The sequence below is a fragment of the Marinomonas sp. 63XJN7_9_ISO-PGPR-S23-217 genome (assembly GCF_056173515.1).
This window is the reverse complement of sequence record NZ_CM149678.1, coordinates 2063059-2120729: the sequence shown is the minus strand read 5'-3', so window position 1 is coordinate 2120729 and position 57671 is coordinate 2063059. Positions and strand designations below refer to the sequence as shown.

Sequence of the window (57671 nt, the reverse complement as noted above, 5' to 3'; positions counted from 1 at the left end):
GATCGTGCCTGTCGTCGCGTTGTAGCTGTACGTCACCTCGCCTTCTTTATAGGTGTACTCGTTATCATTGGCGCTGTCCTCTGTCATAGCTGACTGAGTCAACGTCACTTCGTGCTCAGTGCCGCCATTGTCGATGGTCAACGTCACCGAACCGCCCGCTTTCAGCGTCACCGCATCCACGTCCACTTTCAACTGAACGCCATCTTTCGCTTCTGTCGCGTTGATCTCCGCTCCGTCTAGGATCGTTACCTTCGGTGCAAACGTCGCGCTCTCTTGATCGCCGTCTCCGAACACCGTGTCCACAACCGCGCTGGCTTCGCCTTCTTTCGACACGTTGCCATCAACGTCCGTTTGCGTCGCTTTCACATCGATCGTTTTTCCTTCCGCTGGCGTCGCTTCGGTCCACGTGATCGTGCCTGTCGTCGCGTTGTAGCTGTACGTCACCTCGCCTTCTTTATAGGTGTACTCGTTATCATTGGCGCTGTCCTCTGTCATAGCTGACTGAGTCAACGTCACTTCGTGCTCAGTGCCGCCATTGTCGATGGTCAACGTCACCGAACCGCCCGCTTTCAGCGTCACCGCATCCACGTCCACTTTCAACTGAACGCCATCTTTCGCTTCTGTCGCGTTGATCTCCGCTCCGTCTAGGATCGTTACCTTCGGTGCAAACGTCGCGCTCTCTTGATCGCCGTCTCCGAACACCGTGTCCACAACCGCGCTGGCTTCGCCTTCTTTCGACACGTTGCCATCAACGTCCGTTTGCGTCGCTTTCACATCGATCGTTTTTCCTTCCGCTGGCGTCGCTTCGGTCCACGTGATCGTGCCTGTCGTCGCGTTGTAGCTGTACGTCACCTCGCCTTCTTTATAGGTGTACTCGTTATCATTGGCGCTGTCCTCTGTCATAGCTGACTGAGTCAACGTCACTTCGTGCTCAGTGCCGCCATTGTCGATGGTCAACGTCACCGAACCGCCCGCTTTCAGCGTCACCGCATCCACGTCCACTTTCAACTGAACGCCATCTTTCGCTTCTGTCGCGTTGATCTCCGCTCCGTCTAGGATCGTTACCTTCGGTGCAAACGTCGCGCTCTCTTGATCGCCGTCTCCGAACACCGTGTCCACAACCGCGCTGGCTTCGCCTTCTTTCGACACGTTGCCATCAACGTCCGTTTGCGTCGCTTTCACATCGATCGTTTTTCCTTCCGCTGGCGTCGCTTCGGTCCACGTGATCGTGCCTGTCGTCGCGTTGTAGCTGTACGTCACCTCGCCTTCTTTATAGGTGTACTCGTTATCATTGGCGCTGTCCTCTGTCATAGCTGACTGAGTCAACGTCACTTCGTGCTCAGTGCCGCCATTGTCGATGGTCAACGTCACCGAACCGCCCGCTTTCAGCGTCACCGCATCCACGTCCACTTTCAACTGAACGCCATCTTTCGCTTCTGTCGCGTTGATCTCCGCTCCGTCTAGGATCGTTACCTTCGGTGCAAACGTCGCGCTCTCTTGATCGCCGTCTCCGAACACCGTGTCCACAACCGCGCTGGCTTCGCCTTCTTTCGACACGTTGCCATCAACGTCCGTTTGCGTCGCTTTCACATCGATCGTTTTTCCTTCCGCTGGCGTCGCTTCGGTCCACGTGATCGTGCCTGTCGTCGCGTTGTAGCTGTACGTCACCTCGCCTTCTTTATAGGTGTACTCGTTATCATTGGCGCTGTCCTCTGTCATAGCTGACTGAGTCAACGTCACTTCGTGCTCAGTGCCGCCATTGTCGATGGTCAACGTCACCGAACCGCCCGCTTTCAGCGTCACCGCATCCACGTCCACTTTCAACTGAACGCCATCTTTCGCTTCTGTCGCGTTGATCTCCGCTCCGTCTAGGATCGTTACCTTCGGTGCAAACGTCGCGCTCTCTTGATCGCCGTCTCCGAACACCGTGTCCACAACCGCGCTGGCTTCGCCTTCTTTCGACACGTTGCCATCAACGTCCGTTTGCGTCGCTTTCACATCGATCGTTTTTCCTTCCGCTGGCGTCGCTTCGGTCCACGTGATCGTGCCTGTCGTCGCGTTGTAGCTGTACGTCACCTCGCCTTCTTTATAGGTGTACTCGTTATCATTGGCGCTGTCCTCTGTCATAGCTGACTGAGTCAACGTCACTTCGTGCTCAGTGCCGCCATTGTCGATGGTCAACGTCACCGAACCGCCCGCTTTCAGCGTCACCGCATCCACGTCCACTTTCAACTGAACGCCATCTTTCGCTTCTGTCGCGTTGATCTCCGCTCCGTCTAGGATCGTTACCTTCGGTGCAAACGTCGCGCTCTCTTGATCGCCGTCTCCGAACACCGTGTCCACAACCGCGCTGGCTTCGCCTTCTTTCGACACGTTGCCATCAACGTCCGTTTGCGTCGCTTTCACATCGATCGTTTTTCCTTCCGCTGGCGTCGCTTCGGTCCACGTGATCGTGCCTGTCGTCGCGTTGTAGCTGTACGTCACCTCGCCTTCTTTATAGGTGTACTCGTTATCATTGGCGCTGTCCTCTGTCATAGCTGACTGAGTCAACGTCACTTCGTGCTCAGTGCCGCCATTGTCGATGGTCAACGTCACCGAACCGCCCGCTTTCAGCGTCACCGCATCCACGTCCACTTTCAACTGAACGCCATCTTTCGCTTCTGTCGCGTTGATCTCCGCTCCGTCTAGGATCGTTACCTTCGGTGCAAACGTCGCGCTCTCTTGATCGCCGTCTCCGAACACCGTGTCCACAACCGCGCTGGCTTCGCCTTCTTTCGACACGTTGCCATCAACGTCCGTTTGCGTCGCTTTCACATCGATCGTTTTTCCTTCCGCTGGCGTCGCTTCGGTCCACGTGATCGTGCCTGTCGTCGCGTTGTAGCTGTACGTCACCTCGCCTTCTTTATAGGTGTACTCGTTATCATTGGCGCTGTCCTCTGTCATAGCTGACTGAGTCAACGTCACTTCGTGCTCAGTGCCGCCATTGTCGATGGTCAACGTCACCGAACCGCCCGCTTTCAGCGTCACCGCATCCACGTCCACTTTCAACTGAACGCCATCTTTCGCTTCTGTCGCGTTGATCTCCGCTCCGTCTAGGATCGTTACCTTCGGTGCAAACGTCGCGCTCTCTTGATCGCCGTCTCCGAACACCGTGTCCACAACCGCGCTGGCTTCGCCTTCTTTCGACACGTTGCCATCAACGTCCGTTTGCGTCGCTTTCACATCGATCGTTTTTCCTTCCGCTGGCGTCGCTTCGGTCCACGTGATCGTGCCTGTCGTCGCGTTGTAGCTGTACGTCACCTCGCCTTCTTTATAGGTGTACTCGTTATCATTGGCGCTGTCCTCTGTCATAGCTGACTGAGTCAACGTCACTTCGTGCTCAGTGCCGCCATTGTCGATGGTCAACGTCACCGAACCGCCCGCTTTCAGCGTCACCGCATCCACGTCCACTTTCAACTGAACGCCATCTTTCGCTTCTGTCGCGTTGATCTCCGCTCCGTCTAGGATCGTTACCTTCGGTGCAAACGTCGCGCTCTCTTGATCGCCGTCTCCGAACACCGTGTCCACAACCGCGCTGGCTTCGCCTTCTTTCGACACGTTGCCATCAACGTCCGTTTGCGTCGCTTTCACATCGATCGTTTTTCCTTCCGCTGGCGTCGCTTCGGTCCACGTGATCGTGCCTGTCGTCGCGTTGTAGCTGTACGTCACCTCGCCTTCTTTATAGGTGTACTCGTTATCATTGGCGCTGTCCTCTGTCATAGCTGACTGAGTCAACGTCACTTCGTGCTCAGTGCCGCCATTGTCGATGGTCAACGTCACCGAACCGCCCGCTTTCAGCGTCACCGCATCCACGTCCACTTTCAACTGAACGCCATCTTTCGCTTCTGTCGCGTTGATCTCCGCTCCGTCTAGGATCGTTACCTTCGGTGCAAACGTCGCGCTCTCTTGATCGCCGTCTCCGAACACCGTGTCCACAACCGCGCTGGCTTCGCCTTCTTTCGACACGTTGCCATCAACGTCCGTTTGCGTCGCTTTCACATCGATCGTTTTTCCTTCCGCTGGCGTCGCTTCGGTCCACGTGATCGTGCCTGTCGTCGCGTTGTAGCTGTACGTCACCTCGCCTTCTTTATAGGTGTACTCGTTATCATTGGCGCTGTCCTCTGTCATAGCTGACTGAGTCAACGTCACTTCGTGCTCAGTGCCGCCATTGTCGATGGTCAACGTCACCGAACCGCCCGCTTTCAGCGTCACCGCATCCACGTCCACTTTCAACTGAACGCCATCTTTCGCTTCTGTCGCGTTGATCTCCGCTCCGTCTAGGATCGTTACCTTCGGTGCAAACGTCGCGCTCTCTTGATCGCCGTCTCCGAACACCGTGTCCACAACCGCGCTGGCTTCGCCTTCTTTCGACACGTTGCCATCAACGTCCGTTTGCGTCGCTTTCACATCGATCGTTTTTCCTTCCGCTGGCGTCGCTTCGGTCCACGTGATCGTGCCTGTCGTCGCGTTGTAGCTGTACGTCACCTCGCCTTCTTTATAGGTGTACTCGTTATCATTGGCGCTGTCCTCTGTCATAGCTGACTGAGTCAACGTCACTTCGTGCTCAGTGCCGCCATTGTCGATGGTCAACGTCACCGAACCGCCCGCTTTCAGCGTCACCGCATCCACGTCCACTTTCAACTGAACGCCATCTTTCGCTTCTGTCGCGTTGATCTCCGCTCCGTCTAGGATCGTTACCTTCGGTGCAAACGTCGCGCTCTCTTGATCGCCGTCTCCGAACACCGTGTCCACAACCGCGCTGGCTTCGCCTTCTTTCGACACGTTGCCATCAACGTCCGTTTGCGTCGCTTTCACATCGATCGTTTTTCCTTCCGCTGGCGTCGCTTCGGTCCACGTGATCGTGCCTGTCGTCGCGTTGTAGCTGTACGTCACCTCGCCTTCTTTATAGGTGTACTCGTTATCATTGGCGCTGTCCTCTGTCATAGCTGACTGAGTCAACGTCACTTCGTGCTCAGTGCCGCCATTGTCGATGGTCAACGTCACCGAACCGCCCGCTTTCAGCGTCACCGCATCCACGTCCACTTTCAACTGAACGCCATCTTTCGCTTCTGTCGCGTTGATCTCCGCTCCGTCTAGGATCGTTACCTTCGGTGCAAACGTCGCGCTCTCTTGATCGCCGTCTCCGAACACCGTGTCCACAACCGCGCTGGCTTCGCCTTCTTTCGACACGTTGCCATCAACGTCCGTTTGCGTCGCTTTCACATCGATCGTTTTTCCTTCCGCTGGCGTCGCTTCGGTCCACGTGATCGTGCCTGTCGTCGCGTTGTAGCTGTACGTCACCTCGCCTTCTTTATAGGTGTACTCGTTATCATTGGCGCTGTCCTCTGTCATAGCTGACTGAGTCAACGTCACTTCGTGCTCAGTGCCGCCATTGTCGATGGTCAACGTCACCGAACCGCCCGCTTTCAGCGTCACCGCATCCACGTCCACTTTCAACTGAACGCCATCTTTCGCTTCTGTCGCGTTGATCTCCGCTCCGTCTAGGATCGTTACCTTCGGTGCAAACGTCGCGCTCTCTTGATCGCCGTCTCCGAACACCGTGTCCACAACCGCGCTGGCTTCGCCTTCTTTCGACACGTTGCCATCAACGTCCGTTTGCGTCGCTTTCACATCGATCGTTTTTCCTTCCGCTGGCGTCGCTTCGGTCCACGTGATCGTGCCTGTCGTCGCGTTGTAGCTGTACGTCACCTCGCCTTCTTTATAGGTGTACTCGTTATCATTGGCGCTGTCCTCTGTCATAGCTGACTGAGTCAACGTCACTTCGTGCTCAGTGCCGCCATTGTCGATGGTCAACGTCACCGAACCGCCCGCTTTCAGCGTCACCGCATCCACGTCCACTTTCAACTGAACGCCATCTTTCGCTTCTGTCGCGTTGATCTCCGCTCCGTCTAGGATCGTTACCTTCGGTGCAAACGTCGCGCTCTCTTGATCGCCGTCTCCGAACACCGTGTCCACAACCGCGCTGGCTTCGCCTTCTTTCGACACGTTGCCATCAACGTCCGTTTGCGTCGCTTTCACATCGATCGTTTTTCCTTCCGCTGGCGTCGCTTCGGTCCACGTGATCGTGCCTGTCGTCGCGTTGTAGCTGTACGTCACCTCGCCTTCTTTATAGGTGTACTCGTTATCATTGGCGCTGTCCTCTGTCATAGCTGACTGAGTCAACGTCACTTCGTGCTCAGTGCCGCCATTGTCGATGGTCAACGTCACCGAACCGCCCGCTTTCAGCGTCACCGCATCCACGTCCACTTTCAACTGAACGCCATCTTTCGCTTCTGTCGCGTTGATCTCCGCTCCGTCTAGGATCGTTACCTTCGGTGCAAACGTCGCGCTCTCTTGATCGCCGTCTCCGAACACCGTGTCCACAACCGCGCTGGCTTCGCCTTCTTTCGACACGTTGCCATCAACGTCCGTTTGCGTCGCTTTCACATCGATCGTTTTTCCTTCCGCTGGCGTCGCTTCGGTCCACGTGATCGTGCCTGTCGTCGCGTTGTAGCTGTACGTCACCTCGCCTTCTTTATAGGTGTACTCGTTATCATTGGCGCTGTCCTCTGTCATAGCTGACTGAGTCAACGTCACTTCGTGCTCAGTGCCGCCATTGTCGATGGTCAACGTCACCGAACCGCCCGCTTTCAGCGTCACCGCATCCACGTCCACTTTCAACTGAACGCCATCTTTCGCTTCTGTCGCGTTGATCTCCGCTCCGTCTAGGATCGTTACCTTCGGTGCAAACGTCGCGCTCTCTTGATCGCCGTCTCCGAACACCGTGTCCACAACCGCGCTGGCTTCGCCTTCTTTCGACACGTTGCCATCAACGTCCGTTTGCGTCGCTTTCACATCGATCGTTTTTCCTTCCGCTGGCGTCGCTTCGGTCCACGTGATCGTGCCTGTCGTCGCGTTGTAGCTGTACGTCACCTCGCCTTCTTTATAGGTGTACTCGTTATCATTGGCGCTGTCCTCTGTCATAGCTGACTGAGTCAACGTCACTTCGTGCTCAGTGCCGCCATTGTCGATGGTCAACGTCACCGAACCGCCCGCTTTCAGCGTCACCGCATCCACGTCCACTTTCAACTGAACGCCATCTTTCGCTTCTGTCGCGTTGATCTCCGCTCCGTCTAGGATCGTTACCTTCGGTGCAAACGTCGCGCTCTCTTGATCGCCGTCTCCGAACACCGTGTCCACAACCGCGCTGGCTTCGCCTTCTTTCGACACGTTGCCATCAACGTCCGTTTGCGTCGCTTTCACATCGATCGTTTTTCCTTCCGCTGGCGTCGCTTCGGTCCACGTGATCGTGCCTGTCGTCGCGTTGTAGCTGTACGTCACCTCGCCTTCTTTATAGGTGTACTCGTTATCATTGGCGCTGTCCTCTGTCATAGCTGACTGAGTCAACGTCACTTCGTGCTCAGTGCCGCCATTGTCGATGGTCAACGTCACCGAACCGCCCGCTTTCAGCGTCACCGCATCCACGTCCACTTTCAACTGAACGCCATCTTTCGCTTCTGTCGCGTTGATCTCCGCTCCGTCTAGGATCGTTACCTTCGGTGCAAACGTCGCGCTCTCTTGATCGCCGTCTCCGAACACCGTGTCCACAACCGCGCTGGCTTCGCCTTCTTTCGACACGTTGCCATCAACGTCCGTTTGCGTCGCTTTCACATCGATCGTTTTTCCTTCCGCTGGCGTCGCTTCGGTCCACGTGATCGTGCCTGTCGTCGCGTTGTAGCTGTACGTCACCTCGCCTTCTTTATAGGTGTACTCGTTATCATTGGCGCTGTCCTCTGTCATAGCTGACTGAGTCAACGTCACTTCGTGCTCAGTGCCGCCATTGTCGATGGTCAACGTCACCGAACCGCCCGCTTTCAGCGTCACCGCATCCACGTCCACTTTCAACTGAACGCCATCTTTCGCTTCTGTCGCGTTGATCTCCGCTCCGTCTAGGATCGTTACCTTCGGTGCAAACGTCGCGCTCTCTTGATCGCCGTCTCCGAACACCGTGTCCACAACCGCGCTGGCTTCGCCTTCTTTCGACACGTTGCCATCAACGTCCGTTTGCGTCGCTTTCACATCGATCGTTTTTCCTTCCGCTGGCGTCGCTTCGGTCCACGTGATCGTGCCTGTCGTCGCGTTGTAGCTGTACGTCACCTCGCCTTCTTTATAGGTGTACTCGTTATCATTGGCGCTGTCCTCTGTCATAGCTGACTGAGTCAACGTCACTTCGTGCTCAGTGCCGCCATTGTCGATGGTCAACGTCACCGAACCGCCCGCTTTCAGCGTCACCGCATCCACGTCCACTTTCAACTGAACGCCATCTTTCGCTTCTGTCGCGTTGATCTCCGCTCCGTCTAGGATCGTTACCTTCGGTGCAAACGTCGCGCTCTCTTGATCGCCGTCTCCGAACACCGTGTCCACAACCGCGCTGGCTTCGCCTTCTTTCGACACGTTGCCATCAACGTCCGTTTGCGTCGCTTTCACATCGATCGTTTTTCCTTCCGCTGGCGTCGCTTCGGTCCACGTGATCGTGCCTGTCGTCGCGTTGTAGCTGTACGTCACCTCGCCTTCTTTATAGGTGTACTCGTTATCATTGGCGCTGTCCTCTGTCATAGCTGACTGAGTCAACGTCACTTCGTGCTCAGTGCCGCCATTGTCGATGGTCAACGTCACCGAACCGCCCGCTTTCAGCGTCACCGCATCCACGTCCACTTTCAACTGAACGCCATCTTTCGCTTCTGTCGCGTTGATCTCCGCTCCGTCTAGGATCGTTACCTTCGGTGCAAACGTCGCGCTCTCTTGATCGCCGTCTCCGAACACCGTGTCCACAACCGCGCTGGCTTCGCCTTCTTTCGACACGTTGCCATCAACGTCCGTTTGCGTCGCTTTCACATCGATCGTTTTTCCTTCCGCTGGCGTCGCTTCGGTCCACGTGATCGTGCCTGTCGTCGCGTTGTAGCTGTACGTCACCTCGCCTTCTTTATAGGTGTACTCGTTATCATTGGCGCTGTCCTCTGTCATAGCTGACTGAGTCAACGTCACTTCGTGCTCAGTGCCGCCATTGTCGATGGTCAACGTCACCGAACCGCCCGCTTTCAGCGTCACCGCATCCACGTCCACTTTCAACTGAACGCCATCTTTCGCTTCTGTCGCGTTGATCTCCGCTCCGTCTAGGATCGTTACCTTCGGTGCAAACGTCGCGCTCTCTTGATCGCCGTCTCCGAACACCGTGTCCACAACCGCGCTGGCTTCGCCTTCTTTCGACACGTTGCCATCAACGTCCGTTTGCGTCGCTTTCACATCGATCGTTTTTCCTTCCGCTGGCGTCGCTTCGGTCCACGTGATCGTGCCTGTCGTCGCGTTGTAGCTGTACGTCACCTCGCCTTCTTTATAGGTGTACTCGTTATCATTGGCGCTGTCCTCTGTCATAGCTGACTGAGTCAACGTCACTTCGTGCTCAGTGCCGCCATTGTCGATGGTCAACGTCACCGAACCGCCCGCTTTCAGCGTCACCGCATCCACGTCCACTTTCAACTGAACGCCATCTTTCGCTTCTGTCGCGTTGATCTCCGCTCCGTCTAGGATCGTTACCTTCGGTGCAAACGTCGCGCTCTCTTGATCGCCGTCTCCGAACACCGTGTCCACAACCGCGCTGGCTTCGCCTTCTTTCGACACGTTGCCATCAACGTCCGTTTGCGTCGCTTTCACATCGATCGTTTTTCCTTCCGCTGGCGTCGCTTCGGTCCACGTGATCGTGCCTGTCGTCGCGTTGTAGCTGTACGTCACCTCGCCTTCTTTATAGGTGTACTCGTTATCATTGGCGCTGTCCTCTGTCATAGCTGACTGAGTCAACGTCACTTCGTGCTCAGTGCCGCCATTGTCGATGGTCAACGTCACCGAACCGCCCGCTTTCAGCGTCACCGCATCCACGTCCACTTTCAACTGAACGCCATCTTTCGCTTCTGTCGCGTTGATCTCCGCTCCGTCTAGGATCGTTACCTTCGGTGCAAACGTCGCGCTCTCTTGATCGCCGTCTCCGAACACCGTGTCCACAACCGCGCTGGCTTCGCCTTCTTTCGACACGTTGCCATCAACGTCCGTTTGCGTCGCTTTCACATCGATCGTTTTTCCTTCCGCTGGCGTCGCTTCGGTCCACGTGATCGTGCCTGTCGTCGCGTTGTAGCTGTACGTCACCTCGCCTTCTTTATAGGTGTACTCGTTATCATTGGCGCTGTCCTCTGTCATAGCTGACTGAGTCAACGTCACTTCGTGCTCAGTGCCGCCATTGTCGATGGTCAACGTCACCGAACCGCCCGCTTTCAGCGTCACCGCATCCACGTCCACTTTCAACTGAACGCCATCTTTCGCTTCTGTCGCGTTGATCTCCGCTCCGTCTAGGATCGTTACCTTCGGTGCAAACGTCGCGCTCTCTTGATCGCCGTCTCCGAACACCGTGTCCACAACCGCGCTGGCTTCGCCTTCTTTCGACACGTTGCCATCAACGTCCGTTTGCGTCGCTTTCACATCGATCGTTTTTCCTTCCGCTGGCGTCGCTTCGGTCCACGTGATCGTGCCTGTCGTCGCGTTGTAGCTGTACGTCACCTCGCCTTCTTTATAGGTGTACTCGTTATCATTGGCGCTGTCCTCTGTCATAGCTGACTGAGTCAACGTCACTTCGTGCTCAGTGCCGCCATTGTCGATGGTCAACGTCACCGAACCGCCCGCTTTCAGCGTCACCGCATCCACGTCCACTTTCAACTGAACGCCATCTTTCGCTTCTGTCGCGTTGATCTCCGCTCCGTCTAGGATCGTTACCTTCGGTGCAAACGTCGCGCTCTCTTGATCGCCGTCTCCGAACACCGTGTCCACAACCGCGCTGGCTTCGCCTTCTTTCGACACGTTGCCATCAACGTCCGTTTGCGTCGCTTTCACATCGATCGTTTTTCCTTCCGCTGGCGTCGCTTCGGTCCACGTGATCGTGCCTGTCGTCGCGTTGTAGCTGTACGTCACCTCGCCTTCTTTATAGGTGTACTCGTTATCATTGGCGCTGTCCTCTGTCATAGCTGACTGAGTCAACGTCACTTCGTGCTCAGTGCCGCCATTGTCGATGGTCAACGTCACCGAACCGCCCGCTTTCAGCGTCACCGCATCCACGTCCACTTTCAACTGAACGCCATCTTTCGCTTCTGTCGCGTTGATCTCCGCTCCGTCTAGGATCGTTACCTTCGGTGCAAACGTCGCGCTCTCTTGATCGCCGTCTCCGAACACCGTGTCCACAACCGCGCTGGCTTCGCCTTCTTTCGACACGTTGCCATCAACGTCCGTTTGCGTCGCTTTCACATCGATCGTTTTTCCTTCCGCTGGCGTCGCTTCGGTCCACGTGATCGTGCCTGTCGTCGCGTTGTAGCTGTACGTCACCTCGCCTTCTTTATAGGTGTACTCGTTATCATTGGCGCTGTCCTCTGTCATAGCTGACTGAGTCAACGTCACTTCGTGCTCAGTGCCGCCATTGTCGATGGTCAACGTCACCGAACCGCCCGCTTTCAGCGTCACCGCATCCACGTCCACTTTCAACTGAACGCCATCTTTCGCTTCTGTCGCGTTGATCTCCGCTCCGTCTAGGATCGTTACCTTCGGTGCAAACGTCGCGCTCTCTTGATCGCCGTCTCCGAACACCGTGTCCACAACCGCGCTGGCTTCGCCTTCTTTCGACACGTTGCCATCAACGTCCGTTTGCGTCGCTTTCACATCGATCGTTTTTCCTTCCGCTGGCGTCGCTTCGGTCCACGTGATCGTGCCTGTCGTCGCGTTGTAGCTGTACGTCACCTCGCCTTCTTTATAGGTGTACTCGTTATCATTGGCGCTGTCCTCTGTCATAGCTGACTGAGTCAACGTCACTTCGTGCTCAGTGCCGCCATTGTCGATGGTCAACGTCACCGAACCGCCCGCTTTCAGCGTCACCGCATCCACGTCCACTTTCAACTGAACGCCATCTTTCGCTTCTGTCGCGTTGATCTCCGCTCCGTCTAGGATCGTTACCTTCGGTGCAAACGTCGCGCTCTCTTGATCGCCGTCTCCGAACACCGTGTCCACAACCGCGCTGGCTTCGCCTTCTTTCGACACGTTGCCATCAACGTCCGTTTGCGTCGCTTTCACATCGATCGTTTTTCCTTCCGCTGGCGTCGCTTCGGTCCACGTGATCGTGCCTGTCGTCGCGTTGTAGCTGTACGTCACCTCGCCTTCTTTATAGGTGTACTCGTTATCATTGGCGCTGTCCTCTGTCATAGCTGACTGAGTCAACGTCACTTCGTGCTCAGTGCCGCCATTGTCGATGGTCAACGTCACCGAACCGCCCGCTTTCAGCGTCACCGCATCCACGTCCACTTTCAACTGAACGCCATCTTTCGCTTCTGTCGCGTTGATCTCCGCTCCGTCTAGGATCGTTACCTTCGGTGCAAACGTCGCGCTCTCTTGATCGCCGTCTCCGAACACCGTGTCCACAACCGCGCTGGCTTCGCCTTCTTTCGACACGTTGCCATCAACGTCCGTTTGCGTCGCTTTCACATCGATCGTTTTTCCTTCCGCTGGCGTCGCTTCGGTCCACGTGATCGTGCCTGTCGTCGCGTTGTAGCTGTACGTCACCTCGCCTTCTTTATAGGTGTACTCGTTATCATTGGCGCTGTCCTCTGTCATAGCTGACTGAGTCAACGTCACTTCGTGCTCAGTGCCGCCATTGTCGATGGTCAACGTCACCGAACCGCCCGCTTTCAGCGTCACCGCATCCACGTCCACTTTCAACTGAACGCCATCTTTCGCTTCTGTCGCGTTGATCTCCGCTCCGTCTAGGATCGTTACCTTCGGTGCAAACGTCGCGCTCTCTTGATCGCCGTCTCCGAACACCGTGTCCACAACCGCGCTGGCTTCGCCTTCTTTCGACACGTTGCCATCAACGTCCGTTTGCGTCGCTTTCACATCGATCGTTTTTCCTTCCGCTGGCGTCGCTTCGGTCCACGTGATCGTGCCTGTCGTCGCGTTGTAGCTGTACGTCACCTCGCCTTCTTTATAGGTGTACTCGTTATCATTGGCGCTGTCCTCTGTCATAGCTGACTGAGTCAACGTCACTTCGTGCTCAGTGCCGCCATTGTCGATGGTCAACGTCACCGAACCGCCCGCTTTCAGCGTCACCGCATCCACGTCCACTTTCAACTGAACGCCATCTTTCGCTTCTGTCGCGTTGATCTCCGCTCCGTCTAGGATCGTTACCTTCGGTGCAAACGTCGCGCTCTCTTGATCGCCGTCTCCGAACACCGTGTCCACAACCGCGCTGGCTTCGCCTTCTTTCGACACGTTGCCATCAACGTCCGTTTGCGTCGCTTTCACATCGATCGTTTTTCCTTCCGCTGGCGTCGCTTCGGTCCACGTGATCGTGCCTGTCGTCGCGTTGTAGCTGTACGTCACCTCGCCTTCTTTATAGGTGTACTCGTTATCATTGGCGCTGTCCTCTGTCATAGCTGACTGAGTCAACGTCACTTCGTGCTCAGTGCCGCCATTGTCGATGGTCAACGTCACCGAACCGCCCGCTTTCAGCGTCACCGCATCCACGTCCACTTTCAACTGAACGCCATCTTTCGCTTCTGTCGCGTTGATCTCCGCTCCGTCTAGGATCGTTACCTTCGGTGCAAACGTCGCGCTCTCTTGATCGCCGTCTCCGAACACCGTGTCCACAACCGCGCTGGCTTCGCCTTCTTTCGACACGTTGCCATCAACGTCCGTTTGCGTCGCTTTCACATCGATCGTTTTTCCTTCCGCTGGCGTCGCTTCGGTCCACGTGATCGTGCCTGTCGTCGCGTTGTAGCTGTACGTCACCTCGCCTTCTTTATAGGTGTACTCGTTATCATTGGCGCTGTCCTCTGTCATAGCTGACTGAGTCAACGTCACTTCGTGCTCAGTGCCGCCATTGTCGATGGTCAACGTCACCGAACCGCCCGCTTTCAGCGTCACCGCATCCACGTCCACTTTCAACTGAACGCCATCTTTCGCTTCTGTCGCGTTGATCTCCGCTCCGTCTAGGATCGTTACCTTCGGTGCAAACGTCGCGCTCTCTTGATCGCCGTCTCCGAACACCGTGTCCACAACCGCGCTGGCTTCGCCTTCTTTCGACACGTTGCCATCAACGTCCGTTTGCGTCGCTTTCACATCGATCGTTTTTCCTTCCGCTGGCGTCGCTTCGGTCCACGTGATCGTGCCTGTCGTCGCGTTGTAGCTGTACGTCACCTCGCCTTCTTTATAGGTGTACTCGTTATCATTGGCGCTGTCCTCTGTCATAGCTGACTGAGTCAACGTCACTTCGTGCTCAGTGCCGCCATTGTCGATGGTCAACGTCACCGAACCGCCCGCTTTCAGCGTCACCGCATCCACGTCCACTTTCAACTGAACGCCATCTTTCGCTTCTGTCGCGTTGATCTCCGCTCCGTCTAGGATCGTTACCTTCGGTGCAAACGTCGCGCTCTCTTGATCGCCGTCTCCGAACACCGTGTCCACAACCGCGCTGGCTTCGCCTTCTTTCGACACGTTGCCATCAACGTCCGTTTGCGTCGCTTTCACATCGATCGTTTTTCCTTCCGCTGGCGTCGCTTCGGTCCACGTGATCGTGCCTGTCGTCGCGTTGTAGCTGTACGTCACCTCGCCTTCTTTATAGGTGTACTCGTTATCATTGGCGCTGTCCTCTGTCATAGCTGACTGAGTCAACGTCACTTCGTGCTCAGTGCCGCCATTGTCGATGGTCAACGTCACCGAACCGCCCGCTTTCAGCGTCACCGCATCCACGTCCACTTTCAACTGAACGCCATCTTTCGCTTCTGTCGCGTTGATCTCCGCTCCGTCTAGGATCGTTACCTTCGGTGCAAACGTCGCGCTCTCTTGATCGCCGTCTCCGAACACCGTGTCCACAACCGCGCTGGCTTCGCCTTCTTTCGACACGTTGCCATCAACGTCCGTTTGCGTCGCTTTCACATCGATCGTTTTTCCTTCCGCTGGCGTCGCTTCGGTCCACGTGATCGTGCCTGTCGTCGCGTTGTAGCTGTACGTCACCTCGCCTTCTTTATAGGTGTACTCGTTATCATTGGCGCTGTCCTCTGTCATAGCTGACTGAGTCAACGTCACTTCGTGCTCAGTGCCGCCATTGTCGATGGTCAACGTCACCGAACCGCCCGCTTTCAGCGTCACCGCATCCACGTCCACTTTCAACTGAACGCCATCTTTCGCTTCTGTCGCGTTGATCTCCGCTCCGTCTAGGATCGTTACCTTCGGTGCAAACGTCGCGCTCTCTTGATCGCCGTCTCCGAACACCGTGTCCACAACCGCGCTGGCTTCGCCTTCTTTCGACACGTTGCCATCAACGTCCGTTTGCGTCGCTTTCACATCGATCGTTTTTCCTTCCGCTGGCGTCGCTTCGGTCCACGTGATCGTGCCTGTCGTCGCGTTGTAGCTGTACGTCACCTCGCCTTCTTTATAGGTGTACTCGTTATCATTGGCGCTGTCCTCTGTCATAGCTGACTGAGTCAACGTCACTTCGTGCTCAGTGCCGCCATTGTCGATGGTCAACGTCACCGAACCGCCCGCTTTCAGCGTCACCGCATCCACGTCCACTTTCAACTGAACGCCATCTTTCGCTTCTGTCGCGTTGATCTCCGCTCCGTCTAGGATCGTTACCTTCGGTGCAAACGTCGCGCTCTCTTGATCGCCGTCTCCGAACACCGTGTCCACAACCGCGCTGGCTTCGCCTTCTTTCGACACGTTGCCATCAACGTCCGTTTGCGTCGCTTTCACATCGATCGTTTTTCCTTCCGCTGGCGTCGCTTCGGTCCACGTGATCGTGCCTGTCGTCGCGTTGTAGCTGTACGTCACCTCGCCTTCTTTATAGGTGTACTCGTTATCATTGGCGCTGTCCTCTGTCATAGCTGACTGAGTCAACGTCACTTCGTGCTCAGTGCCGCCATTGTCGATGGTCAACGTCACCGAACCGCCCGCTTTCAGCGTCACCGCATCCACGTCCACTTTCAACTGAACGCCATCTTTCGCTTCTGTCGCGTTGATCTCCGCTCCGTCTAGGATCGTTACCTTCGGTGCAAACGTCGCGCTCTCTTGATCGCCGTCTCCGAACACCGTGTCCACAACCGCGCTGGCTTCGCCTTCTTTCGACACGTTGCCATCAACGTCCGTTTGCGTCGCTTTCACATCGATCGTTTTTCCTTCCGCTGGCGTCGCTTCGGTCCACGTGATCGTGCCTGTCGTCGCGTTGTAGCTGTACGTCACCTCGCCTTCTTTATAGGTGTACTCGTTATCATTGGCGCTGTCCTCTGTCATAGCTGACTGAGTCAACGTCACTTCGTGCTCAGTGCCGCCATTGTCGATGGTCAACGTCACCGAACCGCCCGCTTTCAGCGTCACCGCATCCACGTCCACTTTCAACTGAACGCCATCTTTCGCTTCTGTCGCGTTGATCTCCGCTCCGTCTAGGATCGTTACCTTCGGTGCAAACGTCGCGCTCTCTTGATCGCCGTCTCCGAACACCGTGTCCACAACCGCGCTGGCTTCGCCTTCTTTCGACACGTTGCCATCAACGTCCGTTTGCGTCGCTTTCACATCGATCGTTTTTCCTTCCGCTGGCGTCGCTTCGGTCCACGTGATCGTGCCTGTCGTCGCGTTGTAGCTGTACGTCACCTCGCCTTCTTTATAGGTGTACTCGTTATCATTGGCGCTGTCCTCTGTCATAGCTGACTGAGTCAACGTCACTTCGTGCTCAGTGCCGCCATTGTCGATGGTCAACGTCACCGAACCGCCCGCTTTCAGCGTCACCGCATCCACGTCCACTTTCAACTGAACGCCATCTTTCGCTTCTGTCGCGTTGATCTCCGCTCCGTCTAGGATCGTTACCTTCGGTGCAAACGTCGCGCTCTCTTGATCGCCGTCTCCGAACACCGTGTCCACAACCGCGCTGGCTTCGCCTTCTTTCGACACGTTGCCATCAACGTCCGTTTGCGTCGCTTTCACATCGATCGTTTTTCCTTCCGCTGGCGTCGCTTCGGTCCACGTGATCGTGCCTGTCGTCGCGTTGTAGCTGTACGTCACCTCGCCTTCTTTATAGGTGTACTCGTTATCATTGGCGCTGTCCTCTGTCATAGCTGACTGAGTCAACGTCACTTCGTGCTCAGTGCCGCCATTGTCGATGGTCAACGTCACCGAACCGCCCGCTTTCAGCGTCACCGCATCCACGTCCACTTTCAACTGAACGCCATCTTTCGCTTCTGTCGCGTTGATCTCCGCTCCGTCTAGGATCGTTACCTTCGGTGCAAACGTCGCGCTCTCTTGATCGCCGTCTCCGAACACCGTGTCCACAACCGCGCTGGCTTCGCCTTCTTTCGACACGTTGCCATCAACGTCCGTTTGCGTCGCTTTCACATCGATCGTTTTTCCTTCCGCTGGCGTCGCTTCGGTCCACGTGATCGTGCCTGTCGTCGCGTTGTAGCTGTACGTCACCTCGCCTTCTTTATAGGTGTACTCGTTATCATTGGCGCTGTCCTCTGTCATAGCTGACTGAGTCAACGTCACTTCGTGCTCAGTGCCGCCATTGTCGATGGTCAACGTCACCGAACCGCCCGCTTTCAGCGTCACCGCATCCACGTCCACTTTCAACTGAACGCCATCTTTCGCTTCTGTCGCGTTGATCTCCGCTCCGTCTAGGATCGTTACCTTCGGTGCAAACGTCGCGCTCTCTTGATCGCCGTCTCCGAACACCGTGTCCACAACCGCGCTGGCTTCGCCTTCTTTCGACACGTTGCCATCAACGTCCGTTTGCGTCGCTTTCACATCGATCGTTTTTCCTTCCGCTGGCGTCGCTTCGGTCCACGTGATCGTGCCTGTCGTCGCGTTGTAGCTGTACGTCACCTCGCCTTCTTTATAGGTGTACTCGTTATCATTGGCGCTGTCCTCTGTCATAGCTGACTGAGTCAACGTCACTTCGTGCTCAGTGCCGCCATTGTCGATGGTCAACGTCACCGAACCGCCCGCTTTCAGCGTCACCGCATCCACGTCCACTTTCAACTGAACGCCATCTTTCGCTTCTGTCGCGTTGATCTCCGCTCCGTCTAGGATCGTTACCTTCGGTGCAAACGTCGCGCTCTCTTGATCGCCGTCTCCGAACACCGTGTCCACAACCGCGCTGGCTTCGCCTTCTTTCGACACGTTGCCATCAACGTCCGTTTGCGTCGCTTTCACATCGATCGTTTTTCCTTCCGCTGGCGTCGCTTCGGTCCACGTGATCGTGCCTGTCGTCGCGTTGTAGCTGTACGTCACCTCGCCTTCTTTATAGGTGTACTCGTTATCATTGGCGCTGTCCTCTGTCATAGCTGACTGAGTCAACGTCACTTCGTGCTCAGTGCCGCCATTGTCGATGGTCAACGTCACCGAACCGCCCGCTTTCAGCGTCACCGCATCCACGTCCACTTTCAACTGAACGCCATCTTTCGCTTCTGTCGCGTTGATCTCCGCTCCGTCTAGGATCGTTACCTTCGGTGCAAACGTCGCGCTCTCTTGATCGCCGTCTCCGAACACCGTGTCCACAACCGCGCTGGCTTCGCCTTCTTTCGACACGTTGCCATCAACGTCCGTTTGCGTCGCTTTCACATCGATCGTTTTTCCTTCCGCTGGCGTCGCTTCGGTCCACGTGATCGTGCCTGTCGTCGCGTTGTAGCTGTACGTCACCTCGCCTTCTTTATAGGTGTACTCGTTATCATTGGCGCTGTCCTCTGTCATAGCTGACTGAGTCAACGTCACTTCGTGCTCAGTGCCGCCATTGTCGATGGTCAACGTCACCGAACCGCCCGCTTTCAGCGTCACCGCATCCACGTCCACTTTCAACTGAACGCCATCTTTCGCTTCTGTCGCGTTGATCTCCGCTCCGTCTAGGATCGTTACCTTCGGTGCAAACGTCGCGCTCTCTTGATCGCCGTCTCCGAACACCGTGTCCACAACCGCGCTGGCTTCGCCTTCTTTCGACACGTTGCCATCAACGTCCGTTTGCGTCGCTTTCACATCGATCGTTTTTCCTTCCGCTGGCGTCGCTTCGGTCCACGTGATCGTGCCTGTCGTCGCGTTGTAGCTGTACGTCACCTCGCCTTCTTTATAGGTGTACTCGTTATCATTGGCGCTGTCCTCTGTCATAGCTGACTGAGTCAACGTCACTTCGTGCTCAGTGCCGCCATTGTCGATGGTCAACGTCACCGAACCGCCCGCTTTCAGCGTCACCGCATCCACGTCCACTTTCAACTGAACGCCATCTTTCGCTTCTGTCGCGTTGATCTCCGCTCCGTCTAGGATCGTTACCTTCGGTGCAAACGTCGCGCTCTCTTGATCGCCGTCTCCGAACACCGTGTCCACAACCGCGCTGGCTTCGCCTTCTTTCGACACGTTGCCATCAACGTCCGTTTGCGTCGCTTTCACATCGATCGTTTTTCCTTCCGCTGGCGTCGCTTCGGTCCACGTGATCGTGCCTGTCGTCGCGTTGTAGCTGTACGTCACCTCGCCTTCTTTATAGGTGTACTCGTTATCATTGGCGCTGTCCTCTGTCATAGCTGACTGAGTCAACGTCACTTCGTGCTCAGTGCCGCCATTGTCGATGGTCAACGTCACCGAACCGCCCGCTTTCAGCGTCACCGCATCCACGTCCACTTTCAACTGAACGCCATCTTTCGCTTCTGTCGCGTTGATCTCCGCTCCGTCTAGGATCGTTACCTTCGGTGCAAACGTCGCGCTCTCTTGATCGCCGTCTCCGAACACCGTGTCCACAACCGCGCTGGCTTCGCCTTCTTTCGACACGTTGCCATCAACGTCCGTTTGCGTCGCTTTCACATCGATCGTTTTTCCTTCCGCTGGCGTCGCTTCGGTCCACGTGATCGTGCCTGTCGTCGCGTTGTAGCTGTACGTCACCTCGCCTTCTTTATAGGTGTACTCGTTATCATTGGCGCTGTCCTCTGTCATAGCTGACTGAGTCAACGTCACTTCGTGCTCAGTGCCGCCATTGTCGATGGTCAACGTCACCGAACCGCCCGCTTTCAGCGTCACCGCATCCACGTCCACTTTCAACTGAACGCCATCTTTCGCTTCTGTCGCGTTGATCTCCGCTCCGTCTAGGATCGTTACCTTCGGTGCAAACGTCGCGCTCTCTTGATCGCCGTCTCCGAACACCGTGTCCACAACCGCGCTGGCTTCGCCTTCTTTCGACACGTTGCCATCAACGTCCGTTTGCGTCGCTTTCACATCGATCGTTTTTCCTTCCGCTGGCGTCGCTTCGGTCCACGTGATCGTGCCTGTCGTCGCGTTGTAGCTGTACGTCACCTCGCCTTCTTTATAGGTGTACTCGTTATCATTGGCGCTGTCCTCTGTCATAGCTGACTGAGTCAACGTCACTTCGTGCTCAGTGCCGCCATTGTCGATGGTCAACGTCACCGAACCGCCCGCTTTCAGCGTCACCGCATCCACGTCCACTTTCAACTGAACGCCATCTTTCGCTTCTGTCGCGTTGATCTCCGCTCCGTCTAGGATCGTTACCGTTGGGGCTAAAACATCATTATCAATAATGGTTGCAACACCAGATTGACCTCCTACGTTTAACGTAAAGGTCTCTTTCGTTTCATGGGTCGTGTCATCAATAGTTTGCACTGTTGCGGTAAACGCCGTCACGCCCGCCGGAACAGAGATACTCTTACCATCAGCACTCAAGCTGACACCATTGCTGAATGTTACGCTGTTGCTGTAGTCAGTTCCTTTTGTGGCACTATCACCACTGCTACCTAAGCTAAATGAGTATGTTTGAGGAGTACTGCTAGCATTGCTCAAACTTACGGTGAATGTTGCTGTTTCGCCTTCTTCAACAGCACTACCACTAGCATTAACAGCAGAGCTGACGCCAGTAACCTTAGGTTCGCCGTCATTATCTATAATAGTGGTGGTGGCATTGTCATCAGCCGTAACACCTGTCACACCGTCAACGTGTACGCTGAATTTTTCATTTCCTTCTGAAGTTGAGTCATCAATGGTCGGAACGCTTAAGGCAACACTTGTCACACCTGCGGGAATGGTTAGCGTACCATCAGGGTTGATTACCAACGACTGAGTTTTGCCATTAGAATCAACATAGCTAGCTGTCATTGTGCCAATATCATTGGCGCTGGCAGTAATAAAGTTCGTCGTCAACTTAACGGTGACATCGGTTGGAGAAGCTTGATTTAAAGAAAGGCTAAAAATAGCGTTCTCACCCTCAGGCGTGAAGCCATTATCATCAAGACTGGCAATAACAAGGCTTTTGTCTTGATAGACGCCATCGCTTGGGGATGACGTCGCGTTAAAAACATTCCCAGCAGCATCCGTACCAGAAACACTGGCTTCTACACGGCTATTACCCACTAAGTCTTTGCCCGCAACATTGATGCTATAAGTCAAACTGCCATCAGCCGCCTCGAATACGAGACCTGAATATTGTGAACTATTACCGTTAATAGACAAGGTAACGGTATCACCTACCGCCGCATCGCCAGAAACAGTACCACTAATTACAACGGTACCTGCCGCTTCCACAGCATCCAACACATCATCGCCAGCAATAGGATTAACCGTTATCCCCGCACTCGCTACAGTATCCAACGTCACGGTGAGTGGATCAGATGTGGCCGTATTTCCTCCAGCATCGGTTACTTTTACAGTAAGAGAGTTGGCCCCTTCTGTTAACTGGCCGTTGCTCGCGGTAAATGTCCAGTTTCCATTAGCATCTTGAGTGGCATTACCAAGTTTGGTTGTCCCTTTAAACACTTCAACGGTTGTAGCATCACTATCAACATTCGTTAAGTTAAAGGTGGAGGTGGTATCGTTCGTTAAATCATCTGTAGATGAGTCGCCCGTATCACTGGATGGCGCCAGTTCAATAACAGGTTTAGAAACGTCGTTATCAATGATGGTTCCAGTTCCACTAACGCCACCAATGGTCAACGTGAAGGTCTCATTCGGCTCATTAGTCTTATCATCAACCGTGGGAACATTAGCGGTAAAATTCGTTACGCCTGCGGGCACGGTAATCGTGCCATTATTATTGTTCACTACACCATTGGTAAATGTAATGCCAGAAGCAGATAAATCACTCGAACTCGTTGTTATATTAGATAAAGTTAGCGTATATGTCTGCGCTGTAGCTGTGGTGCCAGAAAGGGTCACCCCAAAGGAAACATTTTGCCCTTCTGTCGCACTTGCATCTGAAACCCGCGTCACATTAACCACTGGGGAAGTATCATCTCCTGTGGTTGTACCAGTCACGCTAATAACTGAGGTGGCACGCTCTCTTGACGGTGTAGAGGTTGTGTCATTACCGCCTGTGCTCGAAATAAAGCTGTTATTTGTATCGTAGCCGTAGGTTGGCGTGGCTGTATCATTAACACGTTCTACTGAGACAATATCAGCACTTTGTTCACTAACAATAACTTCGTTACCCGCCGCTGGAGCGTCTTGAATTAAGGTCGGGTCCTTCCCTGCTAAAATGGCTTGTTGGAGTGAGTTTGCGTCTGTTGATGAGTCTTGAGCTAACGTAGAGGCATCACCCGGCGTGTAAACCTCATCGTTCATTTCAACAACGGACTGCCCGCCTATAACTACTTGAGTACCATCAACAAAACTAATGGTGGCGCTGTCACCTGCTCCGGTTACAACCGTCTCACCGTAATAAATAGGATCACCGACGTGCACTACACGCTCTTTTCCATCTAATGATCGAACAATGACGGTTCCACTTACTTGAGAGAAAAAGCCAATTGGGCTACCCAGTGTTGCAAAAGAAGTCTGATTGTCGCTCATTATGTGGTTTCCTAAATAAGACGATTAAATTTCTAATTAATGCCAGAATAGGACACCTAAAAAAATGCCGCTATTGTACCTTGGTACAATAGCGGCATTTTTTTTTACACAATTTTTACTCTACATCATAAACACAAGCAATTTAACGCTTTAGCCCACGATAAAAAGGCAGTAATAGGTTGCTCACATCAATTAATGAGCAGTCATCAATATCAATACACCAAATAGGATTCGATACCAGCCAAATGCGACAAACGTAAATCGCTGCAAAAAGCTCATAAACAGCCTCATCACAACATAGGCACTGATGAAAGCCACCACGAACCCAACGAGGAGTGGTATCCATTGCTCGTTAGCAAAGTCTTTATAGCTGGACAAAAGATCATAACCGGAAGCAGCAATCATCACAGGCAAGGCCAATAAGAAAGAGAATTCCGCACTCGCCTTACGACTCAAACCAACAAACAAAGCACCCACGATTGTTGCACCAGCACGACTTGTTCCTGGGATCAATGCAAATACTTGAGCAATGCCAATCCATAAAGCTTGTTTAAAGCTAAGATCATCAAGCTCTACCACCTTAGGGGTTTTATCTTTTATCACTCTTTCGGTAATCAAGAAGATGACACCACCAACAATAAACATAGTCGCCACAATGGTAACCGAAAACATGTCTTTGATTTGATGTCTAAATAAGAAGCCGATGATGGCAACAGGCAAAAAGGCGACAAACAACTGAATCCATAAGCGAGTGTGCTTAAAAGTAAAGCGCTCTTTATAGTTAGCCACAACGGCCAAAATAGCAGCCAATTGAATGATAACTTCAAACGCTTTCGTCCCACTTGTTTGTTGCATACCCAACCATTGACTAACAACGATCATATGCCCCGTTGAAGAGATGGGCAGAAACTCTGTCACCCCCTCAACTAATCCTAAAATGATACTTTGAATGAGATCCACAATGCGATTCCAACTAGGTGATTAATATGAATAAAAAAAGCATAGGAACTATAAAGAAATATCTCTAAAATAAAAATGAAAAAAACGAGATAACAACGTAATTTCGCCCTTACTATTTCAATGACCTTTTTAGAGCGAGAGTCTCCTAGGCAAATTACAGTAAAGTAAAATCCCTCTCGTCATTAATTGCTATCAATTCGTCAAAACTCTATAATTCGCGCATGTTTAATTTTCACTGTATAAGTGTGATGTGACGCATTACCAGACCACAACACATAAGTACCTCCCCATCGCATGTCACCAAACGGTCATCATGCAGACGTCATAGTCTTATGACGATAAATTTCCGTTCATGCTGAGAAAATAGAAACCTATCCCTTTATGTGTGGTAACGCATGATTTTAGTTAAGAATAGCGATTTAGAAGGTAATAAATGATCGAATCAATAAAACGAGACTGGTTCTCAAACATCAAAAATGACACTCTCTCCGGGACTGTTGTCGCCCTCGCCCTCATTCCCGAGGCCATCGCTTTTTCCATCATTGCCGGTGTTGACCCAAAAGTTGGTCTTTACGCCTCATTCTGTATCGCTGTTGTCATCTCTTTCTTTGGCGGACGGTCAGCCATGATTTCAGCGGCAACAGGCGCCATGGCACTGGTAATGGTTAGCCTTGTCAAAGAACACGGTCTTCAATATATGCTTGCGGCCACCATACTCACGGGTGTTTTTCAAATTATCGCAGGGTATTTAAAACTGGGCAATCTCATGCGCTTTGTCTCCAAATCCGTTGTGACGGGTTTTGTAAACTCGCTGGCTATTTTGATTTTTATGGCGCAACTTCCCGAATTGACTAATGTAACATGGGTGGTGTATGCCATGACTGCTGCAGGATTAGGGATTATCTATCTATTCCCCTACGTCCCCGTCATAGGAAAATCGTTACCATCACCATTGGTCTGTATTGTCGTTCTGACTATCTTTTCTATCTATAACGGGCTAGACATTCACACGGTCAGCGATATGGGAGCACTACCCGACTCATTACCAACTTTTTTGATACCAGACATTCCATTTAACTTAGATACACTGTTAATCATCCTACCCTATTCTCTTAGCTTAGCAGTTGTTGGTCTACTCGAATCCATGATGACCGCAACCATCGTCGACGAACTCACTGATACTGGTAGCAATAAAAACCGTGAATGCAAGGGACAAGGTGTTGCTAATATCGTCACTGGTTTTATCGGAGGTATGGCAGGATGCGGCATGATTGGCCAAACGGTTATTAACGTAAAATCTGGAGGGCGTGGCCGTTTATCCACCTTTATTGCAGGTCTGTTCTTATTGATCATGGTCGTGTTTCTTGGCAAATGGATCGGGCAAATTCCAATGGCAGCATTGGTTGCTGTCATGATCATGGTATCCATCGGGACCTTTTCTTGGGACTCCATCATCAACTTAAAAAAACACCCTATGTCGACCAACATAGTAATGATTGTCACCGTCTGTGTTGTTGTCGCTACCCATAACCTATCGATTGGTGTGCTCGTCGGTGTTTTATTGGCTTCTCTTTTCTTTGCCAACAAAATTGGGCGTTTTATGGTTGTCAAAAGCGACATCAATGAACAAGCGTCTCATCGAACTTATAAAGTCGTTGGGCAAGTATTTTTTGCTTCCTCAGATCAATTTAATTCGTCTTTTGACTTTAAAGAAGCTCTTGATAGCGTCACTATTGATCTATCTGATGCACACTTTTGGGATATCACGTCCGTCGCCGCTTTGGATAAGGTGGTCATCAAATTCCGTCGTGAAGGTGCCGAAGTCAATGTTATTGGCTTGAATGAAGCCAGCGCCACGGTGGTGGACAAATTTGGGGTGCACAACAAACCAGAAGAAGCAGACAAACTGTTGAACGGCCACTAAGACGCTTACAAGGAGAACAAAAATGACAAATGTAATTGCCTGTATTGATGGTTCTTTTCTGTCGGAATACGTAACAGACGCGGCAGTATGGGCGGCCAATAATATTGAGTCACCGTTAACATTCTTACATTCGCTAGAAAAAAGCATGACGTCTAACAGCGACTTATCAGGTTCTATTGGTTTGGGCAGCCGAGAGCATCTCCTTGCTGAGCTGACAGAACTGGATGAGAAACGCGCTAAGCTCGCTTTAGAACATGGCAAAGACATGCTCCATAAAGCAAAAGCCCATGCCGAAGAGCAAGGGGCACAAAATGTCAGCATTATGCAACGCCACGGCGATTTGGTGGACACGCTAATCAGTCTAGAATCTTCTACAAAGTTAGTCATCCTTGGACGTAATGGTAGCGAACACGCCATGTCAGCCAACACAATTGGCTCTCATATTGAACGAGCGGCACGGGCGTTACATCACCCTATCCTGATCACTGTTGGGGAGTTCAAAACTCCGAGCAATTTTATGATTGCCTACGATGGTCGTGAAGCGGCGGACAATGCCATTGCTCGTATTGCGCAAAGCTCTTTATTGAAAGGGCTGACCTGTCACATGGTCATGGCAGGAGAAGACACCCCAGCCAGAAAAGAAAAGTTCGCCAGAGCTCAGGCTATTCTGGAAGCTGAAAACTTCAAGGTAAATGCATCTTTGATCGCAGGTGATATTTATCCGGTTTTGACTCAATATCGAAATGAAAACAACATTGAACTAATGGTGATGGGAGCCTATGCGCACTCGAAGGTGCGTCAATTTTTTGTTGGCAGCAACACCAGTAAAATGATCATCGAAAGCGATATTCCATTGCTCATCTTGCGCTAGTATAGACAAGTAGCCATCCTCCCATATAACAATGGGCTGCATGTTATCGTCACGCCGCCCATTGTTAATGTTTACGCCCACTCCCTTTTGACATGATATAAATTGTCATCAAAACGTCACGCTTCCCATTGATAAAATCTGCTATATTCGATTTTTCATATATATGAAATTTCATATATAAACTAAAAACCGCGCCAAATACTATGTTTGAAAAGATGCACCTTGATCCAACGATTTTTTTTAAGGCCATTGCCGACGAAACCCGTTTGCGTTGTTTATTACTCATTGCTCATTATGAAGAACTCTGCGTGTGTGAGCTTATGGCCGCACTGGGAGAAACACAGCCCAAAGTGTCGCGCCATCTTGCGCAACTGCGAAAAGCTGGCCTACTAACAGACAGAAAACAGAGTCAATGGGTATTTTATTCCCTTAACTCACTCCCTCAATGGGCACATGACGTCATTACCATCACCCTTGAACACCAACAACACTGGTTAAAGGGTAATTTTCTTCAACTTGAACAGATGGGTAGCCGACCAGAGCGACTCGTTACCTGTTGCTAACCACGCCATAATATTAGGAGATAACCATGACCATAAAAGTAGGCATAAACGGTTTTGGCCGTATGGGACGACTTTCTTTTCGTGCCGCATTTGACTGGGACGACATTGAGTTTGTACAAATCAATGACCTCCAAGGCAATGCGGCTACTTTAGCGCATCTCGTCAACTTTGACTCCGTTCATGGGCGTTGGCACCATGAAGCTGGCAGCGATGGTAACAATCTCATCATTAATGACAAGATTATTCCTTGCACACAACACAGCACCATTGGGGCCACAGACTGGTCACAATGCGATGTTGTTATTGAAGCCACAGGCGCTATGAAGACAAAGTCAGCCCTACAAGCCTACTTAGACCAAGGTGTAAAACGTGTGGTCGTGACGGCCCCAGTCAAAGAAGAAGGCGTGCTGAATATCGTTATGGGCGTGAATGATGGCGATTACGACCCTCGTTTACATCCAATCGTGACAGCCGCTTCATGCACTACCAACTCACTTGCGCCTATTGTCAAAGTGTTACAGGAAGCCATTGGCATCAAACACGGCTCCATGACCACCATTCACAACATAACCAACACCCAAACCATCATTGATGCACCACACAAAGACCTACGCAGAGCACGCGCTTGTGGTAGCAGCTTGATTCCAACCACAACGGGATCTGCAACGGCTATTACCCATATTTTCCCAGAGCTAAAAGGTAAATTAAACGGTCATGCTGTGCGTGTACCGCTGACCAATGCCTCGTTAACCGACTGTGTGTTCGAAATGGAGCGCCCCACCAGCGCAGAAGAAATCAACCAACTATTAAAGATGGCTAGCAAACAAGGGCCTCTTAAAAATATTCTGGGTTATGAAGAGCGCCCCCTAGTTTCCATCGATTACCAAACCGACCCTCGCTCAAGCATTGTCGATGCACTAAGCACACTCGTCATCAATCACACTCAAGTGAAGCTCTATGTTTGGTATGACAATGAATGGGGCTACGCTAACCGTGCTGCCGAGTTGATGAGAAAAGTTGGCCAATTAGACCAAACACTTTAAGTCTAGGCTCACTGAGCAAATGACCTATCGTTTCGAATAGTCAGAGAAGAAAGTAAAACAATCATGCTATCACAATTACCAAAAAGCGTTCGTCAGTACCTGATCGTCACGGGAAATTACTGGAGTTTCACCCTAACCGACGGCGCATTGCGCATGCTGGTTGTCCTCTACTTTTATCAACTGGGATACGGCGCTCTGGACATTGCCCTGCTCTTCCTCTTTTACGAGTTCTTTGGGGTGCTAACCAATCTATTTGGTGGCTGGCTTGGAGCAAAATGGGGACTCAACCGCACCATGAACATTGGCCTTTTCATGCAGGTTGTCGCCCTTAGCATGCTCTTATTGCCAGCAAGCTATTTATCCATTCCTTGGGTCATGGCAGCACAAGCGTTATCCGGCATTGCAAAAGATCTCAACAAAATGAGTGCGAAAAGTGCCATAAAAACACTTGTTCCTAAAAATGCCAGTAGCACTTTATACAAATGGGTTGCGCTATTAACAGGTTCAAAAAATGCACTTAAGGGGGTGGGGTTTTTTCTAGGGGGGTTCTTACTCAGTGTCATTGGTTTTCATCATGCTATTTTAAGCATGGTTATTGGTCTTGGCATCGTGTGGCTTGCCAGTTTGTACCTACTCAAAGAGGATTTAGGCAAGGCGAAAAACAAGCCCAAGTTCTCGCAAATGTTCTCCAAAAGCAGAGAAGTCAATATCTTATCGGCCGCACGACTGTTTTTGTTCGGCGCTAGAGATGTCTGGTTCGTCGTTGCCATCCCCGTCTATTTAACCAGTCAGTTCCATTGGGATCACTGGCGTGTCGGCAGCTTTCTTGCTCTATGGGTAATCGGCTATGGCCTCGTACAAAGCCTTGCCCCTCATCTCACAGGCAAAAAGCAGAACCACACGCCAAGTGGCAGTCAAGCCAGATTTTGGGCGATATTATTAACCCTAGCGCCTGCCGCAATTGCCATTGGCATGCAAAACTTTGATCAGACACTAGAAATCTTATTAGGTGGGCTCATCTTATTTGGTGTTATATTCGCGATTAATTCGTCATTACACAGCTACTTAATCGTTCACTACGCCAGTGAAGATGGCATATCATTAGATGTGGGCTTCTATTACATGGCCAATGCGATGGGAAGACTCATCGGCACCGTTTTGTCTGGTTGGGTGTACCAAAATGATGGCATTATTCCCTGTCTTTGGGTGTCTTTTGGTTTTCTTGCCCTTACCAGCCTTATCTCGTTCTGGTTACCTAAAGACAGCCACACGATCCATAGATAGCAACTCATCAACACCAAGTCGAGTATTTACCCTGAATCTACTTGGTGTTTCACCCAAATCAAAGCATTTAGTTCGAGTCTACGGCTTTAATATGAAGCGCACCGACTTCCGCTTCCGTCACTTCAACCCGAGTTCCCGCTTCAATTGTCTCGTTGCTGATCAAGGACCAAGTCACTCCAGAATAATGATGAGTCGCTAATTGCGTTGGAGACACAGTGTCTTGCAACACAAATTGATAACCAACAAAGTCATTCTTGGCTTTTTTTGAACTCACATTTGACTGCATTCGTTTGAGCGGTCGCCATAAAATGATCGCCGCAATCACAGTAAACACACCTGTACTCAAAAATGCACTTAACACATCCTGAGGGAGTATCCCAACGAACAATAAAGCCCCTGTCACCATTGCAGACAGACCGACAAAAAACAGCACAAAAGTAGAAAACCCTAGTACAGCAACCTCAATGACCAGGAGAATAAGGCCCGCAACAAAAAAGCTTTGCGCCAAATTGTTGATAAACCAATCCATGACCTAACTCCCTTTCGTCATTTTTTGAATAATTGTCATGGCTTGTGCAACAACAGCAGAAGCCTCCGTCGCCCCATCAGGCAACAAGACAACAGACGATTCTTTAGCGATTGCCCGTTTCGCTTCAATGGCCTTACTCGCTAAATCCAGTTGAATAGCTTTTTGCCCCTCTTCTGTAGCGGCCGCTTCACCCACTTGACGCAACGCCTCAGCTTGAGCTGAGGCCACAGCAACGATGGCCTTTGCTTCACCCTCGGCACGCAACACCTGTTCTTCCTTATCCGCTTCTGCCGCTAATACCACAGAGGCTTTTTCACCTTCAGCACGATTAATCGCCGCTTGGCGATCCCCTTCTGACTCTAAAATTTGCGCACGCTTCACACGCTCTGCTTTCATTTGCGCTTCCATCGCTTCCATAACAGACTGCGGCGGTACAATGTCTTTGATCTCATAACGGAGTACTTGAATTCCCCATGGACCGGACGCGTCGTTAATCGATGCCACAATATTGGTATTTAAAACATCACGTTCTTCAAAGGTTTTATCCAATTCCATTTTACCTAACTCGGAACGCATTGTTGTTTGCGCTAGCTGAGTCACAGCAAAAACGTAATCCTCAACTCCGTAAGTGGCTTTATAAGGGTCTAACACGCGAAAATACAACACCCCATCAACACTGAGGGAAATATTGTCTTTTGTAATGGCGCTTTGTTCAGGCACATCCACCGCCTGTTCTTTCAAAGAGCGAACAGCTGAAATACGATCAACAAACGGCAAAATAAAGTTCAAGCCAGCCTCTTTGGTGGATTGATACTTACCAAAACGCTCAATCACATAAGCCTGATTTTGAGGGACGAATTTGATCGAATTTTTTAATAAGACGACCGCTAATACAAATATTAAAACCTGTACGTTCAGCACATAATGAAGTAGATCTTCCATCGTTATCCTTCCTTAAACACGTCATTTGAGCCTTATTATTGACCCACCATGGGCAATGCACAAAAATACAAGCAAAATGCCTCATTCATCGTTACCATAGTAGGCCTGTTTTATGCGCAAAGTCATTAATAAAAGCATATTTAACAGTAAAACGATGACTTCCATATGAATACGCGGTGTTCAAACAACAAAAGAGCCTCTTTATGACCTCTAAGAGTTCTATCCGATATCTACATATTGAAAATTTTCAGGGATTAGTCATTAGCGAAGCTTCCCTTAGCTTGTTAGATTTCCAACCCCACTTCCATCTTGATTTTCATATCGGGTTAATCACAAATGGCGTGTTTCGCCAAACGCATAAAGGTCAGTCGATGGATTTTTCACAACAGCACATTTGCTTTATGCCGCCGGGAGAAGTTCACGATGGACGCGGTGTTGGCAATGAGCCACATCAGCTCACTACCTTTCGAGTTCCGCCCACTTTATTGCAAACGGCCTTGTTAGACAGGCACCCAGATTCATTAACACCGAATATTGAGAGTTTTGCTCCTGCCGTGATTCACCATGGGACGCTTGCTCAGTCCTTTAGTAAGCTTAGTCACGCACTAAAGCCCGATAGTCAAGCAAGCCAACTATACAAAGATAGCTTGTGGACCAACGTATTAGCAGAACTCTTCACATTGCTCGATAAAACACCCAAACAGGAGTCGCACTGGGGATTAAGTGATCAGCAACTAGGTCAATTAAGGGACTACTGCGACAGTCATCTCGAACAAAAAATCACTTTGGATGAACTAGCCCATTTAACGGGTCTCACTCGTTTCCAATTTATAAGGCACTTTCAGAAACGAACAGGTCTGGCACCACATGCTTGGTTACTAAGACTAAGACTGGAATGTGCTTGCACTCAGTTAAAAGACACGAAAAACAGCCTGACCGACATTGCTGCTAATGTCGGCTTTTATGATCAAAGTCACTTTAACCGTGCCTTTAAAAAGGCTTATCAGATTGCGCCGTCACACTATCGCTACGGCGCATAAATAATGGTTATACAGTACGCTCAGCAAAGGACTTGGCAGCATGAATAAACGCGTCAACACCTTCTTTTGGGGTTCTAAAAGACGTCACTAAGCGCACCACACCTTCTTCCCAACGCCCACCATAAAAAGCAAAACCCTCAGAATGCAGGTGATCAATCATGGGCAAAGGTAAGGTGCAAAACAACATATTTGCCTGAGCGGGCGTATTAATTTTTACACCTGGTATGGATTTTAGTCCTTCTTGTAAATGCGCCATCATTGCATTTGCGTGGGAAGCATTGGTTAACCATAAATCATTTGTCAGATAGGCAATCATCTGAGCCGATAATAAACGCATTTTCGAATGCAAATGTCCGCCGCGTTTACGACGAAAAGCTAATTCCTTCACAACCTTATCGAAAGACAATCTTTTTTCTTCAAGGGATTGCTTAAACACCACAATAGCTTCCGACGCCATGGTGCCATTTTTAGTCGCGCCAAACGAGACAATATCCACACCCGCTTTCCATGTCATTTGCGCGGGTGTACACCCCAATGACACCAGTGCATTAGCAAACCGTGCACCATCCATGTGAACAGGTAACCCTGCCTCTTTTGCTACACTAGTTACAGCGCGAATCTCTTCTAATGAATAAACGCTCCCCACCTCAGTCACTTGAGAAATACTCACTGCGGCAGGCTGGCAAGAATGCACATCGCCGATCTTCTGACTCACCGCCTTTTTTAACCACTCTGGATCAATTTTAGCGTTTTCACCCTCAATGCCAACAAAGCGTGCACCACCAGCATAAAACTCCGGAGCGGTACTCTCATCTTGCAATAGATGGCTTTCTTTATGACACAAGACACTCCCCCAAGGAGGCGTCAACGCACTGATACTCAAGACATTTGCCGCCGTACCAGTAGACACTAAAAAAACCTCAACCTCGCACTCAAACAATTCAGACAACCTACGAGTCACTAACGCAGTGCTTTCATCGTTCCCATAGGGCATAGCATCACCTTGTGAGGTTTCTATCATGGCTTGAAAAACCGACTCAGAGGCACCGGCAATATTATCACTGGTAAACGCGACCTTCATTGAACTACTCCTTGATTGATTCTTTGAAAGCATTATCATGCCAGCTAGTAGCTAGAATGACTTGGATTTTTGTGCAGGCATTTCATTTCGCATCGATTAAAGGCTAATACCAATTACCCCCCTAAACCACTTTTCTCCCAATACATTAGGATAAAAGAGATAGAAGGTAGTTTATCTGAGCTTTCCTAACAAATAAAAAAGCGAGTATGGGTTAACACACTCGCTTTGAGATTTCTTGGTAAATCGGGATAAGTGCTAAACTTATTCCTCGTCTTCAGCCCATTTTAGTGAGCGAGAGACCGCTTTTTGCCAGCCTTTGTAGCGTTTAGCACGCTCTTCATCCGCCATGGCTGGCTCAAAGGTATGGTCAATTTCATAGTTTTCTTGAATTTCGTCAATAGAGTCCCAGAACCCCACCGCCAGACCCGCCAATAGCGCTGCGCCAAGTGCGGTGGTTTCCGTCAATTTGGGACGTTCTACCTTGGTACCAACAATGTCCGCCTGGAATTGCATTAAGAAATCGTTTGCAACCGCGCCACCATCAACTTTCAATGTGGCCAGCTCCATACCAGAATCCTGTTTCATAGCATCCACTAAATCACGGCTTTGAAACGCCACTGATTCAAGAGCAGCACGAACAATATGGTTGCGATTCACACCACGTGTTAGACCAACCATAATGCCACGGGCATGAGGATCCCAATACGGCGCTCCCATGCCCACAAAAGCAGGTACCAGATATACGCCATTGCTGTCTTCCACTTTCGAAGCAAAGTAATCAGTATCTTGTGCATCGCGAATAATGCCCAGCTCATCACGCAACCATTGAATCGTCGCTCCCCCCATAAACACCGAGCCTTCTAGCGCGTAATTCACTTCGCCTTTGGCACCAACGGCCAAAGTGGTAATCAAACCATGTCGGGATAGTACGGGCTTGGTTCCTGTGTTCATCAGCAAGAAACAACCAGTGCCATAAGTATTTTTCGCCATACCTTCTTTGACACAAAGCTGACCAAACAAGGCGGATTGCTGATCCCCTGCAATCCCTGCGATTGGCACACGGGTACCATCTTTACCACCAATATTCGTATCACCGTAGATTTCGCTGGAGCCTTTCACTTCTGGCAGCATGGACTCAGGAATGCCTAACTCTTCTAGCATTCGTTTATCCCACTCCAACGTTTTAATATTAAATAGCATGGTGCGAGAGGCATTGGTATAGTCTGTAACATGCACTTTCCCACGCGTCATGTTCCAGATCAGCCAAGAGTCTACGGTACCAAACAGCAACTCTCCGTTCTCAGCTTTTTCGCGAGCGCCTTCTACATTGTCGAGAATCCATTTGACTTTCGTACCAGAAAAATAAGCGTCTATGACCAACCCGGTGTTTTCACGGACATAATCTTCTAAGCCGCGAGCCTTAAGCTCATCACAAATATCAGCAGTACGGCGACATTGCCACACAATCGCATTATAAACAGGACGTCCAGTATTTTTATCCCATACTACGGTCGTTTCACGCTGATTAGTAATACCAATCGCAGAAAGTTGATCAGGTTGAATGCCACTTTTCGCTAACACCTCCGCCAACACAGAACTTTGGCTAGACCAAATTTCCATTGGATCGTGCTCAACCCAACCAGATTGGGGGAAATACTGGCTAAATTCCCGCTGAGACACCGCCACAATATGGGAATGTCGATCAAAAATAATAGCACGGGAAGAGGTGGTTCCCTGATCTAGTGCGACAATGTAATGTTTATTTTTAGCTTGCTCTGACATTGCTGTTCTCCTTATTGTTATGATTTATTTTTTTACTGCTGACGCCATCGAAACAGACTGCTCCAATTCAATTTTCTCTTCTATATTGGCTGGTAAAGAAGGACTCACGAACCGTGTATAAATAAACGCCCCCAATTGCGCACCTAAAATAGGACCAACAATCGGTACCCATGCATAAAGCATATGACGACCACCTGTCATCACAACATGCCCCCACCCCAGAAAATCAATCAAAAGGCGCGGAGCGAAATCACGAGCGGGGTTCATCGCAAAGCCTGTTAACGGCCCAACAGATGCACCAATAATCGCGACGACCAACCCAATGAAAAGCCCTGCAAGAGGCCCCTTAGCACCACCATTTTTATCATCGGTAAGTGCCAAAACGCAGTACATTAATAATGCCGTGATGCTCAGCTCAACTAGCATGGCATGAAAATAACTGATATTAGCATTGGCGAATGTGGTAAAGATGCCTGCGGTTTGCAAGCCTGAGGCGGTACCTCGTACAACATGGTGCGCTAACTCCCATTCAGAAATCACCGGACCATAAAGGAAATATGTTAAACTTACTCCAAGCGCGGAACCAACAAACTGAGCAATGATAAAGAAAGGCACTTTGCGCCATTCAAACCCCATAAAGGTTGCAAGTGCTAAGGTGACAGCAGGGTTAATGTGTGCCCCCGAGACGCCAGCAACAGCATAGATGGCAATAGCAACCGCAAGCCCCCAAATAATACTAATCTCCCATTGACCATATTGGGCTCCCGTCGTGACCAACGCAGCCACACACGCCGTACCGATAAACATAAATAAACCAGTACCTATCACCTCCGCAATGCACTCCCCCATCAAGGTAGGCTTAGCTAGCTCTTTCATCTTAGTTATCCCCTGTATTTTATTATTATTTGACTATTATGAGTCATATACTGTTTATGCTTGTTTCGCTATTTGATTATTTATTTTCGTTATACAACGAATTTTCGATTTTCTACAATGTATTTTCGAAATACAACAAAAACATTTTCGTTATCTCACTAATCTATCCATGAGTCAAGCATTGCAAATAGCTTTTTTGCATTCACTCTATAACTTAATACTATCAAATATGGAAAATCATAAGACTTTAGACATGAGTTTTAGTTAGGCGCCATGGCACCATAAAAGGCGTAGACAGGGAGTGCACGCAAAGCCTATCCCACATTGGGTGAGATAGTCATAGCGAAGAACAAGAGGAATACTTTTTAGAAAACAAATAGTTAATGTAACTGAGGGCCTTTATTGTATTGATCAATCCATTGCGTCATTTTGTCAGCAGACATAGGTCTAGCAATATAATATCCTTGTCCTAGATGACAACCTATCTCGATCAGCGATTGCATATGATCGAATGATTCAACACCTTCCGCTATCAAGTCGTATTTAAACGCCTGACTAAGCTCAGCAACACAAGCAACAATCGCTCTATCGTCCTGATTGGACAGTATGTTCTGAATAAAGCTTTTATCGATTTTTAAGGTGTCCAGAGGCAACTTTTTCAAATAATTAAGAGAGGAATACCCTGTACCAAAGTCGTCTAGTGCGACTCGAACCCCCAATTCACAGCAGGCTTTCACTACCTCAACGGCACTGTGTATATCCGCCATTGAAACAGTTTCTAAAATCTCAATTTCTAATAACTTTGGGCTAATGTTGGGCATGTTATTCAACAACCGCTCAAGTTGCTGAACAAACCCTTTGCTAAGCAAATGGGCTGGGGCAATATTGACACTGACAACAAGGTCATCTCTGTCCCAAATGGCAAGTTGTCGCAACGCTTCTTCCAATACCCACTCCCCTATGACAATCCCTGTAGTTGGATGTTCCAAAGCTTCAGTAAAGTCCCCAGGGTATAAAAACCCTTTGCTTGGATGATTCCAACGAATAAGAGCTTCCACCCCTTTTAAACGGTGATTTACCATATCGATTTGCGGTTGGTAATGGAGTTCAAATTCATGCCGAACAACGCCACGCTCGGCGGCTTGCAAAATGGCTCTTCGTTCATGTAAGCGGCGCTCTTCCTCCGGATCAAAAAAAACAATGTTATTTCTGCCTAGATTTTTCGCTTGATACATGGTTTGATCTGCTCGCCGAACCACCGTATCGGCGTCTAAACTGTCATTGGAGACTAAGGTAACACCAATGCTTGCAGACACTTGAACAACGCTTTCAAATTCTTCAATCTCAATAGGCTTGTTAACGACTTCAAGTAACTGGTTAAGAAATTCAATACACTGCTCTTCATTCACAACACCGCGCAATAACAGTACAAACTCATCACCACCAATACGAGACAGAGTGTCGTTTTTTCGCATGATTTGCTTAAGCCGATCCGCAATTGTAATAAGAACGAAGTCGCCAATATCATGACCATAATTATCGTTCACGGGTTTAAAATTATCTAAGTCGAGGAATGCAACGGCGGTGGGATCTTCATCAACAATCGCCGCTTGTAAGTGTTTCAGCAGAAGTGGTCGGCTAGCTAATCCCGTTAAGTTATCATAATGCGCCATATCGTGAAGTTTCTTTTCCAACTCTGCACGATGCACCGCACTGATGACAGCACGTATCAATTGGGGACTTTGTAATTGATTTTTCAATAGATAATCACTCGCCCCCAAACGCATGGCTTCTGCTGCAACCTCTTCATCACCAAGCCCAGTTACCATAATAACCGCACATCGATTTTCCAATGTAGTACGAATGCTGTTGAGTAAAGTGAGCCCTGAATTTATCCCTAAGCGGTAGTCAACAATGACACAGTCAAACTCACCCCCTTGCAGAAAATTCATGGAATCTTCCAAAGAAGACGCCTCAGATACAAACGTTTCTATGTCAGATTTAGCCAACATCCTACATAAACGCTCTCGATCCACATCGTCATCATCAACGATCAGTAACCTTAGCACATTAGCATCAACATCAAGGGTCTTTGAAACATCCATGCCTGCATCCTCAACCATTTAATTCCACCGCATTTTTATAAGCATTTAATAAGGTAGCTAATTTCGCAAATTGCGGTCCAACTTCAGACTTAACCATATAACCTGCAACATTGTTCGCATAAGCCCGAGAACGGTCAGTGTCATCATTTGATGTCGTCAGAATAAAAATGACCGTGTCTTGCAAGTTTTTACTATCACGAATGTACTCTAAAAACTCAAAGCCATTCATAACGGGCATATTTAAATCCAACAACACCAAAAAGGGTGACTTTATAACCTTATCTGGGTGTGTTTTTTCAAGTATTTCTATGGCCGTTTTACCCTCTTCCGCATGAATAATATCGATGTCCGGTGCGACTTTTCTCAGACTACGGATGATCGACTCTGCTGACACATCATCATCTTCGACAATAAGAACACTTAATTCTTTACTCATGGGTATCTTTCCTTAAAAATCGCGGCCACCAAACATGGAAGGTAACACCGCGTTGATGTTCGTTTTTCTCCACACTAATACGCCCCCCATGCGTTTCGACCAAACGTCGACTAACAGAAAGGCCGATGCCCGTTCCACTTCGTTCACTGGATGTCACCGTTTGAAATAAACGGAAAATACGTTGGTACGCGGCTTCTGGAACACCAGGCCCATCGTCACAAACGCTAAAATGACAAAAACTATTTTCGACCATGCAACGCACGACAATCGTGCCCGATTCCTGATCATGATGCTTAATGGCATTACTGATTAGATTACGCATCACCGTTTCCAGCGGAGTCCATACCGACGTAAAGCGCTCAAACTGGACATCTCGTATTATCTTAATCCCTTCGGGCACCTCTAATAATTCGACGATATTATCAAGCAGTGTATTAATGTCGATTTCCTGAACGTTAGACTCGACATTGCCTGCTCGTGCATAAGTCAATAAATTGTCGATGAGTTGTTCCATCCGCTTAATGCGAACATCAATTCGATTGAGATTATGGGTGACATCTGGAAGTGCATCAGGACCAAGGTCTTCTTTAATCCACTCAAGCAAATCCGCAATCCCCCGCAACGGCGAACGCAAATCATGGGACGCAACATAAGTAAACTCTTCTAAATTGGTATTGGTTTCCCGCAGCTTTTGCTCCATACGTTTACGCTGTGTGATATCCAATAAAGAGACTAGCACCATGTCATTATTATCTTCGTCTTCAAAGGGACTGAGCCCTATTTCCACAGGAAACTCACGACCATCTTTATGCAAAGCGGTCAAATCTCGTCCTACCCCCATCATTCGAGGCATGGGGTTTTGATGAAAGGAACGACGCAAATGATCATGGTTTTTTCGATAGCGACTTGGCAGCAACATGGCTAAAGGTTGATCCAACAACTCATCCGAGGTATAGCCAAAACATTGACACAACATACTATTCGTTAAACGAATCACGCCATCAGAATCCACAACCAGCACACCATGAGGCGCATCTTCAATGGATCGCTGAAACATATTTCTCGCACGATCTCGCATGGAAAGATCGATCAAAGTCGCTAAAACAAAAGTTTGGCCTTTCTGTTCTATCGGGTTTAACCCAATTTCTATTGGAATGTGTTTGCCGTCTTTACAGCGCGCAAACAGAGCCTGCCCTTTGCCCATTTTGCGTTTGTGAGGATGCTTGAAAAAGCCTTGCATGAGTTTTTTATGGTTGGTTTGAAACTGACTAGGTAGCAACGAGTCAACATCCATACCAACAAGCTCATCTGTTGAATAGCCTAATATGTCTGATAAAGTCTCATTCGCTAAGAGAATAACAGAATCTGTATTCACCACCATGCCGCCCATCGGCAAATAGGTTAGCAGTTGAGAAAAAAAAGATTCGTCATCTAAGTCATTATTCTTTAATATTTTTTTTTCCTCTTTGACGTCACTTTTTGTCATTATCTATTCCATATAATAATTTGTTATAGATTAATGCAGGGATGATAAATCAGCAATTAGTAAGTTTACAAAATATTCCTAGACAAATTGTTATTCTTCTCCTGCTCCCCAAACAACAAGCTTCTATCGTGACTGGTTTCTTTTCGTCAACACAACCGTCGCTTGCAACCGGCTTCTGCCAAAACGAGACATCTTTTCGAACTCATCCCGAGCAATGGGCACATATTGACAATCCAATGGGCTTGGCGGATCGTCTGGTAATTTTTTATCATCATCTAAGTCTGGATCATGAACGAGAATACTGTGCTCATCATAACCAGACATCACCACCCAATGGGGCGATTTTTTGCCATCCATGCGAAAAGTACTAATCAGGATGATTGCAAGCGCCCCAGAATCAAACGCTTCAATCAACTGAGCTAAGGGCATCACAGCATAATGTATTGGTACACTCGCCTCATCGCATTGCTTTACAAAACCTTGATGTACTCGCGTGATGACATTTTTCTTAAGCTCATCCCGTACACTGTCAACAAATAGCGGCCCGTCGTCACTCAACCAAATATTGGCAGTCAAGCCTCGTTTCTCGGCAGCTAGTGCCAATCCCATAGGATGACACCCGCCATGGCCCGATGTCATAAATATCGTTGTCGCTTCTCGCCAGATTTCCAACTCATCATCTGGCGTTGCTTGATAACTTGGATGCAAAGCAGACAACACCATCTGCAATGAGGCTGGACCACAAGTAAAGGGCGTTCCTTGCGCTAGCCAGGGAATCGCTCGTGTCGTTTGCTCATCTCCCGCATGGCGTAAACGCTTTTGCATACGAATCGCATCTGTCTGATCTTCGTAATATGCATCATAATGACCAAATTCTCGGTACCCCATTTTTTGGTATAAACCAATCGCATTATGATTCACATCGCTCACTTCTAAGCGTAGCAGCAATTTTCCCTTTTTGACGGCCTTCTTCTCGCAAGCTTGAATCAATAGCTTACCCACCCCTAGACCACGCGCCTCTGGTGATACAGCCAAAGAGTACAAACGCGCCAAATGCGTACCTTGTCGAAGATGTAATAAGGCATACCCCAGTAGCGTCTGATCGGACACGGCAACTAATAGAGCAGACCCTGCACCCGTTATGGCGCGACGAAAGCTACGCCGGCTTAAACGGTCCCCAGAGAAAGAACGCTCCTCAAGTACCAAAAGCGATTTCAGATCATCCAATGTTGCTAAACGAACATCGCTAGAGGTGATTGCAGTAGAGAGGTGAGTCAATGTTGTTGTGGTTGTCGTCATGTGTCGCCTTAGAAAAGACAGAAGGTCGTAGGCTCGTTTTTCTAGTGTTTTCGCCACAAACCAAGGCAACGAGAACCACCAAACTCACGAGAGAGATTTCGCGAATTCTAGGGCGAAACCTATTTAAAAGATAGCTTAAAAATGTACGAAAAAAACATTTTATTCTTCATTTTAGTCTATTGTTAAAACATAAAATTAAGCGCACTATCCGCACAAATTCAGAATGTTTTTTAACCTCTTTTAAAACAATGACCCACCAGTAACGTTACATAAGTTACTGTTGCAACCATAAGGAAAAACAGAACACATGTCACAGACGTACATTGTTGTTGATCATGCCAGAGATTGGTCCGCGTTTTTACCCAGTGATCGAGTGATCACTTTCACTCAATACCTAAACTTGGCCACCAACAAGAACCAAGGTCGCACGCGCATTATCAACCTATGTAAAAGTAGCAAATACCTATCGGATGGCTATTATTGCTCTTTACTAGCAGAAAGCCGCGGCCATCACGTAATGCCATCTGTCCGTGTGCTCAATGACCTTAGTAAAAAAGACCTTTATGAGTTAGAGATTTCCCAATGGTTACCTCTGTTAGCGAAGAAACTCGCCAAGCCAGAAGCTCCAATGGACATGAAATTCCACTGCGTATTTGGTCGCACGATTCATCCAGAAATGAAGGAATTTGCACGTAAACTGTTCGAAAGTTTCCCAAGCCCTGTACTCGAAGTTACCTTAAAGTTTCGCAAAGAGTGGCAAGTCACCGCACTGCAAACCACCTCGCAAAGCAAGCTAAACGATGAGGAAGAAACCCTATTCGCCGAGTCTCTAGAAGCTTTCAGCAATAAAGTATGGAGCAAAGGTCGAATTCAACGCGCCGCTAAATTCGACATGGCGATTTTGCTGAACCCAGAAGAAAAGCTTCCGCCGAGCGACGGCCAAGCGATTAAAAAATTCATTCAAGCGGGTAAGCAACTTGGCATCCACGTGGATACCATTGGCCCAAAAGACATTATGCGCCTGCCTGAATACGATGGTTTATTTATTCGCGAAACCACCAACATAGACCACCACACCTACCGCTTTGCGAAAAAAGCCGAGGGGTTGGGTTTGGTTGTTATGGACGATCCACAATCCATCATGCGTTGCACCAACAAAGTCTACTTGGCTGACTTATTCAACACCCACAAAGTACCTTGCCCGAAAACACGCATTGTCCATAAGGGAGAGAGCAACGTAGAAGACGCATTAGAAGCGGCCATCAGCTACCCAATGGTGGTGAAAATTCCCGATGGCGCCTTTTCTAAAGGCGTGATCAAAGCCGAGAACCGCGAAGCCTTAACTGAGAGTTTGAATACGCTGTTTAAGAAATCCTCTTTGCTCCTAGTGCAAGAATACCTTTACACAGAATTTGACTGGCGCATTGGTATCCTAAACAACAAACCACTTTTTGCTTGCCGCTACTACATGGTAAAAAACCATTGGCAGATTTACCAACATAGCGATAGCAAAAGCCAAAGTGGCGGCTTTGACACCTTACCTACATTTGAAGTGCCGCGCCGAGTTCTACAAGCGGCCATCGCAGCCACCAAACCCATTGGTGATGGCCTATACGGCGTCGATGTGAAAGAAATTAATGGTCGCGGTTATGTCATCGAAGTCAACGATAACCCCAGTATTGACCGTGGCGTAGAAGATAAATACATCGGCGACGAACTTTACATGCAAATCATGTCTGAGTTTTTGCGTCGCATGCAGATGAAACGGGGGGATTCCCCAACCTAAGGGCATGTAGGCTGGACTTTAGTCCAACAAACCACAAGAGATCAAAGCGACTGATCAACCAAGCCCCATCCTCTTTTGTCTTCAAGAGGATGGGGTTGTTTCTTAGATCTTTATGTATATTGGACGCTTCTCAATGACTTTGACTTGCCAGTTTATTCCGCCCTACTGGGCGTGTTACTTTTGCCAAGCGATGCAAAAGTAACCAAAAAATCATGTTTAACGAGAAGCGTGTGAACAACTTTTATACGACCCACTTTATCTAAACGCTATATTACGTAAGGCATGGATTCGTCTTTCGATGGTGTATAGAATATTTTTTACTGGCCCTGAAACGCCATAAAGTCGCGCAATCGAGATTGCGTCGAACTGACTTTTTCAGGGGTTCAAGTTCAAATGGTGAGGAAAACCAATAAGCGAAGTCCCTTTAGCTAACAGACTGACCATTCAGCCAATCGTCAACAACAGAAGGAACCAATGAGCTGGCGTTGCCTCTAAACAGTTTAAAGCCCGCTGGTCTTTTATCAATTTGCTTGGTCACAATGATTTTCTCAGCGTTGTATCGTGCTTTTTTCAGGATATCCGCAGCAGGGAAGACGGACAGTGAGGTTCCCACTACAAGCACTTTACCCGCAGCGACAAGTTGCTTTCTCGCTGTTTCATAATGGTGAATTTGTTCGCCAAACCAAACAATATCGGGCCTCAGTTGGCTCCCCTCTTCACAAAGTTCTCCCATTTGTATGGGCTTGCCTTGGTCGTAAAGATAGAGCAAAGCATCATTGACACTGCTTCGAGCGTTTTTAAGTAATCCATGAACATGGATTACCTTACTAGAGCCTGCGCGTTCATGGAGATCATCAACATTTTGAGTGATGACAACGACCTCATATTTTTCTTCGAGCTTTGCCACAGCATAATGAGCAGGATTAGGCGAGGCCTCAAAGGCTTCTTTTCTTCTCTTATTATAGAAGTCTAAAACAAATTGCGGATTCGCCTCCCACGCCTCGGGCGTTGCCACATCGGCAACGTCTACATTATTCCAAAGCCCGTTTGAATCACGAAAGGTCTGTAAACCACTTTCCGCACTTATCCCTGCACCAGTAAAGACAACAATTTTATTAGGATTGATCTCAGGCTTCACAGTCACCTCACCACTTAACGCCACGCAAATAAAAGACAATATGGTATTAAGCACTCTCTGCAAACAAAACACTTGATACACTCAGAATACTACAACACGACGAGTAAAAGCGATCAAGCCACGATTTAAGCTTATTCGATATCCATATCTAATAAAGCAGAACTGAGGCTTTTGCCATGCATGTCCAGAGCAAGCGAACGGGTAACACCTCCACCAAGGGCCTGATACATCACAAAATTAAGAGCCCCAATAGAGGGTATTTCATACCGTACAACGTCCCCTTCTACGATCCCCGAAAACCAATCTTTGACTCTTTCTGCGGTAATCGACTGCTTAATTCGATAATAATCTTTCATATCATAGGCAATCACCGAGATATTCGAAATGTTGCCTTTATCGCCCGTGCGAGAATGCGCAATGTCTCGTAATTTCATAGTTAATTCTCCAAAACTGTTACGACGACAGGTACTTGATCGCGCGGGATCAATGTCGAATCCATTGCTAACACCTCTTTCGCATTTTTCATGACACCACCGCCACCCACAGGACCATTGGTATAGAGAGTCTCTACTTCGTCGCCAATCGTTAAAGCCTCTTCGCGGGTTGCACACCGTACAGCCACACGGGCGCGTACTTCATAAGGATTGCTGTCCCCCGAATGTTTATCGCCATGTAAAGCATTCACACCGATTAAATCATAACGAGCCTCAAGGGGTTCGAAGCCACATAAGGCAAAACGCTCTTTCACAATGTCCAAAGCAAGCTGCCCACGAATAACCGAATTGACCCCAGCATAAGAAATTTCACCTTCGCCAATAAAGCCATCTTTGTAACCTACAGACACTTTTAGAGAATCGGTTCGAGCCGTTCCCGTTGCTCCGTTTACTGCCACTCTATCGATGTCTACTTGCTGAAAGGTCACTTGACTAAAATCTGCCACAACATCTGGCGTTATATATTGATCAGGACGGTGAATTTCATAAAGCAATTGTTCTTTACAAGTCGCTTCACAGACCATTCCACCAGAGCCTTCCACCTTAGTAATGATGGCATTTCCCTCTTCGTCTACTTCGGCAATTGGAAATCCTAAACGCGCCAAATCCGCGACATCTTTCACACCAGGATCTGCAAAATAGCCACCGGTAATTTGCCCTGCACATTCAAGTAAATGACCAATACAAGTACCACGCCCAATTTTCGGCCAATCATCAAGGGACCAACCAAACTCATGAATCATGGGCGCAAGAAATAAAGAAGGATCCGCGACTCGTCCCGCTATCACCATATTGGCGCCACTTTCTAACGCTTCCACCAACCCTTCGGCACCAATGTAAGCATTGGCAGAGACAATATCTTTATCAAATTGCGAAATGGATAGACGAGCTTCATCGAGCGTTAAATCAAGCGCTTGTAATTTGCTCAGCACGTCGTCCCCCGTAACGACGGCGACGGTAAACGAATGCAAACCAAGCTCTTTTGCAATTCGCTGAACAGCCCGCCCTGCCGAAAGCGGATTAGCGGCCCCCATGTTCGTAAGAATGCGAATATTGTTTTGATAGCAGCTCATCAAGACAGCCCGCATCCGCTTTTCCAATAGCTCGTTATAGCCTTCTTCAGGATTTTGTCTTTTTTGTTTTTGCCCAATCGCAATGGTGCGCTCAGCAAGACATTCAAATACTAAATAATCCAACTCTCCTTTTTGAGCCAGCTCGACCGCAGGCTCAATTCGGTCGCCTGCATAACCTGCACCGGAACCTATTCTAATTTTCTTCATGACACACTTCTTCTATATCCAATAATGATGAGAAAGCTTTTTAGCGAACACTTGACCATGCTGATTGAAAATTAAAGGGTTAATGCCCCTGTGATCACAGCGACAACTGTCATAACCAAGGTGACTAAAAAGGCTAACGGAATCGTTTTCTTTTGATGATCAGCAAGATCAACACCCGCCAAACCAATTAACAAAAAGGTGGATGCAGTTAAAGGACTCACCGGAAAACCGGTTGTCATTTGTCCCAATAAAGCCCCACGGGCAACTTCAATCGCACTTCCGCCCAAAGCCTCAGAAGCATGTGCCAATACAGGTAATACACCAAAGTAATAGGAATCCGGATCAAATAACAAACTAGCGGGCATGGACGTAATGGCGGTTAAGACAGGAAGATGTGCGCCTAAACTTTCGGGGATAAAAGAGACGAGCGAAGTGGCTAATGCCTTAATCATGCCTGACCCTTTCAAGATACCAGTAAATACGCCAGCCGAAAAAATAATCGATACCATCAAGATCGCCGCGTGCCCGTGGGCGGTAATACGTGCTTGCTGCAATTTAACATTAGGATAATTCACCAAAAGCGCGATAGGTAACGCAATGATAAACACAATAGGCAGCGGCAAACTCTTTGTCACAAGCACCACCAAAGCCGCTACCGTCAAAAGTAGATTAAATAGAAATAATTTAGGGCGCTTTAGTCTGGCCTTTTCCTCATATTCTTGATCATCAATCCCCTCATATTGGGTATTATCCACAAAGTCACCTCCTGCCATCGTCTCTGCTGCAGACAAACGAGCTTTTTCTTTTTTCCCCAACCAAAAAGCCAGCACAATCACTGTTAATATCCCCGCGCCAAGCGCCGGAATAAGAGGGTTAAATAATGTTGAAATATCGACACTTAGCGAAGTCGCTGCTCGCAATGTTGGGCCACCCCACGGCATAATATTCATGGTGCCCGCCCCTAAGGCTGCGATACAAGCAAGAATTTTTCGATCCATACCAAGACGATCATAAATGGGAATCATCGCAGGAATACATATCAGAAAAGTTGATGCGCCCGAGCCATCCAAATGGGCTAACATTGCAATCAATGCGGTACCTACCGCAACTTTTGTTGGATCTTGCCCGCCAAACTTAATAATGCCTTTGATCATAGGGTCAAACATGCCAGCATCATTCATCACAGAAAAGTATAAAATGGCAAAGGTAAGCATAATTCCCGTAGGCGCAACACTCTTGAGGCCAGCATAAATGTAGCCACCAAGTTCCGACCCCAGGCCTGCCAGCAAACCAAATACGATAGGCACCAATACCAATGCCACCACAACTGACATGCGTTTTGTCATGATTAGTGCTAACAACACCAGAATCGTGCATCCACCCCAAAAAGCTAACATTTTGCCACTCCTTATTATTGTATTTGAGCAATATGGAACCTTTAACCTAAAGGCACGCATAAATAGCCTTTATTTTTTAACACTAACAACACTTAAATGACCAATAGAAAAAACAAGTAAGTCTAGTGGTTAAACAAATAAAAAACACAACAAACAAATAGGAGCACTTAAATATAGATTAGTTATTTGACTCAATTTTTTAATATGACTAGTATCCTTTTAATCCCTGAAAAATAAAAATTTCCACCTTGTTACTGACAGATAAGAAGAATAATGAATCTATCCATCAAACAATTAAGAGCATTTTTGGTGCTAAGTGAAAACAATACGTTCACTCAAGCGGCTCAGCGTTTTAACCTTTCTCAGCCTGCATTCAGTGCTCTCATTGCTAACTTAGAAGAGGAAATTGGTTATCGCTTGTTCGATAGAGACACACGCAAAGTTGAGCTAAACGCCAATGGCATTCATTTTATTGAGATTGCCCGACGACTCATTGTAAATTATGACGAAGCCATCAATGAAATTACCGCCCACGCAGCAGGAACAGATGGCTCTCTGACGTTAAGTGTCTTGCCGTCATTAGCCGTAGAATGGTTACCCGAAATATTAGCAACCTATAGCAAGCTCCATCCACAAACTCAGATAAAGCTAAATGATACACAGTGGAATCAATGCCTTAACTCTCTGGTAAATGGACAGGCAGACCTAGCCTTAACAGCGGATCAACCCACAACGAATATTTTCGACTCCACCTATTTATTTTCAGATAAGTTTTACCTACTTTGTCATGCCGACCACCCACTGGCGAAGCGTCATAAAGTATCATTAGAAGAGGTATATCAGCATCCCTTTATCGGCTTTAGCCCTCGTACCAGCATTCGACAATACACGGACAAGCTGTTTGAAAAGAAAGGGATACAGCTAAACTATCGTCTAGAAGTGCAACAGCTAACGACCATGATGGGACTTATTTCCGCTAATTACGGAATCAGCATCACAACGGGATTAACCTTATTTCAATTCAAACATAAAAACATTGTCATCATTCCCTTTGAAGACATCAATATTGAAAGAGACATTTACCTAATTCAGCTTAAAAACCACACCCAGCCAAACCATATCAAAATATTTTCAGACTTTATCATTAATCAATCGAAAACATTCAATAAAACAACTTCTTTTCCTTAAATGTAAAAAAGGCGAATAAATTCAATCTATTCGCCTTTTTTACACTAACAACTGGATATATTAACCACTAAGGTACTATTGGTATTTTTATAACACTTAATAAAAGCAAAAATAACACAATGAGCCTACAACCAGTCTATTCACAATTTTAATCCGCCAAGAATTCATCCACAGCAGCTAAAGCTTGTGTACCATAAATAACAGACGGCCCACCGCCCATCATAACGGCCACATCAATGGTTTCGACCAACTCTTCCCTTGTGGCGCCAGCATGAATTGAAGCTTTAGCATGGGAGGCAATACAGCCATCGCAACGCGCAGCAATGCCGATACCTAACGCCATTAGCTCTTTTACTTTGTTAGATAAGGCTCCTTCGCTCATAGAAGCCTTATACATGGTCATGAAGCCATCCAAAATAGCAGGAGATGACTTGCGATACTCCCTCGCAAAGGCATTTTGCTCTTTATTAATCTCTTTATAACTTTTCATCCACTCACCTCATATTAGATTGTTTACGACTAATTCCATTAAAGAATAAGCTTATAATAAACTTAGAGGATAAAAGCGTTTTGATATAGAGCAATACTTGGTGACTCAATCTAGTTGTTTCTGAGCAACCACTCTTTTTTTAAGATAGCGTATTGAAGTGTATTCTCGTACTTAGGCGTTCCATCTGGGTGGTTGATAAATGAGACAAATTCCACAAAGCATCCCTCCTTACGCATGCCAAGCCTTTCGCTTAATGCTTGTGATTTAATATTATCATCTTCCACAAAGGCATAGAGTCGTCTGGCATTTTTATCCATAAACAAATAATCAAACAGTGCATGCGCACTTTCGCTAGCGTAGCCCTTTCCCTCAAACCGCCCATTAAAATTCCACCCAACATTGTAGGTATCTGCCTCTTGTCCGTTTTGGATGTAGCGCTCTTCTGGGTGAAAAAAAAGCTCACCGATTAGCTCACCAGTGTCTCTTAAAGTGACAGCAGCACACCATTCATCTTGACAACGCTCTTTCACTTTTTGCTTTGCTTCTTCAAGTGTGGTGATTTTATCATCCAGAAAACAATTCACACGAGGCATTGACAAGTATTCGAATAAACCATCGACATCGGTTTCGAAAAAAGATCGGATTATTAATCGGTTTGTCACTAGGTCTTTCATGAAACCCCCTAAATAGAATGAGGGTCTAACTGTGAATAACATCCTAGAATAAAGCAACACCATTGGCGATAAAATGACAGAAAGGGAGAAAGGTTGGCAGTAACAACAGCCATTCAAGGCAAACGCTGTTACTGCTTCATTAACGATAGATTAGGTTAACGAGACTGACCCATAGCTTGGCTCTGAATGCGCTTTCGATAAGGCCGATGCTGCATGTGGCATAAGCAAGTGAGCAACAGGCTCGGGGAAAGCCGTGTCCTCTAGCAGAGGTGTAATAACCGCTTGCGACCATGCCATTTTTCTATCATCGCGTGGGGAGACCCCTAAATGCTTACGATAACAACGACTAAAATGTGGTGTAGAAATAAACCCGCAAGCTGTCGAAATTTCGACAATGGACATACTGGACTGTTTCAATAATTGACGCGCCCTATCCAACCGTAATCGTAGATAATAACGCGATGGCGAACAATCCAAATACTTATGGAACATACGCTCTATCTGACGACGAGACACTCCCACAAAGACCGCCATCTCATCGAGTTCAATCGGCTCTTCCAAGTTATTTTCCATTAATTGAATAACATCCAATAACTTAGGCGTACAACTTACGCCATTATTGACCTGACGCAATGGCATTCGCTGTATATCGGACTCACCACGAATACGTTCACAGATAAACATATCGGACACCGCATTCGACAATTTAGCACCATGTTGACGAGCAATCATGGTCAAAAACATATCCATTGGAGCACTGCCACCCGATGAGGTTAAGCGGTTACGATCAATAGAAAACAACTGATTGTTACTCTTTACCTTAGGATAATTCTCTTGCAACGCTGTTAGACATTCCCAATGAATGCTGCATTGATAGTCGTTCATTAATCCAGCATGAGCCAGCACATAAGCGCCAGTGCAAATGCCGCCAAGAGTGACATTTTGTCGGGCCTTTTGTTGTAACCAAGAAACCTGCTTAGAGGTATAAGAGCGCGTAATATCCAATCCACCTGCAACAAAAATAAAATCGAAGTGGGGAGCCTCTTGCATTGAAAAATCCGCACTTAAGCTCAAGCCATCACTCGCGGTCACCGACTGTCCGGTTTCCGAAATAAGTTGCCAACTATACAATTCCTCGGCAGATAACTGATTAGCCATACGAAGAGGCTCAATCGAAGAAGCTAACGCGATCATGGTGAAATGATCTAAGAGAAGGAACCCAACCTTAGTCACTTTTTTATTCGGCTTATGGGCGGCTTCTGCAGTTCCTATTAACATAACTTATTCCCTCCTAAACGATGCTCCTCATAACAAAGCAAAATATAGACCAATTAGTGGAAACTTGTCAGTCGTTAAGAAATAACCCACTCACCTAACCATAACAATATCGTTTAAAAACGTCCGTGTTAAAACGCACCGATTAAGAACACTCTTGCCCATTAATTGACCATGAACGACTTGACACAAAAGTAAGATTAAAAATCAATCACAACATCGGATTTCGCAACAGTACAACAGGACAAGACATAACCCGCTTCCACATCCTCATCAGTAATACCGCCGTTATGTTCCATTTGCGTTTCCCCATTGGCGACCAGTACCTTACAGGTACCACAAATCCCCATGCCGCAGGCTTTAGGAATCATCAAATCCAGTCTCGCAGCTGCGTTATGCAGGGTTTCCCCTTGAGGCACCTGAATACTCTTACCTTGCTTAGCAAACGAAATGGTCATCAAATCCGTTTCTACAATGGACTCAGCCTCCGCTTGAGCAACCTCAGCTAATTCAATAGCATCTTCAACAACTTCCACAGGTGTCGCCCCAAACGACTCCTCATGGTAGTGAGACATATCAAACCCTTTCTCCTTTAGAAGGGTTTTTACTGCTCGCATATAAGGCGCAGGTCCACAGCAAAAAATTTCTCGTTCCATGAAATCAGGTGCAATCATATTCAGCTTATGGATATCTAAAAAGCCCCGATAACCATGCCAAGCCAAACCGTTTTCCATGCGCTCCACAATCATATGTAGACTAAAATTATCAATTCGCGACGCCATGTGATCGAGCTCACGAGCAAAAATAACGTCTCTAGGTGAACGAGCACTGTGAATAAAAGTAACATCTACCTCTGCATTGGTATCAAAGAACCAACGTGCCATCGACATGACCGGGGTAATACCAACGCCACCAGAAAGCAGTAGAACTTTTTCAGCAGGAAAATCAATGCAGTTAAATTGACCAGCAGGCCCATGCACAGCCAGTTCTGTCCCTACGGTCATATTCTCATACAACCAATTAGACACCTCTCCACCTGGCACCCGCTTTACCGTGATCGAAAAGCTGTAAGGCACAGAAGGCGAACTGGAGATAGTATAAGAACGCATCACCTGTTTACCGTTGATTTCCAATTCTAAAGTGACAAATTGGCCCGGTTTGAAAAAGAACATCACTGGTTGTTGCGCCATAAAGCAATAGGTACAAACATCCCAAGTTTCGTGAATCATCTTCACACAACGGACATTATGTCGACCATTAACCCATGTTTGGGTATGGACGGGAGCAAAATAATCGGTGTTGATGGCCGTAGTATTTGAATCACTCATAAAGGCTTCCTAACTAAAAGATGATGACATGTCGGCCATTCTCGTTTGAGTTGCTCAATGCAAATTAACCATTAGCGACATGAAGTTGCTCAATGCAGTCACTGCCCTAGACAAAGATGGTTACCCTCATTTCTTAGCGTCGATTTAAATACTTTGTCATGTCGTGAATAGGCATATTTATGCCCCCTATTTAAGCGAAGATAGCCTTTCACAGTTCTCTTCCATCTATCTTTTTGTTATGAAGGATCCAGAAAGATGAAGCAAATAGATTTAATAAATATACGGCATAATACGCTTGACGAGGCTCGCGCCTCAGTAGCGAACGCACTTGAACAACGCCAACAGAACTATTCTCTTAGTGCTGAACTTTATAATGATCCGCATACATTTCGTATCGACATGGAAGAGATCTTTAACAAAGAGTGGCTATTTGTTGGTATGACCAGCGAGATCCCCAAAAAGGGCGATTACTTCACCGTCGAAATCGGTCAAAACCCCGTTTTCCTCGTACGTGATGGCGACGGTAATGTAAATGCCTTTCACAATACCTGTCGCCACCGTGGCTCTGTCATTTGTACTGAACATCGAGGCAAAGTAGCAAACCTAGTGTGTCCTTATCACCAGTGGACCTATGATTTAAAAGGCAACCTCTTGTTCGCTGGGACGGAAATGAGCAAAGACTTCGATATGAAAAAACATGGACTCAAACCGGCCCATTGCAAAACGGCTGGCGGGTTTATCTTTGTTTGTTTAGGAAAGGACGCCCCTGATGATGGTTTCGACGACTTTTTAGCCACATTAGATGAATACATGGCGCCTTATGATGTAGAAAATACCAAGCTTGCCGTCGAATCCAACATGTATGAACAAGCGAATTGGAAGCTCGTCATCGAAAACAACCGAGAATGTTACCATTGCGCCAATAACCATCCAGAATTGCTTAACACCTTACTGGAATGGGATGACACCAACGACCCTCGGGCTCCTCAGGACTTCCTCGACCACTATCAATCTCAAGCCGACAAATGGGACGCCGAAGGCATTCCTCACAAACACCAAAGTTTTGGTAGCCGACAGCGCAACCGCATCGTGCGCATGCCCCTTAAGAAAAACACCAAAGTGATGACCATAGACGGCGAAGCAGGCTGTCAGAAGATGCTGGGGCGCATTAAAAACCCAGAGCTTGGTTCCATGCGTATATTGCACCTACCTAACTCTTGGAATCATATGCAATCCGACCACTTTATCGTCTTTCGAGTGTTGCCAATTTCCCCACAAGAAACGATGGTGTCCACAAAATGGTTCGTCCATAAAGACGCTATCGAAGGAGTGGATTACGACCCTGAACGACTACGCCAAGTCTGGGACGCTACTAATGACCAAGATAGAATACTGGGTGAGCGCAATCAGCAAGGTATCAACTCCATTGGCTACGAACCTGGCCCCTATTCCGAAACCTATGAATTTGGAGTGATTAACTTCTTGGATTGGTATTCAGACACCATTCTCAAAAACTTGAAGCGTTAAATATGTAACCTATGTGTGGAGTCATTGCACTCCACACATACAACCTCTTCTTAAACCCCTACAGCTTTTCTCCACATGCTTACCTTTCACCTGCAAGATAAGAAGCGCAACACCAAGAAGAGAGCCTTTGTCAGTAACGGCTTTTAGTGATAACCAGAGACCTTTGCACGATGTCACGAGCGACGCCAAAACGCGGCAAAAACAGACGAGAAAGCGGAGTTTATAGCTATAAATGAGCATTTTGAGCCTGTTTTTAACAAAGTATTGGCAAGCGCAGTAGTCGTGCAAAAGTCTCAACCAATAGAAATAAATCAACATACAGTCCATAAAAAAACGCTTTAACTCAAATCGAGTTAAAGCGTTTTTTTATGGACTTTATTAGATTACAGATACGCCTGCATGATGTTTTTGACTTCAGGGAGGATGGTGGCGTTACTTTCTATAAGCTCTTTGCAAACTAGTTTGACGAAATACATTTGCTCTGGGCACTCATTTAACCAAGACACAAGACAAGTATCGACTTCTTTTAAGTCTTTAGCAGTATCCACTGGTGCACCAATACCGATGAGTTTCTCTTTAAAATCCACTTCATCGACTAAATCTACGATCATCATTTCGTTTACTCCCTTCCCCAACGAATAGCATATATCTAACGAATAACATTTTCTTCAATTAATAGGTCAAAAATAGCCTTAGCTTTCTCAGCAGCGCTTTCATTTTTCATGACTTTACCAGAGCCGCCTTGTGGTTTCGCCGTGGCGGCTTTAAACCGATCTGCCGCCGTCTTAGCCTTCACGGTTTTCAAACGCTTAGGACGAGGTTTCGCGGGAGCCTCTTGCCAATTTACACGAATTTGGTCCACTTCACCATGCGTGTTTACACTTTCCATACGAGCACGCTGACCTGGCCCAAATGCACTTTGGCGAGCTGGCGCAGCCGCATTATCAACACTGGCAATGAAGGGCAACTTAACCGTTACGGAACGGCGTTGACCACGAGGCAATGCTAGCAACACTTCAGCAACACCGTCTTTAATGGAAACAATATCCGCCACGCGAGCCACGACTGGCCAGCCGAGCTTTTCCGCCAACAGGTAAGGCACCATGCCAGAAGACTCACCACTTTCTGAGCGAACACCTGTGAGCACAATGTCAATCTTCTCTTGTTGCAAATAATCACTTAGCGCAGGAACGGCATCCGCCGTCTCATCTTGCTTCAAGACAGTCATAGCAGGTAATCCCATACCGGCATATTGACGAAGCACTGGCTCCTCTGGATTACCAACATGCAATACAGAAAGCTTTTCACCCGCGAGTTTCAAGCCAAGCTCAACACCACGACCATCTTGCTCAGCACGACGAGCGCGCCCCGATTGAGGATGACGACCAATTGATACCAAAGAAACAACGTTAGGCTGCATCGCTTTGCTCCTCTTGTGAACCCTTCTTACGAGCTTGCGCCAACAACATTAACTCAGCCAAAATTTCTTCGCTGTCACCAATGACACTCAAGGCGGCACGCTTCACCATGTCACACCCCGCGTCCGTGTTGATGGCAACCACTTTGTCACATTGACCAATACCCTGCATATGCTGGATCGCACCAGAGATACCTACAGCAAGATACACACGCGCCGTCACCCAAGTGCCCGTCGCACCAACCTGGCGGAAACGGGGCATAAAACCATCATCCACCGCAACCCGGCTGGCCCCTTCAGTAGCACCAAGAACCGTTGCTGCTTTGTGGAATTGATCCCAATTATGAATGCCGTTACCCGCCGAAAGAATAAACTCGGCTTCGGCAAGCGGAATGGCGCTAGGATCAACGTCCATCAAACCTTTGTCTTGTAACGCAGGCTCACTCATCGAGATACCATCCACCTCAATGGCAAGTGCTTCATGACGCGTTTCGTCAATGGCTTCACCACATTCTTCCAATAGCATAAGAATGCGTGGTGTTTGTCGGGCGATATCAAGGCTACCACCAGCTCCACGACAGACCGTTTTCTCACTAGACACTTGCCAGGCCTGGGTGGCTGGGCGCTCACCTAGACGAGCCGCCAAGCGCGAGCCTAAATCACTACCGCCATGAATACTGTCTGGGAACAGCCAGTGCTTAGGCGCCAATTGAGATTCAATATGCGTCAGCGCGGTTAATCTTGCCTCGGGCGCAAAGCCTTCGTACTCGCTAGCGGATAAATGAATCAAGCGATCCACACCAGCTAAATCATAATGCGCCTCTTTGCTCTCGCCAAAGCACACCGCCACCACAGCGCCAGTACCTTCAATCGTTGAGGCCATGGTATGTGCTAGACCGAGAATATCCTTATCGTGACCGGATAAACGACCACCGATCATATCCGGCACCACCACAATGTAGAAATCAGGATTGTCCACTTTATGAAGTGGCAGTACCGTCTCTTGGTTCGCCGCAGAACGCTTGTTGCCTACGCCCGCTACAGCGTTGCCTTTTAAGCGATCAATACGTTTGAGGCCATTCGGACCAATGAACCCAACTTGGTGAGGATTCTTGCGAAGAAGGCCGCTTGGTCCTCTCACCTCTCCTTGTACAGCATTAGCCACCGAATCATGGAGTGGATGCAGCCTGTTACGGGCAATCCACTCTCTGCGAGGGTCGCGTCGAATGATGTCGCTCATTAATGCACCTCTTCAATCAATTGTCCGGCGAGAATTTCGGCAATGTCTTTTACTTCTGGGCGTGGTTCAACCACCCCTTCCAGCATAGCAGTACATTGCTGACAACCAACGGCAACCAATTCTGCGCCGGTTGCTGTCACATCTTCCATACGCATATCCGCAATACGACGTTCACCGGGGATATCGGTAATCGGCGCACCGCCACCACCGCCACAACAACGTGAACGGAATCTAGAACGCTCCATTTCAGCAACCTCAATACCAAGGGAACGCAGCAAGTCTCGTGGTGCTTCGTACTCACCATTGTAACGGCCTAAATAACATGGATCGTGGTAGGTCACTTTGCCACCTTTAAACGTATCCAGTTTCAGAGCACCAGCCTGAACCAATTGATTCAAGAACGTCGTATGATGAAGCACTTCAACACCCTTTAATGCCCCCTCGGTATCAAAGTCCGCGTACTCATTACGCAAACAGTGGTAAGCATGGGGATCCGTGGTAACAATTTTCTTGAAAGAATATTGAGATAAGGTAGCAAGGTTGCGTTTTGCTAAACTTTGGAACGTGGCATCATCCCCAAGACGACGCGCCACATCACCACTGTCACGTTCTTCATCCCCTAGGATAGCAACATCAACATTCGCCGCTTTCATCAATTTCACGAATGAACGTAAGATACGCTGGCTACGCATATCAAATGCACCATCCGATACCCAAAACAAAACGTCCGCCTGTTTTTTCTCTTTCATCACGGGCAAGTTTTGATCCGCCGCCCAGTTAGTGCGACTGCCCGGTGCGTAACCATTTGGGTTGTCCGTCGCGATAATGTTTTCGAGAACTTCCGCCCCTTTATTAGGTGTATCGCCCTTTTCCATGGTTAGGAAGCGGCGCATATCGACGATCGCATCGACATGCTCAATCATCATCGGGCATTCTTCAACGCAGGCACGACACGTCGTACAAGACCATAATGTATCCGCTTCGATCAAACCCGCTGTAATAATGTTGTTCGCCCCACCTTTGGCATGACCAACTTCTTTACCTGGGTAAGGACTACCGGCGTACTTCGCATCCGTACCACCAGCAAGACCCACCACCATATCTTGAATCAATTTTTTCGGGTTAAGGGGCTGACCCGCTGCAAAGGCAGGACACATAGCCTCGCATTTACCACACTGCACACAAGCATCAAAGCCAAGCAATTGGTTCCATTTGAAATCACTTGGCTTAGCAACACCGTGTGACTCGCCCCCTAGTTGTGCCGGTTTTAGCCCGGTG

General features: G+C 48.6%; 32 protein-coding genes (2 of these 32 only partly in view). 9 read left to right on the top strand and 23 right to left on the bottom strand.

The features are described 5' to 3' along the window. Both AC0VYI_RS09880 and AC0VYI_RS09875 read right to left on the bottom strand, forming a co-directional pair. On the bottom strand, positions 1–22938 hold the 5' portion of the coding sequence (locus AC0VYI_RS09880) for an Ig-like domain-containing protein (protein WP_475449030.1). 9654 nt of this gene lie to the left of the window's left edge; only the first 22938 of its 32592 coding nucleotides appear in the window; its start codon is at positions 22936–22938; its stop codon lies beyond the left edge, outside the window. Positions 22939–23130: 192 nt separating this feature from the next. Then, complete coding sequence (locus AC0VYI_RS09875; protein WP_475449028.1) at positions 23131–23898, bottom strand: undecaprenyl-diphosphate phosphatase; 768 nt, start codon at positions 23896–23898, stop codon at positions 23131–23133. A gap of 433 nt (positions 23899–24331) precedes the next feature. Between AC0VYI_RS09875 and AC0VYI_RS09870 the strand changes: the two genes are divergently transcribed. From AC0VYI_RS09870 to arsJ, 5 genes are all read left to right on the top strand, one after another. Continuing rightward, positions 24332–25822 carry a SulP family inorganic anion transporter gene (locus tag AC0VYI_RS09870; protein ID WP_199478552.1) on the top strand — a complete coding sequence of 497 codons (1491 nt, stop codon included), beginning with the start codon at positions 24332–24334 and terminating at the stop codon, positions 25820–25822. Positions 25823–25844: 22 nt separating this feature from the next. Further along, positions 25845–26693 (top strand): universal stress protein, encoded by an 849-nt coding sequence (locus AC0VYI_RS09865; protein WP_475449026.1) that lies wholly within the window; start codon positions 25845–25847, stop codon positions 26691–26693. A 203-nt stretch (positions 26694–26896) separates the two neighbouring features. Next, a complete protein-coding gene (locus AC0VYI_RS09860; protein WP_475449024.1) occupies positions 26897–27256 on the top strand; it encodes a metalloregulator ArsR/SmtB family transcription factor in 360 nt (119 codons plus the stop codon). Between the two features lie 26 nt (positions 27257–27282). Then, the gene (locus AC0VYI_RS09855) at positions 27283–28299 is read left to right on the top strand and encodes an ArsJ-associated glyceraldehyde-3-phosphate dehydrogenase (protein WP_475449023.1); all 1017 of its coding nucleotides are present in this window, start codon (positions 27283–27285) and stop codon (positions 28297–28299) included. A 63-nt stretch (positions 28300–28362) separates the two neighbouring features. After that, positions 28363–29583, top strand: coding sequence for an organoarsenical effux MFS transporter ArsJ (gene arsJ, locus AC0VYI_RS09850; RefSeq protein WP_475449021.1), 1221 nt, complete (start codon positions 28363–28365; stop codon positions 29581–29583). Positions 29584–29650: 67 nt separating this feature from the next. Here the strand turns inward: arsJ and AC0VYI_RS09845 are convergent, their stop codons facing one another. Further along, entirely contained in the window at positions 29651–30112 is a 462-nt protein-coding gene (locus AC0VYI_RS09845; protein ID WP_475449020.1) for an NfeD family protein, read from the bottom strand. A 3-nt stretch (positions 30113–30115) separates the two neighbouring features. After that, positions 30116–31054 (bottom strand): SPFH domain-containing protein, encoded by a 939-nt coding sequence (locus AC0VYI_RS09840; protein WP_475449018.1) that lies wholly within the window; start codon positions 31052–31054, stop codon positions 30116–30118. A 203-nt stretch (positions 31055–31257) separates the two neighbouring features. On the opposite strand from AC0VYI_RS09840, the gene AC0VYI_RS09835 reads away from it, so the two are divergent. Beyond that, positions 31258–32094 carry a helix-turn-helix domain-containing protein gene (locus AC0VYI_RS09835; RefSeq protein ID WP_475449017.1) on the top strand — a complete coding sequence of 279 codons (837 nt, stop codon included), beginning with the start codon at positions 31258–31260 and terminating at the stop codon, positions 32092–32094. 7 nt (positions 32095–32101) lie between these two features. On the opposite strand, the gene AC0VYI_RS09830 is transcribed toward AC0VYI_RS09835, so the two are convergent. The 7 genes from AC0VYI_RS09830 to AC0VYI_RS09800 all read right to left on the bottom strand — a co-directional run bounded on the left by AC0VYI_RS09830 (position 32102) and on the right by AC0VYI_RS09800 (position 41159). Further along, the gene (locus tag AC0VYI_RS09830) at positions 32102–33175 is read right to left on the bottom strand and encodes a threonine aldolase family protein (protein WP_475449015.1); all 1074 of its coding nucleotides are present in this window, start codon (positions 33173–33175) and stop codon (positions 32102–32104) included. A gap of 261 nt (positions 33176–33436) precedes the next feature. After that, positions 33437–34957: a glycerol kinase GlpK gene (gene glpK, locus AC0VYI_RS09825; protein ID WP_475449013.1), complete on the bottom strand. Its 1521-nt coding sequence runs from the start codon at positions 34955–34957 to the stop codon at positions 33437–33439. Between the two features lie 24 nt (positions 34958–34981). Then, complete coding sequence (locus tag AC0VYI_RS09820) at positions 34982–35833, bottom strand: MIP/aquaporin family protein (protein ID WP_199478539.1); 852 nt, start codon at positions 35831–35833, stop codon at positions 34982–34984. A 380-nt stretch (positions 35834–36213) separates the two neighbouring features. After that, positions 36214–37938, bottom strand: a complete 1725-nt coding sequence (locus AC0VYI_RS09815) for a putative bifunctional diguanylate cyclase/phosphodiesterase (protein WP_475449011.1) — start codon at positions 37936–37938, stop codon at positions 36214–36216. Positions 37939–37948: 10 nt separating this feature from the next. Further along, a complete protein-coding gene (locus AC0VYI_RS09810) occupies positions 37949–38374 on the bottom strand; it encodes a response regulator (RefSeq protein ID WP_475449009.1) in 426 nt (141 codons plus the stop codon). Next, a complete protein-coding gene (locus tag AC0VYI_RS09805; protein ID WP_475449007.1) occupies positions 38367–39860 on the bottom strand; it encodes a PAS domain-containing sensor histidine kinase in 1494 nt (497 codons plus the stop codon). The genes AC0VYI_RS09810 and AC0VYI_RS09805 overlap by 8 nt, the downstream gene beginning before the upstream one ends. Before the next feature lie 123 nt (positions 39861–39983). Further along, complete coding sequence (locus AC0VYI_RS09800; protein ID WP_475449005.1) at positions 39984–41159, bottom strand: GNAT family N-acetyltransferase/peptidase C39 family protein; 1176 nt, start codon at positions 41157–41159, stop codon at positions 39984–39986. Between the two features lie 307 nt (positions 41160–41466). Here AC0VYI_RS09800 and AC0VYI_RS09795 point away from each other — a divergent pair, with 307 nt between their 5' ends. After that, on the top strand, positions 41467–42945 hold the full coding sequence (locus AC0VYI_RS09795; RefSeq protein WP_475449003.1) for a RimK family protein: 1479 nt from the start codon (positions 41467–41469) through the stop codon (positions 42943–42945). A 424-nt stretch (positions 42946–43369) separates the two neighbouring features. On the opposite strand, the gene AC0VYI_RS09790 is transcribed toward AC0VYI_RS09795, so the two are convergent. From AC0VYI_RS09790 to AC0VYI_RS09775, 4 genes are all read right to left on the bottom strand, one after another. Then, positions 43370–44137 carry an SIR2 family NAD-dependent protein deacylase gene (locus AC0VYI_RS09790; protein WP_475449806.1) on the bottom strand — a complete coding sequence of 256 codons (768 nt, stop codon included), beginning with the start codon at positions 44135–44137 and terminating at the stop codon, positions 43370–43372. A 77-nt stretch (positions 44138–44214) separates the two neighbouring features. Then, the gene (locus AC0VYI_RS09785) at positions 44215–44517 is read right to left on the bottom strand and encodes an AtuA-related protein (protein WP_475449002.1); all 303 of its coding nucleotides are present in this window, start codon (positions 44515–44517) and stop codon (positions 44215–44217) included. Positions 44518–44519: 2 nt separating this feature from the next. Further along, positions 44520–45857 (bottom strand): acyclic terpene utilization AtuA family protein, encoded by a 1338-nt coding sequence (locus AC0VYI_RS09780; protein ID WP_475449000.1) that lies wholly within the window; start codon positions 45855–45857, stop codon positions 44520–44522. Positions 45858–45928: 71 nt separating this feature from the next. Next, complete coding sequence (locus AC0VYI_RS09775; protein ID WP_475448998.1) at positions 45929–47254, bottom strand: CitMHS family transporter; 1326 nt, start codon at positions 47252–47254, stop codon at positions 45929–45931. A gap of 273 nt (positions 47255–47527) precedes the next feature. Here AC0VYI_RS09775 and AC0VYI_RS09770 point away from each other — a divergent pair, with 273 nt between their 5' ends. Then, on the top strand, positions 47528–48442 hold the full coding sequence (locus AC0VYI_RS09770; RefSeq protein ID WP_475448997.1) for a LysR family transcriptional regulator: 915 nt from the start codon (positions 47528–47530) through the stop codon (positions 48440–48442). A 148-nt stretch (positions 48443–48590) separates the two neighbouring features. Here the strand turns inward: AC0VYI_RS09770 and AC0VYI_RS09765 are convergent, their stop codons facing one another. The 4 genes from AC0VYI_RS09765 to AC0VYI_RS09750 all read right to left on the bottom strand — a co-directional run bounded on the left by AC0VYI_RS09765 (position 48591) and on the right by AC0VYI_RS09750 (position 52209). Further along, positions 48591–48932: a carboxymuconolactone decarboxylase family protein gene (locus tag AC0VYI_RS09765; protein WP_199478529.1), complete on the bottom strand. Its 342-nt coding sequence runs from the start codon at positions 48930–48932 to the stop codon at positions 48591–48593. A 110-nt stretch (positions 48933–49042) separates the two neighbouring features. Next, a complete protein-coding gene (locus tag AC0VYI_RS09760; RefSeq protein ID WP_475448995.1) occupies positions 49043–49606 on the bottom strand; it encodes a GNAT family N-acetyltransferase in 564 nt (187 codons plus the stop codon). Positions 49607–49756: 150 nt separating this feature from the next. Next, the gene (gene gbdR, locus AC0VYI_RS09755; RefSeq protein ID WP_199478526.1) at positions 49757–50884 is read right to left on the bottom strand and encodes a choline metabolism transcriptional regulator GbdR; all 1128 of its coding nucleotides are present in this window, start codon (positions 50882–50884) and stop codon (positions 49757–49759) included. Between the two features lie 197 nt (positions 50885–51081). Continuing rightward, positions 51082–52209, bottom strand: coding sequence for an FAD-binding oxidoreductase (locus AC0VYI_RS09750; RefSeq protein WP_233407977.1), 1128 nt, complete (start codon positions 52207–52209; stop codon positions 51082–51084). A gap of 255 nt (positions 52210–52464) precedes the next feature. Here AC0VYI_RS09750 and AC0VYI_RS09745 point away from each other — a divergent pair, with 255 nt between their 5' ends. Then, positions 52465–53736, top strand: coding sequence for an aromatic ring-hydroxylating oxygenase subunit alpha (locus AC0VYI_RS09745; RefSeq protein ID WP_475448994.1), 1272 nt, complete (start codon positions 52465–52467; stop codon positions 53734–53736). Between the two features lie 383 nt (positions 53737–54119). On the opposite strand, the gene AC0VYI_RS09740 is transcribed toward AC0VYI_RS09745, so the two are convergent. The 4 genes in view from AC0VYI_RS09740 to AC0VYI_RS09725 are tightly spaced (at most 35 nt apart) and all read right to left on the bottom strand, a layout consistent with a single transcriptional unit that may run on beyond the window. Further along, complete coding sequence (locus AC0VYI_RS09740) at positions 54120–54350, bottom strand: hypothetical protein (protein WP_475448993.1); 231 nt, start codon at positions 54348–54350, stop codon at positions 54120–54122. A 35-nt stretch (positions 54351–54385) separates the two neighbouring features. Beyond that, positions 54386–55156, bottom strand: a complete 771-nt coding sequence (gene etfB / locus AC0VYI_RS09735) for an electron transfer flavoprotein subunit beta (protein ID WP_475448991.1) — start codon at positions 55154–55156, stop codon at positions 54386–54388. Next, the gene (gene etfA, locus AC0VYI_RS09730) at positions 55146–56393 is read right to left on the bottom strand and encodes an electron transfer flavoprotein subunit alpha (protein WP_475448989.1); all 1248 of its coding nucleotides are present in this window, start codon (positions 56391–56393) and stop codon (positions 55146–55148) included. The genes etfB and etfA overlap by 11 nt, the downstream gene beginning before the upstream one ends. Beyond that, positions 56393–57671, bottom strand: the 3' portion of a protein-coding gene (locus AC0VYI_RS09725) for a (Fe-S)-binding protein (protein WP_475448987.1). The gene runs 635 nt beyond the window's last position; only the last 1279 of its 1914 coding nucleotides appear in the window; the start codon falls outside the window, past its right edge; the stop codon is at positions 56393–56395. Before AC0VYI_RS09725 ends, etfA begins: the two co-directional genes overlap by 1 nt.

Excerpts from the sequence above, each read along its gene's own strand:
- AC0VYI_RS09870 (WP_199478552.1), top strand. The coding sequence starts at position 24,332 with ATGATCGAATCAATAAAACGAGACTGGTTCTCAAACATCAAAAATGAC.
- AC0VYI_RS09865 (WP_475449026.1), top strand. The coding sequence starts at position 25,845 with ATGACAAATGTAATTGCCTGTATTGATGGTTCTTTTCTGTCGGAATAC.
- AC0VYI_RS09860 (WP_475449024.1), top strand. The coding sequence starts at position 26,897 with ATGTTTGAAAAGATGCACCTTGATCCAACGATTTTTTTTAAGGCCATT.
- AC0VYI_RS09855 (WP_475449023.1), top strand. The coding sequence starts at position 27,283 with ATGACCATAAAAGTAGGCATAAACGGTTTTGGCCGTATGGGACGACTT.
- arsJ (WP_475449021.1), top strand. The coding sequence starts at position 28,363 with ATGCTATCACAATTACCAAAAAGCGTTCGTCAGTACCTGATCGTCACG.
- AC0VYI_RS09845 (WP_475449020.1), bottom strand. The coding sequence starts at position 30,112 with ATGGATTGGTTTATCAACAATTTGGCGCAAAGCTTTTTTGTTGCGGGC.
- AC0VYI_RS09840 (WP_475449018.1), bottom strand. The coding sequence starts at position 31,054 with ATGGAAGATCTACTTCATTATGTGCTGAACGTACAGGTTTTAATATTT.
- AC0VYI_RS09835 (WP_475449017.1), top strand. The coding sequence starts at position 31,258 with ATGACCTCTAAGAGTTCTATCCGATATCTACATATTGAAAATTTTCAG.
- AC0VYI_RS09830 (WP_475449015.1), bottom strand. The coding sequence starts at position 33,175 with ATGAAGGTCGCGTTTACCAGTGATAATATTGCCGGTGCCTCTGAGTCG.
- glpK (WP_475449013.1), bottom strand. The coding sequence starts at position 34,957 with ATGTCAGAGCAAGCTAAAAATAAACATTACATTGTCGCACTAGATCAG.
- AC0VYI_RS09820 (WP_199478539.1), bottom strand. The coding sequence starts at position 35,833 with ATGAAAGAGCTAGCTAAGCCTACCTTGATGGGGGAGTGCATTGCGGAG.
- AC0VYI_RS09815 (WP_475449011.1), bottom strand. The coding sequence starts at position 37,938 with ATGGATGTTTCAAAGACCCTTGATGTTGATGCTAATGTGCTAAGGTTA.
- AC0VYI_RS09810 (WP_475449009.1), bottom strand. The coding sequence starts at position 38,374 with ATGAGTAAAGAATTAAGTGTTCTTATTGTCGAAGATGATGATGTGTCA.
- AC0VYI_RS09805 (WP_475449007.1), bottom strand. The coding sequence starts at position 39,860 with ATGACAAAAAGTGACGTCAAAGAGGAAAAAAAAATATTAAAGAATAAT.
- AC0VYI_RS09800 (WP_475449005.1), bottom strand. The coding sequence starts at position 41,159 with ATGACGACAACCACAACAACATTGACTCACCTCTCTACTGCAATCACC.
- AC0VYI_RS09795 (WP_475449003.1), top strand. The coding sequence starts at position 41,467 with ATGTCACAGACGTACATTGTTGTTGATCATGCCAGAGATTGGTCCGCG.
- AC0VYI_RS09785 (WP_475449002.1), bottom strand. The coding sequence starts at position 44,517 with ATGAAATTACGAGACATTGCGCATTCTCGCACGGGCGATAAAGGCAAC.
- AC0VYI_RS09780 (WP_475449000.1), bottom strand. The coding sequence starts at position 45,857 with ATGAAGAAAATTAGAATAGGTTCCGGTGCAGGTTATGCAGGCGACCGA.
- AC0VYI_RS09775 (WP_475448998.1), bottom strand. The coding sequence starts at position 47,254 with ATGTTAGCTTTTTGGGGTGGATGCACGATTCTGGTGTTGTTAGCACTA.
- AC0VYI_RS09770 (WP_475448997.1), top strand. The coding sequence starts at position 47,528 with ATGAATCTATCCATCAAACAATTAAGAGCATTTTTGGTGCTAAGTGAA.
- AC0VYI_RS09765 (WP_199478529.1), bottom strand. The coding sequence starts at position 48,932 with ATGAAAAGTTATAAAGAGATTAATAAAGAGCAAAATGCCTTTGCGAGG.
- AC0VYI_RS09760 (WP_475448995.1), bottom strand. The coding sequence starts at position 49,606 with ATGAAAGACCTAGTGACAAACCGATTAATAATCCGATCTTTTTTCGAA.
- gbdR (WP_199478526.1), bottom strand. The coding sequence starts at position 50,884 with ATGTTAATAGGAACTGCAGAAGCCGCCCATAAGCCGAATAAAAAAGTG.
- AC0VYI_RS09750 (WP_233407977.1), bottom strand. The coding sequence starts at position 52,209 with ATGAGTGATTCAAATACTACGGCCATCAACACCGATTATTTTGCTCCC.
- AC0VYI_RS09745 (WP_475448994.1), top strand. The coding sequence starts at position 52,465 with ATGAAGCAAATAGATTTAATAAATATACGGCATAATACGCTTGACGAG.
- AC0VYI_RS09740 (WP_475448993.1), bottom strand. The coding sequence starts at position 54,350 with ATGATGATCGTAGATTTAGTCGATGAAGTGGATTTTAAAGAGAAACTC.
- etfB (WP_475448991.1), bottom strand. The coding sequence starts at position 55,156 with ATGCAGCCTAACGTTGTTTCTTTGGTATCAATTGGTCGTCATCCTCAA.
- etfA (WP_475448989.1), bottom strand. The coding sequence starts at position 56,393 with ATGAGCGACATCATTCGACGCGACCCTCGCAGAGAGTGGATTGCCCGT.